Here is a 53,755-nt window from a genome sequence, read left to right as displayed (position 1 = left end):
CGGGGGACTGGCCCCCACTACGTTAATGTGGTAAAGTGTCCCTAACAAATGGTCAGAACTTCATGTTGTGCTGCCAGTTCAATAAAGTGAGCCATACTACTAATCTCACCACAAGTTAATTGGTCCCCAAGCTCATAGTAATCCACACACGTTTTACAAGCGAATAGGGAGACTCCTGCTTGTTCAAGCTCCTGCAAGTGAACAGATACTAGCGACTGCTCTGTTAACGTAAAAACCCCACGATTCATAAAGAAAACGGCAACTGGCTTTTCTTCTCGTTGCTTTACAAGGGTAAAAAATGTTTCTAGTACTCCTTCGCCTAATTCCTTATCACCATTCCCTAATTGATCTGAGCTTACTAGAATTACTTTGTTTTTCATCTTCTCCACTCCCAATTCTTTTTCTCCCTTTCATTATCTCAAATGTATGTGCATGTCACAAAAGGCTCTTTTCGTAAACATTGTTGCTATTAGTGAAATCTTTGAATATTTAATAGGTCTATAGTTGTGCAACATTTATATCTATGACGAAAAGATGCCACGGAACCTTAATGAAATTGCGGGTATAGACTTATTCGATAAACAACAATCAATGCGAAAACAACCTATCAAAATAATGTTAAATCTTCAAAAAGTTGTTAAAATTAAAGATAAGTACAAAATTGGAAAGGAAGAATTTTAATGAAACCGAGTATTTTCATAACGAGAAAGATACCAGAAATAGCTGTACAAATGTTACGTGAGCAATGTGAAGTTGAAATGTGGGACAAAGAGGATATTCCAGTACCAGTAGAGATTTTACGAGAAAAAGTAAAAACAGTTGATGGCTTATATTGTATGCTGTCAGATTCAATCAACAAAGAAATGATGGAAGAGGCACAAAATTTAAAAGTGATTAGCAATCTGGCTGTAGGTTATAACAATATTGATATTCAAGCAGCTTCTGAAAAAGGAATAATGGTCACGAATACACCAGGCGTTCTAAATGAAGCAACAGCTGACTTAACCTTTTCTTTATTAATGGCAACGGCAAGAAGAATTCCAGAAGCATCTGATTTTGTGCGAAACGGAGAATGGAAATCGTGGTCTCCTATGCTACTTACTGGTCAGGATGTCTTCGGTGCCACAATCGGGATAATCGGAATGGGAAGAATAGGAGAAGCAGTAGCTAGAAGAGCAAAAGGATTCAATATGAACATTCTGTATCATAATAGATCGAGAAAAGAACAAGCAGAAAAAGAGCTTGGCGCTACTTACGTAAGCTTAGAGGAATTGTTAGCAAAGTCTGATTTTGTCGTGCTATTAGCACCATTCACGGAAGAAACGAAGAATCTTATCGCAAAAAAGGAATTGGAACAAATGAAAGAAACCTCCATTCTCATTAATGTTGCGCGAGGAGGAATGGTGAATGAATCAGATTTATACGATGCATTGGTCCAAAAGAAAATCTGGGCAGCAGGTCTAGACGTATTTGAACAGGAACCAGTCCCACTAGACCATCCACTATTAACACTACCAAACGTCGTGGTTCTTCCACATATCGGATCCGCGAGTATCAAAACAAGAATCACAATGTCAGAAGTAGCGGCAAGCAACATGCTACAAGCCCTAAACGGACAAGTACCAAGTGACCTCGTCAATACAAACATTTTAACGCGTTAAAGGAGTGGTGGCCTGTCCCCCATCACTTTAAAGTGATGAAGGGACAGGCCCAGATAATGATAAAAACCTGCCGATTCGGTAGGTTTGACTATTTGACTGAAATTTTAGTTTGTGGTTTTTCGTTGGTATTTCGTTTTTTGAATTCTTCGAGAAGGGCGTTTCCGTGGAAGCCTTCTTCGATAAGCTCGGTCAGTACGTCTTCTGAGCGATCCAACTTTCCTACAATTAAGCCATTAAGTAGTACACTCATGTTATCTTCCATGAGTGAAACGCTTAAGATTGTAGTGATAAAAGGCGCAGGGGCATTGTCTGAACGTGAGATTACAGCCTCAACCAAGAGTTCTTGTTCATCATCTTTTAGCTTGTTAAAGAGCTCGGAGTGACTTTTATCCACGTACATTTCAATTAGCCATTGCCGCTGATCATCCTCTTTGTTAATCACAAGTCCGTCAATTAAATGAACTTCTTGAATGATCACTTGGTTTTGTGGATGTGAGATTTTTAAGGATACTAGTTTGAACGTTTTCATAGCTCCTCCTCTGGTCCATACTTTCTAAATAGTATACCATGTAAACTATCTTCATCATAACTTGTATAGTTGTACTAGACAATCGTTTATTTGCCTAGTTTTATCGTAATTCGCTAAACTAATAAATAAAGGCACTTTTCTAGGTGAAACATTTATTGCTTCGACGAGAAGGTGCTCCGAAACTTCCATTACTACGTGTTTTTGCACTTACTAGAACATAAATATAGAAACGAAAGGGAGGTGCCATTCATGAAGCCTATTCCAGATCATTTAGTAGAAGGGTTGAAAATTGTCTTTATCGGTTTTAACCCTAGTATTCGGTCTAGTGAAACAGGTCACCATTTTGCTAATCCGAACAATCGGTTCTGGAAAATCCTCTTCGAATCAGGATTAACACCACGATTATATAATACGGAAGAGGATCAAACTCTAGTGAAGCTAGGCTATGGATTAACAAACATCGTAGAACGACCAACAAAAGAAGCATTAGAAATCTCAAAAGAAGAGTATGAAGAAGGACGAATTCAACTAGTAGAAAAACTTGAAACATATAAACCGAAAATCGCCTGCTATGTAGGAAAAGGCGTGTACCAGGAGCTATCAAAAAAGAAAACCATTCCATGGGGATTACAAGAAACATCTGTAGTTGAAGGTGTTCAAGATTTTGTAGCGCCTTCCTCTAGCGGCCTTGTACGAATGAGATTAAACGAAATTGTGGATATTTATAAGCAATTACATCAAATCACATAACAATCAAGAGCTTGGAATGTTTCCAGGCTTTGTTCCTCCTACTATTATCCTATGTTACAAGCCCCTCCGTATGAATTAAATCCTACACTTTCATACATAACAATGCCTCGTTAACAAACAATAACCTTACAAAATATTGTTTAGAGGTGAACAGATGAACGTTGAAAATTTTAGGCTTTTGCCTAATTCAGATGGAAGCTACACCATTGAAGTGAACATTGGGAAATATAACGAGGAATTCGCAAGCGAACTCGGTCAACCATCAAAGACACGGGACAACCTCTTACAGGAAGTAAAAAGACTTGCTAAACAGCAGTATCCCAATCTCAAAATTAATACCATTAAGGTTCTTGCGGGCGCCATGTTAATAGGTGTAATCAACCTCGGTGCTGCCGGAAATTTAGAGGCACGAGCAGAGGGAACAACATATCAAGTAGTTACAGGCTACCCGACAATCTCGCACACTGTGAAAAGCGGGGACACGTTATCAGTCATCGCTCGAAACTATAACGTAACCGTGACGGATATAAAAGACTTTAACGGACTCAAATCAGATGTCATTTATGTCGGACAAATCATAAAAATTCCGTACTATTCTTATATCGTGGTAGGTGGGGACAGCCTGTCATTAATTGCAAAAAAGCTTAATTCTACTGTAACAGCAATTAAAGAGACAAATAAATTAACGTCTGATCAAATTTATATCGCTCAAAAATTACTCGTTCCTGTTACAAAATCTCAAGTAACAACAACGACACCTGCAACCACACCAACAATTGAAACGAGCACAAACACGTACACTGTAAAATCAGGGGATACATTAAGCATAATTGCCAAAAATTATGGTACGACCGTAGACAACTTGCAGAAGCTAAACAATTTAACAACAACCGTTATCTACCCTGGACAACTGTTAAAGGTGCCATCCGTAACAACACCAGCACCAGCTCCTGAACAACCAACTGCACCGGTGCAGGACACTGTTTATACAGTTGTGCTTGGAGACTCGTTATCCTTAATCGCGAAAAAGTACAATATTACGGCAGATCAGATCAAAACAGCCAATAAGCTTACATCGGACATGATTTACGTTGGCCAAAAGCTAACTATTCCGGCTCCACCTATTCCAACAACAGAGCAGGCTCAACCTGTGGTAGAAGTGCCAGTTGAACCAGAAACAACTCAAATAACGTACACGGTTACTCTTGGAGATTCATTAAGTGTCATTGCAAGCCGTCACAATACCACTGTTGCTGCCATCAAAGAACTCAATAATCTTCAATCTGACATGATCTATGTCGGTCAAAAGCTGTTAATTTCAAAAACAACAGTCGCAGTTGACCAAACTCCACCTGCTACACCAACGATTGAACCATTGCAGGTAATAAAGCAAACGAATGTATCGATTTATGAAGTCAGAGGAAAAACAGAAGCAGGTGCGAAGGTAAGCATCACAGCAACCGATCAGTCAGGAAAAACGATTAAAGCAGAAACAACTGCAAATAATGATGGTTCCTACTCATTCAAGCGAGATTTTACAACATTACAAGATGGGAAAATTACATTGGAAGTTATTGCAACAGATGCGGCAGGAAATAAAAGTACAGCACAAACAGCAACTGTCACAAAAGACGTACTAGCACCAACCAGCCTTCAAATCACTAGCAAAGAAACAATTACAAATCAAAATGCCTCAACCTACCCGTTAACAGGAACGGTAACGGGTGCGACAAAAATAAAAATAGAACTAACAGATGAAGCAAACAACGTAATACGTGACGAGATCGCAGTAGCAAATAATACGTACCAAAAGGCAGTAAATGTGTCTACCTTAACCGACGGGAACATAACGGTGAAAGCTACGGCAGTAGATTCATTTGGAAATGAAAGTACACTTGTTTCAAAAATCGTTACGAAAGACACGGCTGGTCCAAGTGCACCAACACTTACAGGTCCAACGTACATAAACACTGAAAATCAACATGAAATCACGTTAACAGGTACAACTGAACCTGGTGCAACTGTGGCACTATCAATAAGTGATAATGTCAACTCTACGACGAAACAAACGACTGCAGATTCAAACGGAACGTATACCTTCACCATCGATGCCCGAATTTTTAATGAAGGGAACACCTCATTCACTGCAAGAAGTAAAGATGCAGCAGGAAATGAAAGTGAAGCAACAACGATCCACATAACGAAAGACGTTACAGTAGGTGACCTCATACTCGGCGATACAAAAGACATTAATATTGATTCAGCTGGAGCTTTTTCTATAAATGGAAAAGGAGAATCAAATACAAATGTCGTTATATCACTGGAAGATCGTACGGGCAAGGTCATTCATCAAAAAGCAAAAACAGATGAAAACGGAAATTTTTCCGCAACGTTAGACACCAACACACTATCTGACGGTGTGATTACACTATTAGCATCTCAAATGGATGAAGCCGGAAATAAAAGTACAACAATTACAAAAGTGATTCAAAAGGACACTGCAGCGCCATCGCAGGTCAACATCAATTCACTAGAAACATTAACTCAAATAAATGCTGGGGACTATACCATTTCTGGTGCAGGTGAACCATTAAGCACGATAACAGCAACAATTGTTGACCTTGATGGAAAAACCGTTACAAAAGAGATAAGAGTAGTAGCCGATGGAAGCTTTAGTACAAAGGTTGATCTATCTAGCTTAAATGGAGAGCGTCTAACCCTTTCACTACAAGCAAAAGATGAAGCGGGAAATAAGAGCGAAGGAATAACAGAAACAATAACGATTGACAAGACAGGGCCGCAAACAGTAGACGCAAGCTTTTTACCAATGATAAATCGTGAAACAGTAAGTACCTATACCGTTTCTGGTCTAACAGAAGCCCATGCTTCCATTGAAATCGAATTTTCGGACGGTACAACGACAATAGTTAGTCAAGCAAAAGCAGATGAAAATGGAAACTTCACTACTCAAGCGGATTTAACTAGGTTAAAAGATGGTACTGTTACAGGCATCATCAGAACAAAGGATACTAATCAAAATGATGGTGTAGTAAAAGAAATATCTATTACGAAGGATACAACTGTGACAGATTTATCAACTTTCTTTGCAGACGACGCCGGAAAAGTGTCTTCTACCAATGCTACAACCTATTCATTAAGCGGGACAAGTCAAGAGGAAGGTGCAACGGTAACGATTCAAGTAACAGACGGTACAACGGTGGTAAAGGAAACAGCCTTAGTTGTGGACGGGAAATTTCAAGCGCCACTTAACTTATCGAAGCTTACTGACGGTACGCTTACGGTCACTGCCTCACAGCAAGACATTGCCGGAAATAGTAGCAATGAATATACAACGACCATTGAAAAAGATACGATCGTGAACCAGCCTGTCATTCAAACAAGTAAACTAACAAGGACTAGTACGGGTTATACATACACGATTCAAGGAATCGGAGAACCGAATAGTAAAGTGTATGTAAATATCTCTGGCCAATCAAGTCCTGTAACGATTACAAAGGAGTTTCCACTTAACATTTCAGATACGTTTACTGCAACCATTGACGTTTCTTCCTTAAACGGTCAAAAGCCATTCATAACAGTTACCCAAGAAGATAGCTTTGGAAATGATAGTAAGCTTTTGATTGCCGGAATCTCAACCTATGTCGTCGGTTCAGGAGATACACTGTGGAAAGTTTCAACAGTACTAGGCACAACAGTGAATGAGCTTAAAACACTTAACCAGCTCACATCCGATATGGTTTACATCGGTCAACAACTAAAAGTGCCACTTGTCGCTGGCTTAACACAAGAAGCCATTTCTGAAGAACAAGCTTTTAATATGGGTTATTTATATCACGGTAGTTCCAACACGTACATGGAAACGATGCAGCATACACAAGGAAGCATCAATGTTGTATCACCAACTTACTTTGACATTAATGCAGACGGAACGTTAAAGCTAACGCAAGTTGTAGATCGATATTTTATCGCCAATATGCAGACAAATGGCATCCGGGTTGTTCCATTCCTTAGCAATCACTGGGATCGAGCAACAGGAGAAAAAGCTTTGCAAAACCGTGAAGTATTATCCGATCAAATTGCAGAGGTAGTTCGTATTTACAACCTAGACGGAGTCAATATTGATATTGAAAATGTCACACATGAATACCGCGTGGAATATACCGATTTTGCAAGGATGCTAAGAGAAAAGATTCCTGCCGATAAAGAAGTTTCTGTTGCAGTCGCAGCAAATCCATACAATTATCAAACGGGCTGGCACGGTTCATATGATTACTCAAGCTTAGCCCAGTCTTCGGATTATTTAATGATTATGGCGTATGACGAAAGCTATTCAGGCAGTAAACCGGGACCAGTGGCAAGCGTGCAGTTCGTCGAGAAGTCCATTCAATATGCTCTAGAGAGTGGTGTTCCAAAAGAAAAAATTGTACTCGGTCTTGGCCATTACGGACGATACTGGGTAGAGGGGGCAACAGTTGGAGGAAATGCAATCTCTAATCAACAAGTAACAGAAGCTGTAAAGCTTTATAACGGTGTCGTTTCATTTGATCAACAAAGCATGTCACCAAAAGCTACCTTCACCATTAATGAAGGAGACCCAATCTTGTCCGTATACGGAGTGGCACTAAAACCCGGTAATTATACAGTCTGGTTTGAAAATGAGGAATCAATGCGAGCGAAGTTTGAACTTGTAGAGAAATATGGAATCAAAGGTACAGGAAACTGGGGAGTGGAAATGGAAAACCGTGAGTTTTGGACAAGCTTTTCTGATTGGCAAAAAGCGACTCAGCCTGTTAACGGGGAAGATTCTTAGGAATCTTCCTTTTTTTACTTATGTAAAATAGGGCAACTATGTAGAAACTATGGGAAAAAGGAGTGTGTAACCCATGATTATGAACCATCGTATAGAGAGGGACGGCACGATCCTCCTATTCCTTGACCCATCGTTAACCGAATTTGCCCAAGAGCTTGAACACGGTGAACAAGGTAAAAAGGTAACCTTACAACAAAGTGTTATGGATTACGTCAGAGAACGTGTCCCAAATGCAAATGGAAAAGTGATAAAAGTAATGCTAGGATCAATTGTTGTTACGACACTAGCATTTGGAGTGAATAATACATCTGAAGCAGAAGCTTCTACAATTGATTCTATACAAAGCCAGCAAAGCGTATATACTGTTCAATCTGGTGACACTCTTTCAGGTATTGCGAAACGCTTTAACACAACGGTTACAGATATTAAACAATTAAATAATTTAACATCAGATGTTATTTATATTGGTCAGTCATTAAAAATGCCATTGACTACTTCAACCGTAACAATAAGTACGTATACCGTTCAAAGCGGAGACTCCTTATCTGTTATAGCAAAAAGATTTGGAACAACTGTCGATCAGTTAAAACAAATAAATAACCTAACATCAGATACCATTTTTATAGGACAATCGTTAAAAGTGTCAGGGACAAGTACAGTTACACCTGCCCCATCACCAACTCAGAACACATCAACGTATACTGTGCAGTCTGGGGATTCATTATCTGTTATTGCAAGAAAGTTCAACACAACTGTTACGAACCTAAAGCAGCTGAACGGATTAACATCCGATACGATTTATGTAGGACAAACGTTAAAGGTATCAGGGACTGTTTCCACACCAGAGGCGACAAGCTCTTATACAGTGAAATCAGGAGATACATTATCAGCTATTGCAAGAAGTTTCGGAATTACAACAACCGAGCTTAAACAAGCCAATAATTTAACATCCGACTTAATTAGAGTAGGACAAGTGTTAACCATTCCAAGTGCAGGAACCGCAACGCCAGCACCAGCACCGTCACCTACTCAAACCCAGCAAACAACCGAGCAACGAATGCAAGCTCTTCTGCAAGACTCTAAAAACTACTTAGGAGTTCGGTATGTATGGGGCGGGGAGTCACCAAGTGGATTTGACTGCTCAGGGTTTGTCTATTTTATGTTTAATAAACATGGCTTTGACTTTCCGAGACAAACATCGGGTGATTACTACAAAATGGGAACGGCTGTCTCGAAAGCGAATTTACAGCCAGGAGACCTTGTATTCTTTGGGGTCAATACTCCGGGAGTTGTGTCACACGTAGGGTTCTATATGGGAGACGGTAAATATATATCTGCAACCTCATCTAGCGGGATTGCCATCGTCTCAATGGACAATGTCTATTGGTCAAAATATTACATGGGTGCCAAACGGGTTGTATAGAAAAAGGATTGGTGAATTTTTCACCAATCCTTTCATTTTTATTCTTCACCTATTGGGGTTCCATCCTCATTTTCCGGAACTTGATCTTCTGTTTCGATGATTTCGTTTCCTTCGGCTTCGGTTGGAGTTGCCTTTTTAAGTTCAAAGTACTTATCTAATACTCTTTGACCAATCTTTTTGTTTACAGGGTTTTTATCTGTATCTAGATTTGGTACAACAATCGCAAACGCAACTTCAGGATTGTCATAGGGTGCATAACCAACAAGTGTTAAATTATAAGTAGACCAAGTATGTTTGAGCTTGCCGTTTTCATCACGTTCAAAAACAAAAGATTGAGCAGTACCTGTTTTACCAGCAGGATTGTATGGCGAATTCCCAAACCATGCAGTTGCAGTTCCTCTCGGCTCCTGCATTACACGTCTAAATCCTTCTTGAACTCTATCAAGATATTCATCACTCATATCGATTTTATTTAAGACAACGGGTTCAAAAGGTTTAACGACTGGACCTAGTTCATTTTCTAACGTTGGCTGGCGAATTTCTTTTACAATTTGTGGCTTCATACGATAACCATCGTTTGCAATCGTTGATACATATTGAGCTAATTGCAAAGGTGTGTACGTATCAAATTGCCCGATTGCATAGTCCAACATTAACCCCGGATTTGAAAGTTTTCCAGGGTACCCGATACTTTCAGAAGGTAAATCAATTTCTGTTTTAACACCTAATCCAAATTGATGGAAGTAGCTTCTCATGTTGTCGAGAGCTTCAGGCTTTAAAGGTGTTGCCATATATGGACTATAATTTACGCCCATCATTTTAAGAGCAATATTAAACATATAAACGTTAGAGGAAAGCTTTAATGCATTACGGTCATCAACACTTCCTAATACTGCATAAGATCCTTTCGGTTTCGTATTTCCTTTGAAATACATAGGGCGGTCATTAAAAACTGTACCAGGATTAATTACACCTGCTTGCATACCAGTTAAAACTGTTGCACCTTTAACAGCCGAACCCATCGCATAGGCAGAAGTAAAGGTTCCAAGAGCATGGTCTTCGACGACGTACTGACCATTCTTTGTTTTAATTTCTTTTCCTGCAAGTGAATAGATTTCCCCGGTTTTCGGATTCATCATGACAACATATGCACGGTCTAAGAAACGAGCACCTTTACCTTTTTTTGTTGCAAGAAGCTCTTCTTCAATGATTTTCTCAACTTCAGCCTGAAGCTCAAAGTTGATTGATAAAATTAAGTCATTTCCACTTTTACCTTCATTGATTACTTCTGTATTTAGAACATTCCCTGCCTTATCCGTAATGTTACGGATTTTTTTCTTTTGCCCGGCAAGAACGTCTTCATACTCTTCTTCTAGCTGACTTTTCCCAACACGATCATCACGGCTATAGCCACGAGCTAAGTAATAATCCAGTTTATCAGCGGGTAGCCCTTCATCTGCAGACGTGATACTACCAAGAACTGAGTCGAGAATTTCAACGTGTAAATCACGATCCCAGTCTGTTGTTACATCAATATTCGGTAAGCCTTCTAAGTTTTCACTCACGATGGCTAGTTCTTCTGTCGTAATTCCATCCTTACCTTTTTTGATGATTTTAGGAGTTAGTGATGTTGCACTTACCATCTCTCTGAAGTAGGATACAACATGCATTTCATCATTAGTAATCTCACTTAAATCTTCCTCTGTAATACGAGAAAGCTGAAGTTTATAGGCATCTTTCTTTTTCCACTCTTTTTCCGTTAACTTCGCTTTCGCACGCTCGGGACGAGTTAAAATCCAGTAATCTTTGAAATCACGTTCAGTAATCTTTTCAAAGCGTTCTTCGTTTTGTGGAACAAGCTCCGCTAGCTTTTGAGCAATGTCTAGCATTTCTTCAGGCTTTGTCCCTTTTGGCTTCGTATACGTAATCGCGTTCTTTGCAACATTATCTACAATTGTTCGATGATCACGATCATAAATAACCCCACGCGGAACCGAAACACTAACCTCAAGGTTTTCCGTCCGATTCACTTCCTTAACATAATCCTCACCATACACAATTTGAACAAGACCAAGCCTTACAATTAAAGCCGCGAACAAACAGAACACAATGAAAAACAAAAAATTCAACCGAAGAGGGACATGTGTTTTCTTCTTTTTATTCATATCTATTTCCTTTCTAACTATAGTAAAGGGACTGTCCCTTATTTATTTGGCGAAATCCCAGCATATTCTGGCGATCTCGATCATTAATCTGGCGTAATTTAAATTATTTTGGCGAAATCATCCAATAATTTGGCGAAATTTAAAATAAATCAGCGAACCAATACTTATTCTAAAAAACCATCTAAAAATAGTGTATCATACATTATCCAAAATATGTCTATTGGAAGTGATAAGCCGTACTTTTCATTATAACATCATTGTATGTTGAGGGTGAATGGAAAAGGATAGACGATTATGTCTATCCCTTCAGTTTTTTTGATGTTAGTTCTAGCTTCTCTTTGGCTACTTGTAAACTTTTATGATCGTTTTCGACCTCTAAAAAGACAATACTTTTTGAAAGGAAGCCATGTGCTTCACTATACTTTTTCATTTGTAAATAATTGAAGCCGATATGATAATGTAATTTTCCTAATAACCTTAATCTATGATGGTCAACCGTCCATTTGATAGCTTCTAAACATAGTTCATTTGAATAATCATATTCTTTTTTTCGTGTATATGTCTTTGCAAGGTTATAAAATAGTTTAGTTTTTATCGTAGCTTCTTCAATATATGGAATTTTTTTATATTGTTTCAATGCTTTTTCAAAGGTTTCTATTGCGCTATCCATATCCTTACTTTCAAAATGAGTAATGCCGATACTATTTAAGATTTCAATATTTCTCTCCGATTGCAGCTTAGGAGAGCATATTGACAAACTCAACGCTTCTTCTAATAGGGAAAGAGTCTCTTCTTTATTATTATTTATATAATAGAGTGCAACACCTTCTTGCCATTTTAAAAATTGTTGATTAACTCGATTTTCTTGGAATACGCGTTGCTTGCTTTCCCTCTTAATATATGAGTATGCGTTCTCATAATCTTGGTTCTTTATGTAGTCTCTGATTTTCTCTTTCACATTTTTAGCATAATCTACACTCGTATGAGTTGCTGTAAGGAAAAAGTAGTCAATTGGATAACCTAAAAATTCTGCTATTAATAGTAGGTTTGGGGCATTGGGTGTATTCCCGGTATTGCCATTTTCTAATTTAGAAATTGCTGCTTGTGATAAATTTACTCCGTCAGCTAATTCCTTTTGAGTTATTCCTGCCATTAGACGTAGATTTTTTATTTCTTCTCCTAATCTTTCTGAATCCCATTTCAACATTTTAATCACTCTCCATGAAAATAAAACCAAAATTATACAAAAAATCAATATAGTGAGAATTTTGAAGAAAAATGTAGATATTTATATTCTAAATTATCTAAATCGCCTGAGCGAGGTTTTTCTTTTTCTTGTATAGTAATTTCTCGAAAGGAGGGATTTAGATGAAGAAATGGATAATCGGACTTGCTCTACTTGCAGCAGTAACAGTACTGGTAATTGTAGATGCAGGGTTAACAACAAATATTGCAATCGATCAATTACCATCAGAACACTAGAAACTGGATGACCCACATCCAGTTTCTCTTCAAAGGAGGAATCCGTAATCGATAACTATTATTTAGCAGGTATTCGTGTGAGTGGGTTGTCGAACGTGAGGGGAGAGCGGCTTAGTCCGGTTCAGCTTGTGTTTTCTGGTGGGGATCCGGATGTCGGATTGGTTGGACGATTTTCTGATGCTGTCTTTCAGTCTGCTAGAATACTAGAAAATCAAGTGAAGGAACAGAGGGATGGATATCACCCAGAGCCACCGCCTTCAATTGAGCTGTTGTATGCTTCGAAGGATGGGACAGATGGTGTGAGTGTTACAATACTATTCCATCAAACCGGACCTTCTGTTATTTTTTATTCAAAGAAATCCCCTACGAAGGACCCCGGAACATTTAATCAATTAACTATTCCTAAAGTGTTAGAAAAACTATGTATTGGTTATGAAAATCGATATTCTTACTTCACGATTCCAAATGTCGAAAAAAATTGTCAAATTTAGTGGAAAACGTTTTTTTTATATGTGCATGATGTGAAAATCAAAATTTCAAACGACAAAAGTTAATTATTGTAAGAAGAAGGGAGTGCAAGAGGGGATTTTGCTGATTTTACTAGTAATAAAGACTCGTTTACGATATGTCCAAGGAGGGGGATTAAATTGATAAACAAGGTCATTTTAGTAGGAAGATTAGTAAAAGATCCAGAGCTGAAATATTTAGAAGATGGAAAAGCTGTTACTTCTATTACTCTAGCAGTTAACCGCAATTTCAAAAATCAAAACGGAGATTATGATACAGATTTTCTAAATTGCACACTGTGGAAGAAAAATGCAGAGAACACAGCTAACTACTGCCGAAAAGGTTCTGTAATAGGTGTGACTGGAAGAATTCAAACGAGAAGCTACGATAATAACGATGGCCAAAGAGTATATGTAACAGAAGTCATTGCAGAAGGCGTTAAATTTTTGAGCACAAAAAAAGAAGCGCTAGTGTAAGGAATGTTATCTGAAGGGAGTGATGTCATCAAGAGTAAGGAGCGGCAGATAGCACTAAAGTGAACACCTCTTTTTCCACATTAGAAAGAATCAACGAACTCTTCTCTATACTTGCTTATCTTTGAATAAGCAAGTCCTCATTTTTGTTACTAGCCTGTTAGGGCTAGTTTTTTTCATTCCTAATGGATAGCGGGCATATTCCTCAAAATAACTGGGTAAACTTAATAGAAAGAACTCAGGGGATGTGATTCGTATGGATCATGAGTACGAAGGAAATCTGGTAGTCGGCCTATTTTGGGGAACGTGTATTAGTATACCGTTATGGATAGCTGTATTTGGTTGGATAAAATTAATAGTAAAGTGATAAACCTACTTACACATGTAAAGTAGGTTTTCGTTTGTTTTGTTATACTAGATGTAAAAAACAGGTGAATAAGATGAAATATAAAATACTAATATGGCTCCCCGTGGTGGTAATAGCGTCAATCATATTTTGGTTTTCCGACCAACCTTATCAAGAGCAGGACGTGAAACCATTTCTCGGTGATTTTATCAATGAAAAATGGATTGAAGGAAGCTTTGACTGGGTTCAGTTTGATTATGCAGGGTATGAAGTTAGCACTGAAAAATTAGGCGGAACAGCTTTCGTTGAATTTTTTATTCGAAAAGGTGCTCACTTTGGGATATTCTTCTTACTCGGATTTTTTACATATCGAGCACTCATCCAAACTTTATTAAAAAGACGCATTACAACCGGATTTATAAGCTCTATTGTTTTCGTTTTTATTTATGCAGTACAAGATGAACTACATCAACACTTTACAGGAAACCGAACGCCACTTATACATGATGTAGGTATTGATACGATTGGAGGAATCGTTGGGATTAGCTTATATATGTTATTTAATCATTGTAATCCCAAACAATGACCCAATCTCCCTTATGGTCTACCACATAAACATCTTGTAGGAAGCTAAACGAACCGTATTTCCCGTTATATTTTTGTGTGACAACAAATTTATAGGCTACCTTATGGGAGTCCGTCTCTTTTGACATTCTCCAGTTTTCGACCTTGTCTTCCTCTTCTATTGTATAGGAAAAGGTATCAGCACCGAAGTGACCAATGAAAACGTGAGCACGGTCTTGAATATAGTCACCTTGTTCAAACTTCTTTTTCATATCAGGATGAAGTAACTCCCAGGAGTTAGAGAAATCTCCATCTTGCTCATACGCATAAAACTGATCAACAACACGTTCTGCCTGCTGACCTCCTGAAAAGAGGAATGAACCTAATAAGTAAAGGATAAAGATACCTAGACAGATGATTCCCATCGGCAGTAGGGGTAAATTTCTTCGTCTTCGCATAACGATCTCCTTTTGTATAGATAAGCTATATAAAAGGATATGATGACAAGCAGAGGATTATTAACAACAAAAAAGCCTTGGCCCAAAAAGACCAACGCTTTCTCAACTATTTCTTCACCTTCGCAGACATCAACCGATAAAAAGACTGCCACTCTTTCGCTTTGTCTTTATGTTTTGGGTCAATGATTACTTCCTCTTTTTTTGCTTTTTTCTTCGCCATCTATTCACCACTCCAGCCTGAGCGTAATGAGAATAATTCGTGTAGATCACGAGTGGACAGCTCTGTAATCCATGCTTCACTTTGGATAATTTCTTCGTTTAGTTGTTGCTTTTTTTCTAGCATTTCATCTATTTTTTCTTCCAATGTTCCATTCGTAATCAGTTTGTGGACGTGAACGAACTTCGTTTGACCAATACGATAGGCACGGTCGGTTGCTTGATTCTCAACGGCAGGATTCCACCAACGGTCATAGTGAATGACATGGTTAGCAGCCGTTAAGTTCAGACCTGTTCCACCAGCTTTTAATGAAAGAATGAGGAATTGTTGTTTACCTTCCTGGAAGTCTTGGATCATTCGGTCACGCTCGACCTTCGATGTACCACCGTGAAGGAATCGAACAGGTTCCTTGAACTCATTTTCTAGAAACTCGCGAATCATGTTCCCCATTGAAATATACTGAGTAAAAATAATGCAGCTTTCTTCTTGATCTCGAATATTTTGTACAAGCTCAGCTAGCTTTTCCATCTTATTTGAACGAGTCACAATATCTTTTGGCTTTTCTTCCTTCAAATAAAGACTTGGATGATTACATACTTGCTTCAGCTTGCCGAGCATTTTCAAGACAAGTCCTTTTCGTTGCATGCCGGTTAATGCTTCAATTTGTTCGAACGTATCTTTTACGAGCTGTTCGTATAATGAAGCTTGCTCAACGGTTAACGCACAATATTCCTTTTGTTCCTGTTTATCCGGTAAATTTAACGCCACTTCTTGATCCTTTTTCGTACGACGCAGTAGGAATGGTCGAATCATTTTTTGCAGCATTTCCACCCGTTCCTTTTCGTGATCGCGTTCAATTGGAACAACAAAGCGCTTATGAAACTGAGTTAAACTACCAAGATAGCCTCTATTAATAAAATCATAAATGGCCCAAAGCTCTGATAAACGGTTTTCCATTGGAGTACCCGTCAACGCAATATGATGATTACCGTTTAAACTTCTTACCGAGCGGGATTGCTTCGTATCAGCATTTTTAATGTTTTGCGCTTCATCAATACATAAAGAACTCCACTGAATGTCTTGAAGCTCTTCAAGGTCTAAATGAGCAAGACCGTAAGAAGTAATGACAATATCAGCATCTTTAATTGAGTTTTTGAACTGTTCTTCTTTTTTACGATTCGCTCCGTAATGTAAATGAACGTTAAGAGAAGGAGCGAACTTTTCAAGCTCTCGTTGCCAGTTGCCGAGAACGGAGGTTGGGCAAATAATTAATGCTGGTGTTTTCGGATTCTCTTTTTCTTTGACATGTAAAAAGTACGTAATCATCTGCACCGTTTTACCAAGACCCATGTCGTCCGCTAGACAAGCTCCAAACCCAAAACCACGCAAGAAAGAAAGCCATTCAACACCATGTTTTTGATACGGTCTTAGTTCTCCTTTAAAGGTAGCGGGTACTTCAACTGGAGGAAGCTCTTTTGCCTCAGTAAGCTTACGAATCATGCCAGATAACTGCTCGTTAATTTCGATTTGAATGTGACGGAATATTTGAGCCGATTCAAGCTCCTCAACGTTAGCTTCACGATCTTCCTGCAAGAGCTCCTGCTCGAGCACATCCCAAAAACGCAAGCCTTCACGATTTGCTTTTTGCATAATCGTTTGTACTTGTTTAATGAAGTTAGGGTCTAAACGAATCCAACGACCTCGAATGTTTATTAGCCTTCGTTTTTCCTCGACCAGCTTTGTAAACTCTTCCTCTGATATGTCAATTCCGTTCGTCGATAAGCGCCAGTCGTATTGGATAATCGCATTCATGCCAACAAACGATTGCCTCGAAGAACTTGGAGAATTTTTAACTTTAGCTTTTAGCTGAGCCTGTGAATCTTTAATCGACTGCCACCAAGAAGGTAGTAGGATTTCAACACCTGCACTCGTCAAGGTTGTACTCGCACCAGTTAAAAATTCAAATGCTTCTATTTCGGATAATGTTTGTTTAATTGATTCGCCATGCTGTAACCATGGAATTAAGGAAGTCCAACGGTCAATGGCTCTTGTAATGGAAAGGGAGGACTCTTCATCTAGCTCGCGAACTTCGTTTAAAGGAATCAACTCGTCTGGAATTTCCTTGTCACGCAACACCACTTCTAGATGCCAGTCAAGGCCATCTTCCAAAGGTTCTTCTAAACGTAACCCAATACGGAAACGTGAAGGGTCTTCCTGCCACCCAATTTTCTGGAGCCAGTCGTCTTCATCTACAACCATCCCTTTCTTTTTCAATAAAGGATAGCGGGACTGTAATTCCTTCCACTGCTCGAATAGTTCCTGATCGGATTCAATAAACTCTTGAACAGCTAAGCTGAACAATTCTTTTTCTGTATCAGATAAGACAAGGGAAGTGTGTCGCCACGCTGTTTTCCCTTCTAGCCATGCATCAAAATCTGGCATGAAGTCCCCAAATTGAATTGCCTCCATGAGGGCGCTGGCAATCGTTTTGAGATACGTTGCATCTTCATCCCAATGAATTCTAGATAAAGAATTTTCGTTTGGGTTTGCTAGATAATCTAATGCGATCCAAGGGGAGAGGAGAGCACCTTCCTGCCGCTTCCAATCATGCTTTTTTAGAAAGGTTCCGTAAAAGGTAGCTTCATGTCTTGCGAAGGCGTCATGTTTCCAATCCTCCAAATCAAGTGAAAATCCAGCTTCATTTTCACACCATAAAAACATCCCTTTATCAGAAAGCCACTCTGATCGTCCAATCATTGTTTTAATTTCTAACATGAAGCAACTTTCCTCTCTCTAATTCCTCTTGAAAAGCACGTAATCGTTTATGTTCCGTTGCCAAACGGTCAATGAATTCATCCCAGCGTTCCACTTGCTTTAACTTTTTATAATACGTTCGCAGTTTTTTTAAATAACGAACCGCTAATTTGTAAGAAGGTCGATTTCGCCCCTTAATGGCTTCATTCACAGCCCTGTGATAGAGGGGAATTAACACCGTGATATCGATAGCTTCAATTTGTTTTAATAACTCACGAGGTTGTTCATCAATTTGATAACCGACAAGCATTTGTAAATCAGCCCACGTGTCGTAATTTTGATTTTCGAGCAAATAGTGATCAAACTCCTGAAAACTATAAGGAAGCAATGACTTCAAAACCATTTCATAACTAGATGGATCGTCAAGTTGTTTTGCATTTTCCTCATAGTAAGGAAGAAACTGCCGTGTCATGTTGCGCTTTGAGTGATAATCAATTAAACGTTTATGATGTTCCTCCAAAATCTCAAGTGTTACATCTAGCCAAATACGTTGACGTTGCCATTCCTGCGCCGGTTGTAGATTGGCTATCCAGAAGTAATAAAAACGAAGGATGTTCCCTTGAATAGTAGTTAACAGTTTAAGAGCTGCATCGTCGTCTTTTTCTAGATAGGCTAGATGCGCTAAGGCAAACTGGCACTCAACAGCAAAGGACTGTTTCCGTTTAATAAATTCTTCTTTTTTTTCAGTAAGAAAAGCTTTCTCTTCTTGAATCCATTCTTTTCGGAGCAGAACATTCCAAACGAAAAAGTACGCCATTAATCGTTCATATTGATATTCATTGCCAGAAAACAGCAGCTGCGATAAATGTTCGCGTGTATCTTTTAATAAAGATTCAGCCGAAAGAGGAATGGCTAAACTTTTAATTTCGACTAAGCGCTCATAAACGTTATTAAGCAATTCACTCATGTAAGGATACACGTACGAATCCTTACTGCTAATTGAAAGCTTAGACTGTTCCGACTCTTCCACAAGCTTTTGCATCGTATAGATGGCAGCATGGATGATAAATAAATCCTTTATAAAAGGAGTCTGAGGTGCACTTTTTCTCAGGTCTTGAAAAAAGACACGATAAATCGACTCAAACAGAAACAGTTGATTAAAGGAAAAACGATCCTGCTTATGCTTTTCCTTAAACGCATGATAGCTTCTTTTGAAATATGTATACCAAGCACTCACTTTTTCTCCAATAACCGATTTCTCTTCTTCCTCTTTTGTTAGGTCCTTTGGCCTAGCTTTTGTGATATCCAGTTTTTTACTACTTTTCCAATCCTGGAAGAAATCCCCTACCCTTCCAACCATCGCATAACTATAGAAAAAAGTGGCTAATTTATGTCGGCAAATTCCTTCAACCGAACAAGAACAGCTGCTCAATACGAAAACATCTAAATCAAGTGATACATCGTATAGCTTCTCATCCTGAACCTGTGCCTCTATATAACGACCTTCCATCTTCGCGTTAAAGACATGGCCTTGTCTATATAAATTCAAGCCCTTCTTCATCTTCACTCGATCATAATCTATATCAGGACTGAGCTCTCTCATGATTTCCTCTGCGCAATAATCAAGCTGTTCCTTCGTTAACTCACTTTGCAACATGCTTTCACCACATTTCTTTTGCCGTTTCTAAAAAAGGTTATTTCCTTATTATACCGTATTTTCTTTGAATCAAAAATGATTAAGGTATACAAAGGTATATCTCTATTTCAAGCACTCTTTACATAAACTTAATGATATATATAACTTCTCATATATGTATTTTTTTTATAATAGAATGAAAGATATGTTAACTGTTAGATCAGAGAAGGAGGAGGTTTGGCGATGAGAGTTCGAAAGGCGATTATACCAGCAGCTGGTTTAGGTACCCGATTTTTACCCGCAACAAAGGCACAACCAAAAGAGATGCTTCCAATTGTTGATAAGCCAACAATTCAATACATTGTGGAAGAAGCTGTTGCTTCAGGGATAGAAGATATTATGATAATAAGCGGTCGTGGGAAAAGGGCAATTGAAGATCACTTTGACAAATCATACGAACTGGAAGAAACACTTGCAAAGAAAGAAAAATGGAATAGCTTAGAGGAAGTGCAACTCATATCAAGATTGGCAAATATTCATTACATTCGTCAAAAAGAACCGCTTGGACTCGGGCATGCCATCCATTGTGCCAGAAGATTTATCGGTGACGAACCGTTTGCAGTTTTACTTGGCGATGATATCGTCCACTCTCAAAAGCCGTGCCTTGGTCAACTGATAGAAGTGTTTAACCGATATCAAACAAGTGTAGTAGGAGTGCAGAGGGTGCCTGAAACAGACGTGTCCAAATATGGAATCATTGGATACAAGGGACAAGAGCTAGAAGAGAATCTACTTAATGTGAGTACACTTGTAGAAAAGCCTTCAATTGAGGATGCACCCTCATCCTATGGAATTATGGGTCGCTACATACTACGTCCTGAAATTTTTACAATTTTAGATGATCTGCAACCAGGTGCAGCAGGTGAAATTCAGTTAACAGATGCGATCAGAGAACTAAATAAAATCCAGGCAGTTCTCGCTTACAATTTTGAGGGAGTTCGTTATGATGTAGGGGATAAGTTTGGATTTATTAAGGCGACGATTGATTTTGCTATGATGAGGGAAGAACTGAAAGAGCAATTACTAGAGTATGTAGTAGAGTTAATACAGAAGAAAGGTCGATAATTTCCCAATATAAAAAGGAAGGGGAATTCCCCTTCCTTAATTTTTATCCTTTTTTCCTTTAACCTTTTTAATAAGGGCAATAACTCCACCAATTGCAGCGACAATTAAAATTCCAAACTTCTTAACAAAAACTAGTAGAGTTGCTAGTAACCCGGACTTTACTGCTGCCACTCCTGCACCACCAGTAATGAGTGCAGCCAATCCAAATTGAGCAATTTTATCCTTCTCTGGATCAAAGTCTTCATAACGTTGTCCTTCTTTAAAAGAAAATCCTTCTAAGACTCTATCCACTTCAGGGATTAATCGTTCAAGTTCAGAAGAATCCGCAACTAATACAGCAGACACACTTCCAAAACGATTCAATAAACGCACGTTATAGTTAACGATAGATTCACCTTCACTTTCTAGCTCTAACGCCCAAGCGAGGTTTTTCGTTTTGCTATCAAAGAACGGTTCCTTCGTCCAACCGATTACATTAATGGGAGCAAAGCCATCTTTCTCAAGCTCTTTATTTGCTTCTTCATTTCCTTCTTTATACGATGCTAAAATTTCATCTGCATCAATTTTTTCTTCAGTAGGGTTTTCAATGTATCCTGTTGTATCGTCGTATTCAAAGATAATAAACCAGTCTTCATCTTCAGAAGCAGGATAAATTGAACCAATCTCAAGTCCTGTTTCATAGTTTCCAATTTCATTGTTAAAAGCAACGGTATCTTCTTTGTTCAAGAATACATAGTCTTCACTAAGTTCAATCGTTGCAAGGTCATCAACATCTACAGTGGTCGGACCTGAAATCCAATTTAACTCGCCTTCTGCAAAGGCTGGTGTTACAAGTTGTAGGATAAAAATAAATACTGCAAAATAAGTGAATAATTTCAGTTTCAAAAGTGGGTCCCCCTCAAAATTTGTCGAAATCAAAGTGAGTATAGCATGAAAGAGGGAGGCTGGATATGGTATTTTTTGTTGGAAAAAAAAGAGCAGCCACACAAGGTAGCTACTCTGTTGATCGATATTTTTTTCTATTGCTTCTACGAGGAAGACCTTTAATAGTTAAAACATCCTTCATCTTCTTCCGAGGTCTTGGAGTTAAAACGGCTGGCATCATTAAGAGAGAGGAATTGTAAACGAGTACTGGTATTTCTTCAGAATCATCATAGATTTTGCCGGATAATGCGTGTTTAGTTTCCACTTTGATTTTGTAGAATCCAGGCTGTGTTGGGGTCCAATTGAGTGTACTGTTCGGCGAATAGTCTTGCAGTTCTACCCAGTCTGAGCCATCGTAGACAGAAAAGCGATATTCTACCCCTTTCATCATGTTGGTTGAGGCGTTCAACATAAAGTGATGTAGGTTTTTTTGTAGTCCTTTTCCGTTTACCTGCAGCGCTTGCAAAATTGCGGGTTCATAGATGAAATAGTCCATGACTAATTCAGAATCATATTCTGCTTTGCTAAGGCTGTGTTTTGCTTGGATTTTAAGTTTATAGTCTCCTGACGTTTCAGGTTTCCAGGAAACAATCGGTCCACGCTTGAATTCTTGGATTGTTAACCATTTATCCCCGTCATGGACGAGCACCTTAAAGAGGTTTTGATCATCATTGTTTGAAGCTCCAACGATTGCGATAGAAGAACTTAATTGTTGGGGACTAGCTACATCTGTTGAAATAGCTTCTAAAATGGCAGGTTCAAAAATGGTGAATGTGAGTTCTTTTTCTTCATCTGCCTCTTGATTGGATAGATGATGTCGAGTTTGTACTTTTACTTTGTAGTCACCTGGCTTTGTTGGATTCCATGAAAAAGCTCCTGTATCAGAATACTCTTGTAAAATTCGCCATGTATCTCCATCGAAGACGGAGTACTGGATATGATTTGTAGAATTGTTTGTTTCGGTAGAAAAAGAAATGCTTGAATTTGTAGGAAGTGGTCCCTCTAGGTTTGAACTAATGATTTTAATGTTGGCAGGTACGTATATATCAAATTGTATTTCTTTTTCATCGTCGTACGCTTTATCGGAAACTGAACTTTTTATTTGAGCCTTGATACGGTATGTGCCGTCTTTCGTCGGAATCCATTTTAGTTTGTTTGAATGGGAGAAATCTTGAACCATTTCCCAATCGGTACCATTGTGTACAAGGAATTTATAAAGAGAGTCTACTGAAGTAGCTTTATTAGTAGAGACAGTGATGGTGGTGTTCTCAGGTTGAGGACTTTCTTTGTTGACGGTAACGGATTTAATCTCACTGTAAGTTACATAATCCTTGGATGCTGCGATTGCTTCGAAAGACTTTGAAGTGTTAGTAATATAAACAGTGGCATATATGTCAATTTGATCAAACAACCACCGTACTTCTTCATCATACATCCTGACGCAGCCTGAACTTGCGTACGTTCCAATGGAAGCAGGATTCGCATTTCCGTGGATGGCATAGGTCGTACCATAGGTGCCTCTTGCATTCAGACCAAGCCAACGATCTCCTAAGGGATTCTTTGGATCACCACCGGGAATGTTCTCTTTATAATACGGGCGGTTTTTAATCTTATTTACAATTTGAAACGTCCCCTCCGGAGTTAAATCCTGACTCCTTCCAGTCGCAACCTTAAATGTCCGTACAAGATTACCATTTTCAAAGAATGCTAATTGATTGGTTCGTTTATTTATAATAATTAACTGATTCCCCTCATTAGCTTCTACCTCTATGGCAATAGTCCCAAATAAAAATCCGATAAAAACCACCACAAAACTAACTAAAAACCTCATAATATCCCCCACTTTTATCTCACGTTCCCCTTTCTATCACACTATGGGAGGGACTAGGAATATATGCATGTACAAACGGAAAAAAATGGTATTCGACAGGTGCCAGGCACGCCCCGGATTTTCTTGTTTCACAAAAATGTTTCACACGCACAAAGCATAGAAAAAGCCCACCTAAAATAGGTGAGCTTTCGATCTATAATAATAGGAATCCAAGAGAGATTACTACTCCGCTGACAAGGAGAATCATGACGCAGTAGCCCATGATGTCTTTTGCTTTTAAGCCTGCGATAGCTAGTGCAGGGAGAGCCCAGAATGGTTGGATGAGATTCGTCCATGCATCTCCCCAAGCTACGGCCATGGCTGTCTTTGCATAGGACACACCGAGCGTTTGTGCTGCTTCAAGCATAACAGGTGCTTGAACGGCCCATTGTCCACCACCGGAAGGGACGAAGAAATTGACGATTCCGGCGCTGAGGAATGCAAAGAATGGGAAGGTGTGCTCGTTGGAAATCGCCACGAAGGCTTCTGACATAACGGCGGCTAAACCAGAAGTTGTCATCATACCCATAATTCCTGCGTAGAACGGGAACTGAATGATAATTCCACCTGCACCTTTTACAGCTTCCAATACTGCATCCAAAAACCTCTTTGGTGTACCATGGAAGAGAATGCCTAGGAACAAGAATAAGAAGTTAACGATGTTCAGGTTTAGGTTGAATCCGTTGTTTACGAAGTAATAAACAAGGAAGCTGACACCGAGTAAAGCCGTAACTATTGATACAATTTTACTGTTCTCAATACGTTCTGCTGGTGTCATCGATGAAAAATCATGTTTCGCATCTTTAGAGGAAGGTTCATCTTTCAACAAAGCCGGGTCGACTGTAATGGTTTCCTCTTTTGAGGGATGCATGAAGCGGTTTAGAACTGGTAGTATTAGAAATAATGCAAGAACAATAACAACATTAAACGTTGCGAAAATCGTTTGGCTTGTTGGAATAATACCGATTAAATCCTGTGAAAAATGACCTTCTGTCGCAATCGTTAGTGGAATGGATCCTGAAAAGCCACCATGCCATACAATAAACCCAGAGTAGGCACTTGCAATTAAGAGTCTATAGTCCACTCCAGAAACTTTACGAGCGAGTTCCTTTGCAAAAAGAGCCCCAATAACAAGCCCAAATCCCCAATTAATCCAGCTTGCGATAACCGAAATCACGGTTACTAAAATAATTGCCTGACTAGGAGACTTTGCTTTTCCTGCAAGAGCACCCAATCCCTTTTTGAAAATAGGGCTACATGCCAACACATACCCAGTAACAAGCACCAACACCATCTGCATCGAGAATGCTAGTAAACTCCAAAACCCATCTCCCCAATACTGAACCATGTTGATTGGATTACTGTCTGTAAAAATCAACCCAAGACCAAACACAACAAACGTCAAAATGACAACAAACAAAAATGGATCAGGTAAATAACGTTGCATGATACGGTTGAATAATGAGATAAGTCCCTTCATAACATATCCTCCTTTTCATAATTGTGCTAAAACTCTACTAAACTATATGAATAGTGGAGACAAGTTATGAATAGAGAATTGAAGTTGGCCTTGAGCACCTTTGTGAGGAAAGAAGAGAAGTATTCTACTAGTAGTTTTGGACTTTATAAAATCATAATTGAAATGCATAAGATGAAAGAGAAGATATTGAAGAATATAAAAAAGCCCTACTATAGGGCAAGGGGAGTAGATCTATTACAGCATATAAGCGAAAACGTATGGTAATTATAAGATATAAAAATGTGCCATGAGTATAATGAAATTTATTCCAGTTTTCATAATCATTACAGCACCACCCATATAGGTTATGTCTTATATTTACAATTTATCAGGAATTTGTTAACTGTATTTATGAAAAGTGTAAAGTTCTTGTTAATAACACATGTTTAGAAAATATATTGACTTTATTGCACAATCGTATTAAAGTACTATCTATGAATCTTAAATTCTGAATTTAATAGCAATTCTCTTATCAAGAGAGGCGGAGGGACTGGCCCTATGATGCCCGGCAACCGTTCCATTTATGGAATTGGTGCTAAATCCTGCAAAACAAGTATTTGTTTTGACAGATAAGAGAGGAATACACATACATTGTGAAAGCCTCTCGAATCGTCGAGAGGCTTTTTACGTTCACGTAATTCCTCTCCCTTGTTTACGTGTAGTGATGGTACGTGCACATACCATGACGAGTTACATAAACGCCAAACTAACTAAAAAGGGGAAATTCAAACATGAAACAAACAATTGTAAAAACAGCATTAACATCCGCATTAGCATTCTCTTTACTACTAACAGGCTGTTCAGCAGGTGGAAATTCAGAAACAGCTGTTACAAAAGAAAAGGTAACCTTTGAAAACGTACCGGAACGATTCGCAGCAGGTGAAGGAGCAAAGATAAAAGTAATCCGTAAGATTGGCGGAGATGATCATACAGCACAATACTTAGCAGGGGCAAAAGCAGAAGGGGAGTCACTAGGCTTTGAAGTGGATGTATTTACTGCAAATGGAGATTCTGCCAAGTTCCTAGATGCAATCGATCAAGCAGCAACGCAAGATTATGATGGAGTAATCATCTCTCACGGTGATGATGCAGCAACAGTTGAAGGAGTAAAGAAGCTAAAGGAAGCTGGCAAGGAAGTTGTCACATTTGACTCGAACCCAGATATCGCTTCGGTTGGTGGAGTAACACTTACTTCTCAAGACGACGAAGCACTAGCAAAGCTGGCACTTGATCAACTTGTAAAAGAAACAAACGGTGAAGCAAATATCGTATACCTATGGGTAGACGGATTCCCTCCAATGGTTCGTCGTAACGCGGTGTACCAAGAAACATTAAAAGCAAACCCTGGGATAAAAGAAGTTGAGCGTTTTGGAGTAGCAGCAGCTGACACTTCCGTTCAAACGCAAAACGCAGTAGCAGCTATGTTAAATAAGCACCCAAAAGGTGAAATTGATGCGATTTTTGCAGCATGGGATGCATTTGCAATTGGGGCAACACGCGCAATCCAAGAAGCAGGACGTAATGAAATTAAAATCTACGGTATCGACGTATCGAACACAGACCTCCAAGAAATCCAAGCTGAAAACAGTCCTTGGAAATACACAGCAGCAGTAGATCCAAAGCTTATTGGTGCAGTGAACTTACGTTTACTTGCTAAGAAGCTAGCTGACGAAGAAACACCTGAAACATATGACCTTGAAGCATCTTTAATTTCACAAGAGGACCTTCGTAAAGCGGATGGGGCTGTTAACATGGAAAGCCTTGCAAAAATCATTGACGGATGGGGAACTTCCACTGCCTTTGAAGAAGACTGGATGAAGGTATTAAAGGATCACTATACAAAGTAAAAACCCTAAGGGGACACTCTTCTTACTGAAAAAGGAGAGTGTTCTGCCTGTTTTAGGAGGAGGGCAGCAAATGGCAACACTTCATATGAAAAACATCTCCATTGAGTTCCCAGGTGTTAAAGCATTACAAAACGTTGATTTCACAACTGAAACAGGTTCCGTTCATGCATTAATTGGTGCAAATGGAGCTGGTAAATCAACGTTAATGAAAGTACTATCTGGTGCTTACAATCATTACACAGGTGAAATCAAGATAGATGGCGTAAATCTACCGATTCGTACACCAAAGAATGCACAAGATAATGGAATTCAAATTGTGTACCAGGAAGTAGATACAGCACTCGTTTCCTACCTATCAGTCGGCGAAAATATTATGCTAAATGAATCCAAAAAGCTCTTCTTAAACTGGAAGGAGCTTCATAAAAAGGCTACTGAAGTTCTGAAGAAATTGAATGTAAACATACAGTCTCAAAAACTAGTAAGTGAGCTAACACTTGCCGAGAAGCAAATGGTTCTAATCGCAAGGTCCATTTCAACGGAGTGTAAGTTTCTCATTTTAGATGAACCAACTGCACCTCTTAGCCAAAATGAAACAAAAGAGCTGTTCCGAATTGTGGGGGACCTCAAGAGAAATGATGTTGGAGTGATCTTTATTTCACACCGCTTACCGGAAATCTTCGAACTGTGTGATGAAATCACGGTCATGAGAAACGGCGAGTTTGTTTCAAAAGAAAAAGTCAAAGACACTACTCAAAATAAAGTCGTGGAGCAAATGCTTGGAAAAAAGCTTGAAGAACAGTTCCCAAGTCATGATGGAGAAGTAGGGACTACTTTATTAGAAACTAAAGGACTTTCAGATTCTAGTAAAGTAAAAAATATCTCACTGACTGCATCTCAAGGGGAAATCGTTGGAATTGCTGGATTAGTAGGAGCAGGAAAGACAGAGCTGTGTAAAACGTTATTTGGGCTTTCTAAAATAACTCAAGGTAGCATCTATTTAAACGGTAAAAAGATTAAACCAAAAAGCCCATATGAAGCTTTGAAGCATGGTCTTGCATTAGTTCCAGAAGAACGTAGAAAAGAAGGAATACTAGTCTCGGAGACTGTCTCCACTAATTTAACGGCGGCCAACTTAAATCAATTTACTTCTTTTCTCAGTTTTCTAAACTTAAAAAAAGAAAAACAACAAGCAGTAGAACTAATCAATCAACTAGGAATTAAAACGCCTTCTACAGACGCACTTGTTCAAAACCTCTCAGGAGGAAATCAACAAAAAATCGCAATCGGCAAATGGCTCATAACAGACGCGGATGTGTACATGTTTGATGAACCAACAAAAGGTGTTGATGTGGGAGCGAAGAAAGATATCTTTAATTTGATTGTAGGTCTAGCGAAGCGGGGCAAAGCAGTCATCTATGCTTCATCAGAAACATCAGAAATTATGGGGCTATCAAGCCGAATGTATGTCATGTACGACGGTCAGTTCTTAAAAGAATTAATCACATCCGAAACAAATGAAGAAGAAATCTTATATTACTCAGCAGGAGGCAACTAGCATGCAGAGTACATCAAGCTCAAACGCTATTTTAAATTTTTTATATAAATATGGAACGATCTTAACCATTGTTGTGTTAATTGCTGTATTCGCTGCAGCTAATCCTTCCTTTATTCAAGGAAACAACATCATCAACATCTTGCGATCCATCTCCATTGTAACGATTATTGCAATCGGAATTACGATATCACTTTCCGTGAATGGATTTGATTTGTCGGTAGGGTCTATAGCTTCATTATCGAATGCAATCGTCATTTCAATGTTTGTTTGGTTTTCACAAAACACGTTTATTGCAATTATGGCTGCGTTAATTGCGGCATTACTTGTTGGTGTGCTAAATTCCATCCTAATCGTAAAAGTAAAAATTCCTGACATGCTTCTTACCCTAGCGATGATGTTCATCATCCAAGGAATTGCACTCACCTATACAAGGGGAGCAACAATTTCACAAAACATGATCATGCCAGATGGATCTTTTGCAGAAGGATTAATTAGTCCACTTTTTGGGAAGATCGGTCAAGTACCTTGGATTATCATTATCATGGCGTTAGTCGTTATTTTTGTGCATATCTTCCTCACCTACACAAAACACGGAAGATACATGTACGTGATTGGTGGTAACATCGAAGCAGCAAGATTATCAGGTATCCCTGTAAACAAATACAAAGTGGCCGCCTACCTCATGTCAGCACTGTTCGCTGCAATCGGAGGAATCGTCCTCGCATCCAGAGTCATGACAGCCGAAATCAACGCAGGATCACCCTACCTCATGGACTCCGTAGCCGCAGCATTCATTGGATTCTCCGTACTAGGCGCGGGTAAACCTAACGCATTTGGAACATTCATTGGAGCAGTATTAATCGGGATCCTTCAAAACGGACTCGTCATGATGTCAGTACCGTACTTTGCGATGGATATTGTGAAAGGTGGAGTATTGGCGCTTGCGCTTGCTCTGACATACTACAAAACACGTTGAATCTTAGGATAGGAGAATTAGCCTCCTATCCTTTTCTTATTTAGTCATAAATAATATCATTTTGAAACCGATATTAAAGATAGAAAACACTAAAGGAGAAAAATACCATTGAAAAAAATTGAAATTAAACAAATTGGCGTTACATCTATGTTTAAAACGATCTTATTTATTGGAAGTGTCCCATTAGCTTTGATGGCACTCATCGGTATCATCATTACAATCGTTGGTGTCGCAAGTGGTAATACAGAATTACTGTTTTTTGGTGTTCCTTATATTGTTTTTCCGTTGTTCATGATAGGAATTTATGGATTAATGGGTATGCTTGTGGCGTATATTTACAATAAATTTGCAAGTAAGTTTGGTGGATTAGAGTTAGTGATTGAAGAAAAAAGCGAACAAAATGTAGTAATAAAAGAAGAGAAGCTAACTAATTAAATGTTAGCTTCTCTTTTTCCTTATTACTTTACTGCATTGTATGCATTGATTACACCATGACCGAAGATTGGATCATAACCGTTCTTTCCTGCATCTTCAGCTGTTTGCTGTAGGTGTGTTTGTACTTGGCTTGGAGACGGCTTCTTACCTGTTTCCTCATATACTTTTGCAATATAGGCAGCAGCTACACCAGCAACCTGTGGTGAAGCCATTGATGTTCCACCTTTCCAACCATAACCTTGAGTTCCAAACATCGCTACACCAGTCGGTGAATTTAAATAAGTTGGAACTGCACTTAGTACTAGCCACTTGTAATCACCAGGTACACGAGTTCCATTGTAGTCTGGACCCAGATCTCCACCAGGAGCCGATACGTCGATGTTTCCATTTCCATAATTTGAATAGAATGCTAAGCGATCTTCAGTTCCGAATCCTCCACCAAGGGCCGAAACCGTAATGACACCTGGAGTTTGTGCAGGGACCTTAAACGCTGCACCTTGTACATCATACATAGCAGTTGAAGGACTAGCATCTAAAGTAGCGTTATACCAATCTGCTAATTTAGCTGGGTTACTTAAATCTTGACCATCGTTACCTGCAGATGCTACAACTGTAACACCCTTGTTTGTTGCATAACGAATTGCACGATTATAAGCTACCATGTCAGCCGCATCATTACCTAAACGGATCTTCTCACCAGTCGCTGGATCTGTGTAATACCATTGACCAATAACACGAGTACCACCAAGACTCATATTGATAACATCTACACCATCATTAGCCGCAGCAATAATGGCATCTGTAATCCAAATTTGTTGGGCACCGCCAGTTGCTCCGAATACTCGGTATGAACGTAACCCTACTTCAGGAGCAATTCCTTTAATACGACCATTTGCCCCGATTGTACCCGCAACGTGTGTACCATGGCTGTTGAAATCCCATGCATCCGTTGTACCAGGGACAAATGTCTTGGATCCAGGTACGATGTTGTTCTTTAAATCTGGGTGATCGAAATCGATACCAGAGTCAATAATTCCAACAACAACATCCTTGCTACCACTTGAGATCTCGTGACTAGCACCTTGATTCGTCACTCTCTCGATATCCCATTGCCAACCTGCTTCCCAAATACTTTCATCAGCAGGAACAGGAGCTACATCACCTTGTTCAACGTCAGAAGCATCCACTTCTGGAAGATCAAGACTAACTTCAAGTGCAGGTGCTAAGCTTGCAACTTGAGTATTCTTTACTAATGACTTAATAAATGCAGTCGGGTTACTAGTTGTAGCTTCAACAGTTCCAATTTCGGAAACCTCGTATGTAACCTTTCCTCCTGCTTTCTCAATAATTGATTCATAGTTTGAAGGCAAACTACTATCAGACTTAAATACTACTAAAAAAGATTGCGGAGAAGCAGTAGATTCTTGTTGTGTAGCAAATGCACTAAAACTAAAAGAAGATAATGCTAGTAAAACACCTAAAAACACTAAAAAGCCTTTTCTCAAATCACTTCATCCTTTCTTTCTATAAATTTGTACTACAAGAATATATATTCAATGAGATAAAGAGATAAACCTCTGTAAAATATTTGAAAATTTAGACAACTATCGACAAGTGCCAGGCACCACCCGGATTTTCTTGTTTCACAAACAAATGTTTCACGGAACATAGTAAAAGGAGGATACCTCGTCACGGTATCCTCCTTTATTAATCATAAATGTATTTTAATCGGTCTACTTCATCATAGAGTTCCATGCTCATCATTTCTTTGATTACTAATTGCCGAATTTCAAGGTTATTAGTGATTTGATAGGTAAATTGAGCATCTCGTATGAAGGCGAGCTTACTTTCGTACGATGCAGTTTCAAGGAAAGTACGAATATCATCAAGCTCAATTTCAGTATCAGTATATACTTCAAAACGGTTTGTAACTTTGTTACTTACAGTTTTTAATAAAGGGATACCAATTCCATCAAGAGTTGGCAATACTGTTTGTTTCTCTCTTACATGAGGTACTCTTTTCTCTACGTACTCATATACATCCTCAATTATGTCCAACGAAATAGTTGCCAGTAATTTCTCTATTACATAATTAGCTCTCTGGGCATATTCAGGTTCTTCCAATTGTTCTATTTTTATTTCCTCGATTAAATTAAGGTATTGTTCTCTGTTTTCTAAAAAATGAAGGTTTGAAATTGTAACAGCACCTCTTAATGTACATACGAGACTAATAAACTCTTTTAGATTCCGTGCAACGATTTTAATAGGATTATCAAAATCCATTGGGCAAATCGAGACGACAAATGCTTCTTCAAGATTAGAAACCGACCCAAAATCAGTTAATAAACCAAAATGAATACCATCACATCCAGTGCTTGCAAAAGTAATGACATCATATGGTGTTATATCATAATAAAAATAGTCAGTCTGAAGTACAAGGCTAAGTTCTTGATCTAATGAATATCCTTCCTTTAGAAGTGCTTTCTCTAATCTTAACAACCTCTTAAAGATCTGAGGTAATTGTTTATACTTTCCTACGAATTGCATTTCCCTTCACTCCATAACGGCAAAATATTTAATACGACTATTACTTGCTTTCTTTGTTGCTCCCTTTGCTCCGGTAGTCATTAACGTCTATGGTAACTCCGATCCTCACAAGGATTCGGCTTCGAAAGCCGTTTTCAATCAGTCTGATGGGATAGTTTTATTTTGTCTAAATCCTTAAGGTTTTTGTATATTATTTATTATAATCCATCTCTAACATCTCTTTTAAATACTCATTGATTTCCTGTTTCACTTCCTGAATGGATTCATCTAGAAGTTCACCGGTAATTTTACTACCTACTACTTTCTTTGAAACAGGAATACCTAGTAATGACAGTTCACACTTCCATATAGGAATAACATGTAAATCAATTAAATCAACAGTCTCTTCAGATACACCGAGTGCTGCTGATGAATGATAGCCAGGTTCAAAATAGTCTTCTCCCTCTTTTTCCAAACTAACTTCTAATTTAAGTCCTTTATTTAAAAAGTTACTTTCATGCTTATTAAATAATTCAATAAGAAGCTTATTTAGCTCAGTTTCTAAATGTTCGATCTTTGAACGTAATTCGGGTGTAAAGTGTTTTTGAGTCATTTTCATACATTTCATCCTTTGCATGATAAAGTAATAGTTTGAACCCATTTGCTAGTTTTGAAGATACGTGGAAAGTTGGCTATCAATCCATTTCACTTTCTCTAGAAATCTACTATGTTATAAATAGTAAATGCAAAGGTGCTAGAATACAATACTGTTACTCTTGTATATCTAATGGGAATCACTTTACCCCCTAGGAGTCCTAATCATAAATTAGGCTAAATTCTTTATTCTATTATAAAATTAGGATGGGAAATAACCAGCCTTGTATGGAGAGTGATCATATGACAACTACACAATCTATGATAGATACAATGAGAAAACGTAAATCAATACGTACATTTGAAGAAAGAGCATTAGAACATAGCGATGTCTCCCAAATACGTGAATACATAAACAACCCTCAAAACCTAATTGGTCCCTTTGGAGGAAATGGGAAAATCGAGTGGATACCGGTGACAAAAAATGTTACAGATCAAGGAATTAAGTTAGGTACCTATGGTTTTATCAAGAATCCGAGTAGTTATCTTGTGGGCATTACTCAAAATAATAAGTATTCACTTGTCGAGTACGCATACATCTTCCATAAGCTTGTTTTATATGTTACAGGTCTAGACATCGGAACGTGCTGGATGGGAGGTACTTTTAATCGAACGTCCTTTGAGAAGGAAATATCTCTTGGTATAGATGAATTTATCCCTTGTATTACCCCAATCGGATATCCAAAAGAAAAAGGAAGAATGTTTGACATAGCCCTTCGATATGTCGTAAAAGCAGATAATAAAAAACCATGGGAAAAGCTTTTCTATGACGGTAACTTTCAGATACCTTTAACAAAAGAAAAGGCAGGAATCCTCGAGACCCCAATTGAAATGGTCAGAATTGGTCCATCGGCCTCAAACAAACAACCATGGAGATTAGTACTTTCAGAAGACCGCAAACAATGTCACTTTTATATAGAGCATACACCGAATTATAGCAGTAGCCTTGGATATGACATGCAATTGCTAGACATGGGCATTGCGATGTGCCAGTTTGAATTGGCATGTCAGGAGTTAAATATTAGCGGAGATTGGAAAATTGAGGAGCAAACAAAACCGGTCCCGAATGAGAATGTGGAGTATATTGTTAGTTGGAAAATAGACAGTTGATTGCTAAAAGGACATATCAACCTAGTGGTGCGAGGCATCAATAGGTTTTCCTTGTTTCGTAACGATTGTGTCGACAAGTGCCAGGCACCACCCGGTTTTTCTTGTTTCACAAAGCAATGTTTCACACAAAAAGATGTCTCACGTATGCGTGAACATCTTTTCTTATTGGTGTTTGCATTTGTCAAAAACTTCCGTAATTTTGTAATAAATAGTACTTCCTCAAAAATGCGAACATCCATTATTATATATCTATAACTATTAAAAAAATGGAGACATAATATGAAACTATTTAAACGAAGCACTTCATTATTGCTTTCTTGTTTTCTTCTGTTTACTTCTATACCATTCACGACAATATCAGCTTCTGCAACTACAGTTATAACACCAACTGAAATTCCATCCACGATTACCGAAGATTTGACGCTAGTAAAAAGTAATTCACCGTATTCGATGAAGAACAATGTGACGATTGAATCTGGTGCAACTTTGCGTGTTGAACCGGGGGTAGAGATTCTAGGTAATGTAAAGCAACTTACTGTACAAGGTAATCTAGATATACAAGGATCTCAGGAAGAATTAGTCGTCTTAGAGGATGTTTATCTTAATGGTCAAGCTGGAGGAACAGTATCTATTAATTTTGCAGACTGGAGAAAAACAGGTATTGCAGGAGTATTTAATAGAAATTCTACCTTCTCCATGAAGAACAGTAAGTTTGCATATGGAAGTATTCAACTCTCTGGTACGAATGTGGATGCAATCATTTCTCAAAACTTATTTCATAATGAAGGAAGATTACATGTAACTGGTATCGTAACAGAGAAAGTTTTTATTCAAGGGAATACATTTTATAATCATGAGAGTAGAGACATAGAGGTCTCATGCTACACTTATAATTGCACAGAACCGAACAACTTAGTGATACAAAATAACAACTTCTACAATGACCATATTCATTTGTATCTAACAGGTGATAATAATTCACCTATAAATGTAGCAAACAACTACTGGGACACTTCCATCCTAGCAAAAATAAATGGAATGATATACGACTCTATGGGTTTATCAACTAATACTGAGGTTAGCCCAATTGCAACATCTGCTTTTCCAACTGTTTATGCATTACCAACATTAGAGACTCCTCAACTTGAGGGAGACACTGCATATGAAGGTACTACGTTTAAAGGAACAGCACCAAATGCTACAAAAGTAGTATTAAAAACAAAGTCAATATCAGGTAATGTCGTTTGGCACGAAACGACTGTTAATAAAGGAAGGTTTACGTTTTACGTTCCAAGACAATTAAAGGGCACTGTATTAGAGTTATTCTCCTATACTTCTAATAAAACTAGTGAACCTAAGTATTACACAGTTCAACCTTCTTTTTGGAATGCAAAACCAATTGTATACCCAGTCAAACCGGGATCGACTGTTATAGAAGGTTTAACGAAACCCGAGACACAAGTAGTAGTTGAACAGGATAACCACATCATTGGAACTGGAACTTCATCTGCTACTGGTGAGTTTGAAATTAATATTTCTCAACAAGATGATCAAAATCTACTTACTGTGTACAGTACATTTGAAAATCAAAAGACAGACCCTACAACTGTTATTGTAAAAGAAAAACAAGAGTCGGAGGCTCCTAGTCTGACAGAAGTAAAATTAAACTATAACCAAGATTTTGTTACTGGTATTACTGAGCCTAATACGAATCTACAAGTGAGAGTAAATAATCTGTCTATTGGTGATTCACTAAGTGACAGCAACGGGCGATTTACAGTTACCTTTTTTAACACACAAAAAGGAGATATTGTGGAAGTTACGGCAGTAGACACTGAAGGCAACCGTAGTGAAAGTGTACTCTTAGAAGTAATAGATATTAAACAGCCAACGATATCACCAAGAGCATTCTCAAATGCTGATGTTTTTTACACGGGAAGATCGGAAACTGACGTTACAATATATATCTACAATAGCACAGGTACTATAATTACTAGCGGTAAGACAGATAACTATGGTTATTATTCCATACCTATCCCCCGACAGGAAGCGGGTACGTGGCTAAAAATTGAAGCTACAGATTCAAGTGGGAATACGACAAAAGTAGAGCAAAGGGTTGCTGATTACGTTTCACCTATTATTGAGCAAGTATCGACGATTTATGAAGGAGATACGGTAATTGAAGGGAAAACTGAGCCTAATGCAATTCTTGAGTTGTATGTTAATGAAGAAACAAGCGAAAAACTTCAAGCAAACAGCCAAGGCCATTTTTCTTATTCAGTAACAGGCCTTGTTGCAGGGAACAAAATTAAAATTATAGCCACTGATTCTTCAAGAAATAGTAGTGATCCGTTCATAACGGAGGTAATGCCGTTAGTAAAGATCGGTGCACCAGAAGTAGATACAATCTCAGACCAGTCTAATTATATTACTGGGAAAACGAGCCCTAATAAAAAAGTGGAAATTTATAAGGAAACAATCCTTGTAAATGAAGGAATATCAACATCAGAAGGTAGCTTTAACATTGCGATACAAAAACAACCAGTCGGTACAAAACTAACGGTAGTTACATTAAACGAAAGAAATCAAGAGGGCGAACCAACTATAGTGACTGTAGTTGATAAAACTGCACCAGAAATACCAAACATTGCGACAACCATTACAGACCAAACGAGATTAGTAAGTGGAACGGCCGAGCCTCTCTCATATGTAGTATTTAGTTTGAATGAGGAAGTTATTGCAAAGGTAAATGCTAATGATCAAGGTGAATTTAGTGCAGATATTCCAATGATAACGGCACATGTAGAATTAAAATTTTACGCAGAAGATCAAGCAGGTAATATAAGCTTAGTAAAGATAATAAAAGTTAAGGACGCGACACCACCAATAGTTACTGTAAACTCTGTCACCAATCTTACGACAACAGTTACTGGAGTCTCAAGTGAGACAGGATCTGTAGAGGTAAAAATAGGGTCCCAACTTTTTAACAAGACTGTGTCAGCGGGACTACCATTCTCTATTACAATACCAGTTCAGAAGGAAGGCGCAATGCTTACTATTATCAGTAAAGATAACTACGGTAATAGTAGCAAACCAGTAACCCTGATTGTAAAAGATGTTATTGCACCAGGAGCACCTCAAGTTAATAAAGTCACGGATCAATCTAAGGAGATTAGTGGGAAAGCTGAAGTAGGTGCCGTAGTTAGAGTGTATGTCGGCAGTAGGCAAATTGGTTACGGTACTTCAAACGGTGCATATAAGCTAACTATACCTATTCAAAAAGCTGGAACGATCCTTACGATAAAGGCTATCGATAAAGCAGGCAATAGCAGTAAAGTAACTACAATAAAGGTTGTAGATATTACTGCACCAAATAAACCAATGTTTAATGCTGTAAAAAATAATACAACGACGGCTTCTGGTAAAGCAGAACCAGGTTCTATTGTAAGATTATACAGTGGTACTAGAATAATAGGGTATGGTACATCAACTTCAAAAGGAACATTCTCAATTAGAATTCCTGTACAGAAAGTGGGAGTTAAACTAACTGCAAATGCAACTGATCTCTCCGGGAACAAAAGTAGTACAACGTATATAACAGTTCTTGACGGTATTGCACCAGGAGCGCCTAAAGTAAACGCTGTTTATTCAAAATCCTATTATGTTACAGGGAAAGCAGAAGCCTACAGTACTGTGAAGGTTAAAAGAGGAACTACAATACTAGGTACTGCAAAAGCTGATCGATATGGGAAATATAAATTGAAAATCTCAAGGCAAAAAAGAGGGGTTACACTAGGCGTGTCGTCTACCGATGCATCTAAAAATGAAAGTGAACAAACCTATATAAAAGTAAGATAAATAGCAAAACCTCGTCATAATACTTGACGAGGTTTTATTTTAGTCATGTTGATAATTGCTCTACTAAATATTCCATAAGCTCCTGCCTTATTTCAACGATCGTTTCATCCAACAGTTCGCCGATGAGTTTACTGCCAAATACCTTTTGGGAAACTGGAATACCGAGAAGAGATCGTTCACATTTCCATATTGGAATGATGTGTAAATCAAGCAGTTCACCTTCGGGGTCTAATATTCCTAGTGTGATAGAAGAATGATAGCCAGGTGTAAAGTAATCTTCTCCTTCTTATTCAAAACTACCCTCAAGTTTTAGTCCCTTTTTATAAAACTTTTTCTCAAATTTAGTTATTGCATCATTCAAAGCCGAATGTAGTTCATTTTCCAAGTGTATAATTTTTGAGCGCAGATCAGTTGTAAAGTTGCCTTGAGAAACTTTCATATAGTTAATCATCCTTTTTAATAGTAATGGTTTCAACCCATTTACTAGTTTTAGAGAATACTTGGAAGTTGTAATTATCGATCCATTTAGCTTGTCCTAAAAACCGTCTATAAATATTTGCATTTGGGACTTCCTCTACAAGGAGTTTCTCTGCTAAACACTCTCCGTTTTTATCCAGTATTTTACCAATCAGTTGAAAGGAAGTGATGGTGTGTATGCCATATACGAAAGCACTGTATTTTCGATTAGGATTTTTCTTAGGCGTTCCTTTCAATGGAAATTCAAGTTTACCCTCATGACGTTTTATTTCATTTAATGCTTTTGTTACAGGTGTGTAATCCCATCCTTTTTCTAGAAAAACAGGAGCTATAAAAGAATCTAGAATTCTTTTATATTCTGAAAATTTTTCTTCGTAACTCTGTAAATTAAGGAATTGTATGGGGTTATAAGGGATTTTAACAGTTAGTCCGTTTTCAATTGTATATGAATCATATGTGATTTCGGTTAAATTTCCTAAACAATAGACATGAAGATATTCTACATCTTGAGTATGTATACCTTGTAAATACTTACTCAACAACAATTGAAAAAGATTAGTTTGAAGGGTAAAGCCAATTTCATTTTTCTTTTGTTTGTTCGTAAAATCTTGCAAGAGAATCTCTTTTAGTTGCATATTTCTTCTCCTAATCTTCAAAATCAAACGCATCCGTTGACCAAACAGCGATATCATTACCTGGAATAGCTACCACTAACCAATCGGGGGCATCTTGAACTCCAGCCTCCCAACTTTCATATTGATCATGATATCCATAGACATAGAGAGTCCGTCCATTTTCTAAAGTAAACTCTAGGTGTGGAGACACTTCTCCTAAAGAAATATCTACAATCTTTTGGCTCCGATTTTCATAGATTTGCTTCCGAGCTATATCTAATTGTAAAGTTAATAATCCCAACTGTTCGGTAGGAAAAGACTGATTATCGATACACCAACTAGATTCAATATTTAAATACAGTTTACCTGCAAAATGATTTAATTTAGTATAATTCACAAAGTAGATTTTTGTTGTTTTGGAAGATAGACCAAACTCGATACTGTCAATCTGTGATCCTAAGAAAAGATACTTCAATACCTTCTCAGCGTAATGTTTATCAGTAGGTTTCAGCATAAACTCCTTTTATTATCAGTTTCACATATAAAATGAAGATAAACAATTAGAAAAACGTGAACTCTAAAGAATTCACGTTTTTATTTGAAGGGGTAAACTAACGATAAACGTAGTGCCAGTCTCCGAACTTTCAAAAAGCTTAATAGATCCACCATGGTTCTCGATAATTCTTTGAACAATAGTTAATCCCAGGCCTGTTCCTGAATCTTTCGAGGTTAAAAATGGCTCGAAAATAGTTTTTTGTAACTCTAACGGTATTCCAGACCCGTCATCTTTAATAAATATTTGGTACGTATCAACTGTAACTTTAGAGAATATAGATATTGTTCCGGCAAAACCAATGGCTTCGGCACTATTTCTAATCATATTGTAAAGCACCTGTGTCATTTGACGTTTATCTAGTAACAGTTTGATAGGGTGTAAGTCAACGTCAATATTTATATTTTGCGAAGAGCTTTGTTTATATAATGCAAGAACATCTTTCAGGATGTCTTCTACATAACCTTCAACCAATGATGGTTCTTTAGGTTTGGCAATGGAAAGCATCTCATCAATAATTGAATTAATGCGTTCAAATTCAAGTAACATTAACGGTACTTGAAAACGATTTTTATCACTGTCAGATAAGGATTGCTTCATGAGTGTTAAAAATCCATAAATAACTGTTAGAGGATTACGAATTTCATGAGCTGCCTTTGCCGAGATTTCCCCAAGTAAAGCAAGCTTTTCAGATTGGTAAATTCTCTTTTCAAGCTGTTCAATTTCGGTTATATCAATAAATGAATAGATCTTACCAACCGCAGTATCGTATTGATCAAGTAGATCGGCCCTGGAAACTAGTAGTTGATAATGGTTTTGTACTGTATTGAAATGTAGTTTCTTGTTATGGATATTGTACTTTGAAGAAAAGATGTCCCAAAATTCACGATTTGTATTTTTCTTATTAATTTTCTCTTTTAATTGATCGGATTCAATCTCTAATATTTGTTTAGCGGTGGTGTTGAGTGTATATTTTTGTTTTCTAAAGTCATATGTCGCAATACCAACTGGAATTGAATTCATGATTTGTTCGCGAAACGCTTTATCAATCGATACTTCTTCATATAGTAAGTGGTATTCTCTAAGTGCATTTGAAATCAATATAATAATAAACGTAAAGAGAATGATATTAAAGATTGGATGTGTAACTAAAAGTGTAACTAGACTTAGCGACGATGCTAAGATGATGACATAATTTGAAACTGATTCCTTTAAAATATTTCGAATGATAGTAAAAGAGCGGTCTGAAGAGTTGAACCAAAAATAAAAAGCAATAAACAAGACATTTAGAAAAAGATAGCAAATTAAGGCGAGAACATATGAATGTAAGTGAACGAGATTAAGTTGCCCTAACTCCCCGCCAGTCAAAATATATACAAAATATGAGGTTATTATCGTAATAGTGAAAATAGAAAAATTAAAGAGGTGCTTCCACATTTCCATCGTTCTTCTTTGGATAAGAGTTACCATACTATTAACCAATAACAACATTAATGAATATTCTACTCCAAAAACAAAGATAGAGGCCAAATAAATGGCGGAATCCATGGATAAGCCATTTCCATTGGGGGGTAAGAAGATAACATAATGATTTAATAAGACAATCGCAGAGGACATCAACAACACTAATATCCAATCAGGAAATGAAGATAACGTTGGTATAGTGAATGTCATTGTTATAAGAATTCCAGCAGCTAAAGATAAGCTTAATAAATAGATGTTGGTCACTGGTTTAGTTGGCGTAAGACTGCTCATGTTGTACCACTCTTTATCGTTTTATAGTTCTTTTTTACTAGCTATAAACATTATTTTAATTGATGAGCGTTGCTAAATCAATATACTGAAATGATATACCATACGTAATAGCAACATAAATGTTGCTATTTAGTTTTTAGTGAGTTCCTTCTATTATCTTTTATATCGGTTAGATTCTTGTTATGTACATACTCAGAAGTACAAACAGTGTGTTCACAAAAAAAAATTCCTGTAATGCCCTAGTGTTTGGACGGGTAACTACCACCTGTCTATCAAACTATTATGATCTGATTCATGCAAAACTAGTAAAAACGAAAAAAGGAAGCTTAAAATTTACACAAGCTTCCTCTTTCCTATAAGAATACAAATTAAAAAAGTAGTTCCATTCTTTGAACTTTCATACAACTCAATCGTACCACCATGGTTTTCGATGATTCGTTGAACAATCGTCAATCCTAGTCCAGTCCCAGAATCTTTTGATGTAAGAAACGGTTCAAAAATCGTCCTTTGAAGCTCAAAAGGTATACCCGATCCATCATCTTTAATAAATAGTTGATATGAGTCATGAGTTACTTTTGAATAGATAGATACTGTACCTGCACAATCGATAGCTTCTGAACTATTTCGAATCAGGTTATATAACACTTGTGTCATCTGACGCTTATCAACGAAAAGAGGAACACGATCTAATTTCACTTCAAACTTTATGGATTTTGACGATATTTGCCTATGCAAGGTTAGAACGTCTTCAACAACATCTTCAATATAACATTCTACTAACGTTGGCATTTGCGGCTGAGCCATCGAAAGCATCTCGTCGATGATCGAGTTAATACGCTCAAATTCGGTAAGCATGAGTGGAATTTGATACCGCTCTCTATCATTATCGGAAAAAGATTGCTTCATAAGAGTTAAAAATCCATAAATAACAGTTAATGGATTACGAATTTCATGGGCAGCCTTTGCTGAAATTTCACCTAGTATCGCTAGCTTCTCAGATTGATAGATTCTCTTTTCTAGCTGTTCAATTTCGGTGATGTCTGTAAACGTAACAATACGACCAACAGACATATTAAATTGATCATGTAAATCAGATTGAGATACGAGTAACAGGTAAGTATTCTCACCGTTTGTATAATAGACTTTTTTATTTTGAATCTTCTTATTAAGCAGCAAAACATCCCAAAATTCTTTATTATGAATAGTTTGTTTGCGCTTCACAAGGGTATCGAGTTCTGCTGCAGTCAAGTCTAGTATGTGTTTAGCGGTTTCATTTAGAGTATATGTTAGTACTCTCTCGTCGTAAATAATACTTCCTACCGGTAATGAGTTGAAAATTTGCTCTCTATATATTGTGTCATTGGTTACTTGATCATAAAGAAGGTGATATTGCCGGAGTATGAGTGAAAACAATAACACTACAAAAGTAAACAAAATGATACCCATGATTGGAACTGTATCTAAAAGAATTGCCAAAATTAACGATAAAGCTAACACAACAAAATAATGTGATGCAGATTCCTTTAGAAATCCAGTGATAATAGCCATAACTTGATTAGGAGAAACGATGTAATAATGAATACTAATTAATAAAACATTTAAGATGAAATAGATAATTAATGTTGATAGATAGGCATGAGTTGTATAGAGATTAAGGGTACCTACTTCGCCGCCTAAAAAGATATAAGTATAGTACGAGCCAACAATCATTATCGTAAAAATTGAAAAATTAAAGAGATGCTTCCACAATTCAAATCGTCTTTCAACTATTGCAAGGATAATACTACTTAAACATAAAACAGCTAACGTCATTTCGATACCAAGTGTAAAGATGGAGGCAAGATAAATAGTAGAGTCTGTACTAAGATTTGTCCCTCTCGGAGGAAGTAGAATTATATATTTATTTAAAAGTATGATGGAAAATGACAAAGACAGTAGCAAAAAAAATAACATCTCGGTACTATAAGAAAGCTCTGGGATCGATAAGTGGAAAAAATGAAAAGTTAGTGCAAAAAGAGCAGTAAGACTAACGTATAAAATTGTACCGAATTTCATTTTCTCAGGTTTACTCATGAAGTATCACTCTTTATCATTTTTATAGTTCTAAATTACTAGGTCATAAGTATTATATTAATCGATAAACTGTACTTATTCAATATAATAGTATGAAATCAATTTACAAGTAAATAGCACCATGAATGGTGATTTTTGGTTACGATTGGAGATTTTCTATCAATCTATATATCGGTTCAAAGGATGAATTTATAAATATGAAACAAATTTCTTATGAAAAGATGCATTTCTTTAAGTTACGAAAATATATTTTAATTGTATATAACTGTTGAAAGAATTATAGGAAGAAAGCTCCTAATTTTCGACAATTATATACAAAACTTTTGAATCTTGCTATATTAATAATGTTATAGTAATTTTCAAAACTATAAGAAAAATCATACATAGGAGGTGTCTACATGGAGTGGTATCTGAAAGTATTGAAAAATTATGTAGGCTTTCAAGGCAGAGCAAGACGTAAGGAATACTGGATGTTTACTTTATTCAATGTAATCGTTAGTATTGTGCTTGCAATTGTTGAAGCAATCACTGGTTTAGAATCAATGTTAACTGGACTTTATTCATTAGCTGTTTTATTACCTTCACTTGCTGTAAGTGTACGTCGTTTACATGATACTGGAAGAAGTGGCTGGTGGCTATTAATCAGCTTAATTCCGATCATTGGAGCAATTGTACTACTTGTCTTTACGGTTTCTGATAGCCAAGAGGGCGAAAATCAGTACGGACCAAATCCGAAGTATAGCTAAGAACAATAATTGTTACAAACAAAACCTGCTATCAACTATGATAGCAGGTTTGCTGTTGTATCCTCATAATCTGTTAATCGGTCAGGATACTTTTCCTCAATCATTTCAATAAATGGCTCTACAAATTGTGGATCAAACTGTTTGCCAGAGCAATCGCGTAATTCCTCGATCGCGTCTTCAAAAGATCTTGTCGCTTGATATGGTCGTTCTGTCGTCATCGCATCAAATGAATCAATCACACATAAAATTCTAGCTAGCTTTGGAATACTTTCTCCAGCTAATCCGTATGGATACCCTCTACCATCAAAGCGTTCATGGTGTAGCTCAATTAATGGTAATAATTCATCATACCTCTTCGTTGAAGCCACAATTTCCTTACCAAACGTAACGTGCTTTTTCATCATTTCCCATTCGTGATGATCAAGAGCACCCTTTTTATTAATCACATCACGAGGAATTTCAAGTTTACCAATATCATGGATGAGAGCTCCTAGAATTAGTGAGCGCTTTTCACTTTCTGTTAAATGTAACTTCTCGCTAAGATCTGCTGCGTATCTGAAGACACGCTTACTATGCTGGTACGTATACATATCCTTTGAAAGGAAAATTTGCAACTGCTGTTCAAGAGATTCAACATCCTTGAAGATTTGTAAATCATCTTGGTATACATCATTCGTTTCATTATAAATTTGTATGTTGTTCTTACCTTGTGCCTTTGCATAATAAAGAGCTTTATCAGCCTTTTTCAGTAGCTCTGTTGAATCCATGATTCCTTTTTCATACTCAACAATTCCACCAGAGAAGGAAATGCACTCAAGAGGAAGATCCTCTGCACCAAATATATATGTATCATTTAATTTTTTACGAAGTTTATTTAAAAATAAGAAGGCTTCACTACGAGATGTACCCGGCATAAGAATACCGAATTCTTCTCCGCCGTAGCGTGCTACTATGTAATCTTTTTTTGCTGCGCGATCTTTAAGAAATTCACCAAAATACTTTAATAGAACATCTCCTTGTAGGTGTCCATTCATATCGTTGTAACGGCTGAAGTCATCAATATCTAATAAAGCAACACTAAAAGGTTCCGATCGATCTTCAACTGAAGGCATCAAGCCTTCTAAACGAAGTTTAAAGTAGCCGTGATTATAGAGACTCGTTAGGAAATCTCTAGAGGCTTTTTCTTCTAATCCTTTGTATAAGTTAAAGAATTTTGTAAAGGCAAAGGATAAAAGAACAGATAATATAGTATATAAGAATAAACCAAAAAATAATTCCACGCTCATTAAGATTGTTAAGACTAAGGATAACATGAGCGTACTAAGGTAACTCATTATGGATTCTTTGAGAATCCCCTTGTTGACAACTCCTTTAATAGCACTAAATAATGGCTGGGGAGAAGAAAAAAAGAAGAAAAGCCAAATAATTACTACATTAAGCAAAAAATATACAGATAGAGATATAGCATAGGGTGCAAGGTTCTTTATATCAACAGCGCCAATCTCCCCACCGGTATATATAAAGGTAAAGTATGAAGCAATGATTGTTAATGAGTACATCCCAAAGTTGAAGAAATGTTTCCACCAATTAATTTTGTACCTAACAATCAAATAAATAACGCTACTAGCTAGTAGAACAAGTAGTGGTATTTCGATTCCGAAAATAAAAATACAAGCTAAATATATGGAGGAATCCATAGAAAGACCGTTGCCAGAGGGAATTAAAACAATAATAAAGTGGTTAAGTAGGATAACAGCACCAGTCAAGGTATAAATGAGGACCCAACTCATAAGACTATTAACCTGGTAATCTAGGTTAATAATAAACAAAGTCATACCAAGAATACTAATAAAGGCAACATATATGTGGTTTAATTTTAGTGTTGTCATGGACATTCGTTAATCACTCTCGCCGATTCTAAGTGTATAAGGAGTAACTTGATCTAAAGTTACTCCTTATACTAGTAATTATATAAGTCTATAGCCAGAAGTTAAAGCAATAATTACAGTACCTAGTACTAATAGATTAATAATAGCATTTTTTGTTCTTGCGTTCATTATTTTTTTCACCTCCTTTAAAGTGTTGCCTCGATCTTTGTCTCTTTTACTTTTTGTTTTACCAACAGTTTTTGAATAAAAATGAATACACCAATGTTCATAATTACATCACCGATACTAATTACTTGCTCTTTTGGATAAGGTGCAGATAGCGGAATGATGTCTCCTAATAGTGCAAGTTTAGTAGATTCTGTAATAAGTGTGTGCTTTGCGTAAAGGCCATCTTTTAAAGCCTCAATAAAGAATGGATCAAGAATACTTGCTGCTTCTGGTGAAACCGGCATCCTCCCACCATTTAAAGCCATTACGATAAAGTTGAGTAATACTCCAATAAATATAAGTGTAAAACCTGTTTGTGACCGATTCATCCATAGAAATATAAGTCCAACAACGTAGACTAGTATAAAGATATAGTTACTATATGTACCAATCAGATCAATTTTGCTCTGTGAATAAAAAACGGCAATTTGTACTAGAAGCAACACTGGGAAAATCCACTTAGCCTTTAATTTCATATCAGCTAAATTTAAGAAGTTTCCTCCGCGAAAAAGTGCAATAATTATTGCAATGATAATCCCATCAAATACCATAAAAATCCTCCAACCAGTGATATCGATATATAATGTTTTCTTTTAAACTAACTAAATGTTAGCAAATTTAGAAAGTATTTCAATATAAATTATTCATAGTTTAAATAAATGGGAAAATGAGACTAGGTATAAATGTTCATAAGTAAGGGTTAAAAATGGATAAAAAACCCATAAGGTGGAGTTGTAATATTATTCAAATTTTAATTCATCTTTATGTCCGTTAAAAGGATTTCCAGGTAACACTTTACAGTTGAAATGTTCATTTACATATTATTGTTTCCACTAAGTGGTTTAAATTTCAGCTAGGGGGAATTACATGGACGTCAAAGCTAGTTGAGAGAAGAGGGAGATTGTTGAAGATTTATATGATATTTGTAGAGAAATAGAGCAAATATCAGCGGAAGAGAAAAACGAAGATCAAATAAAAGTCGTAGAAGAGACGTAGATAAGCTAAGCTATTGACGTTAACCTTTTGGGACACGTAAAGAAAATATGATGTATCTTGAAAAGGCACGAGGGTCTTCCCTCTGCTTCCTCAACAATAATATCTATAAGAGTATTCGAAATATATAAACAAATGGTAAATTAAGAAAAAGTATTATTTGAGGAAGGGAGGAATCCTGGTTGTTTTCTACTTACTTTTTTGGGAACTTTGTCACCATTTTAATTGTTGCCATAACCATAAAACTCATAAATCGCTTCGGTCTTTCTGTCGGCAATGTTAAGCACCATTTTGGCTGGATGACGTTTGTTGCGTTAACGTTGATGGGTTTATTTTTACGACTTAGCGCGTATTTCTCTGATTTACAGTATCCATATAAACATCATGCTGAGGGAGGGGTGTTTGTTGTTATTCTGTACATTCTGCTCTCGTTGATGAGTCGTAATGAGTACCTGCTGAAGAATAGGTTTAATGATATTACGAACACACTGTTAATGGCAGGTGGTGTTGTGACGATACTACTGATTCTGAATAAATAACCCTGAAATTTAAGCCTATTTAGGTATTAATTACCAGCCTACAAACCTAGCGACAGAGGTATATTGAAGGTTATAATACAATAATGGATTTATACAAATTTAACTTGTATTAGAGGGTTTACATATATGCTTAATTTAATGAAATCATTATTAATCTCCGCTCGTGGAAGAATAATTGCGGGTTTGGTGGCAATTGTATTAGTTTTCACGCATTTAAATATGCAAAGAGATGGTGCGTTTGCTCAAGTAATTTTAAATGAATGGGTTGGATTATGGCTAAGAGTCATTATTATTTTTTCGTTTGGTTATTTCATTGATTATATATATAGAATAAAAGTAACAAACGAGAGAAATAAAGAAGTGTATTCCTCCCTTTTTGAACATAACCCGGATGCCAGCTACAGCATAGACTTATTAGGACATTTCAAGGAGGTTAATACCGCCACTTCTCGAATAACTGGGTATTCAAAAGAGGAGTTACTCAATAAGAGTTTCTTGCCTATTATTGCTCCTGAAGAAAAAGGAAGAGTCTTCGCCTATTTCAAAAGGGTACTGAATGGAGAATCGGTTATATTCGACTCAAAATCATTCATAAATCGGGAGAAAGAAGAACCATTAATCTAATGGCAGTTCCAATCTATGTTGATAACCATATTGTTGGCTGCATTGGAATTGGTAGAGATATAACGGAAGCAATGGAAATAGAAAATAAATTGAAAGAGAGTGAAGAGAGATATCGCTCTCTTACAAAACTGCAACCTGAAATGATGTGCGTAGTCAGTGAAGAGGGCATAGAATACATTAATGAAAGAGGAGTCAAGTTTCTGGGGATTTCTTCTCACCTTGACGCGCTTGGAAAAAGCCCATTGGAATTTGTTGTAGAAGAGGACAGAGAGTTATTTATTCGAAGTTTTACCAATCTCATGCAAGTTGAGAAAACAGACTCCTTACAAGAATATAGGTTTATCAATTATGAAGGTGAGAGCCGTGTAGGTGAAGTTTCTTCTACTAGAATTATATATAAAGGGAAGCCAAGTGTTTTAGGAATTGTACGAGACATAACGGAAAAACGCCAGGCTGAAGAAAAACTAAAATTAGCGAACAAATTATTAGAATCCCTATCCTCGAGAGATGGATTGACAAATGCATATAATAGACATTTCTTAGAACAAAAGTATAAAGAAGAATGGGACGAATGTGCAGACGAAGAAAAGCCAATGTCGTTAATTATGCTAGATATCGATTGTTTTAAACTTTACAATGACACATATGGACATATTGCTGGAGACCAATGCCTAATAAGTGTAAGTAGAGAGATTGAAAAAACAATTGGTGATCAGCCCTACACCTTTGCACGATATGGTGGTGAAGAATTTACGATTCTATTGCCGAAAACTCCAATAGATTCTGCAGTTTTAGTTGCAGAGCTAATTAGAGAAAATGTCGGTGCATTACACATTGAACACCTTACATCCTTAGTAGAGCCTTATGTAACCATTAGTTTAGGGGTGGCAACAGTTGAACCTGCTCATGATCCATTTAGTAAAAAGTTGATAGCAGAGGCAGATCAAGCCCTGTATCATTCGAAGAAGACCGGTAAGAATAAAGTGTCTTCTTTTGAGGGGTGAAATTCATTTCTGTAAAAAACCTAAGCTAAAAGAATACACGACAAAAAACAAAGACTAGCCCATCGGACTAGTCTTTTGCTAATTATAACGTCACCTCATTAACATTACGCTCCACAACACGAGCGCCCTTCTTCGCCACAAGATCACCACCAGCAGAAATAAACACATTTGCTGATAAAATCGTGTCCATCGCCGCATCAATTGCAGTAGGACTAACAGGTTCAATCGGATTGTCAATGGAGATCGTCACCGTTTTCTCCTCTTCATTCAAAAACTGAAGTTGAAGTGCTTTTGCCATATCAATTACCTCCTTTCTACATTACTTGTACTTGTCATTACTCACCTAACAGGTTTTTGTCGTTACGCTCGATTGCTGTAACAGGGTACTGTTGTAAGCCGATTAGGCTTGTCGCTACCGCGTAAAGTCCGTCAGTAGTAGCATCAGTCTTCACATTACGGAAGCTTTTGCTTTTGTAAATTGGATTTCCTTCACTGTCTACACCAGTGTTGAACACTAAGCGCAGCTGAGAATCTGATAGGAATGCTTGTGCCATGTGGTATCACCTCCTTCGTTTTATATATAGGAGGTGGAGGGGATTTTGGGGTTAAATTTAACAAAAAAATTAAACTGGAATTTGAAAGGGGCTCCTACTATGTTAAATAATAGATTTTTCCATGAAGGCGACTTTCAAAATAGCTCTATTTTGCACGATTAATAGAGTATAAGTAATGTGAAAATATATTTTTAAAATATTCCTACATTTCGACAAAATCTCTGATTGCTATAAAACTGAGACTATATTACCATTTATTTAGTTACAAAATTTGGGTGGTTTGGTAAAAATGTATCAGATATTGAAGGAATTAACGATTTATTTGTTTGTTTTTCGTTGGATGTTATTAATTGTTGGATTCCTTACATTTGTTAATTCCTCACATGAGAATTACTACATCATTATTTATTTGCTCGCTAGTAATCTAATCTCACTTATTACTTTATTTAGAAGAAATAAAACGAATTTTTTATTTTTTTTCATATCCTTTGATATCATCACGAATCTCTTTATCCTTAATGCTACGGGGGGGATTGAGAGTCCCTTCTATTTATATTCAATCACTTCATTATTATGGTTACTGAAAACTGGGGATGAAAGACTATTCACACCAGTTATAGCCAGTTTCTTCATCGTTCTTTTCATTGTTAGTATTGATCAACTGGATGACCGAAATGGTTTGTTATTCATTTTTGGAGTCCTTTTTGTGTGCAGTATGTATGTTGTACTAAAATATTTCTTTACTAGTATTAAAGGAAATATGAGAAAAGGGTATGCCATCTATCAAACAATTAAAAAATCACCAGACAATCCCGTGGATTTTACCCATTATTATGAAGAAATGCTAAAAAAGCTTCTTAACCATAAGGAAGCCTATCTACTTTTGTTCGAAACGAAGGAAATACATAACAACTGGAAGAACCAGTATTTACTTAGACGTGTTAAAGAGTCATCTATAAAGAATAAACATAAAACACAACTTATAAAGTTACCAAACTATCAAAAAGGGCTAGAAAACTATCACTATGTACCAATTCATGATGATAAGAATCTCATTGGCATGTACCTCATTAAGAGTACGAATGGGTTTAGGTTAAAGAGAACAGACAACATATATCTCTATTTATTAACCGCTACACTTAATCAAGTCCGTCAACATTTCAAATTAAAAGAGGAAATGGCCAAATCTTTAAAAGAAGATGTACGGAAGAAAATGGCGCAGGATATGCATGATGGGTTGGCTCAGCAATTATTCTTTCTTTCTGCGCAAATGTACCAATTCAAAAATAGCTTAGCATTAGAAGATGTAAAAACATTACAGTCTCTTGTTCCAAAAATGGAAGAGCAAATAAAGCAATGTCACCTAGAGGTACGAACCTTTATTAAAGAGTTACGTGATGAACAGATTCATAAAAGTAACCTCTTTGAAGCACTCGAGACTCTTATTCATCGGATTACAGATGGAACGAATATAAACGTAGAATACACCACAATTGGGAACATTCAACAAGAAAGAGTCGAAGTTGAACAAATGGTATATAGAATTGTGGAAGAAAGTGTGAATAATGTCGTTAAGCATTCAAAAGCTTCTTTTGTCCAAGTCGCAATTGAGGCATCGCCTCTCCAATTGTCCATTACGATTAAAGACAATGGTGTTGGGTTTGTTGTAGGTAAAAAGCAAACAGATCGTTATGGATTAGTTGGAATGAGGGAAAGAGTCGGTCAACTTGGAGGTCATTTGGATATACTGTCCAACGTTAATAATGGAACGGAAGTGATAGCCTTACTTCCAAGAGAAAGGAGCATTGATTATGTATAAAATAGTACTAGCAGACGATCACCAAATCATCATTGATGGATTGAAAATGATTCTAAGTTTACAACAACAATTTAACATAGTCGGTGAAGCCTCTAATGGGATGGAGCTCTTAGAAATGGTGAAAGAGCAGAAACCTGATTTAATTGTATCGGACTTAAAAATGCCGGGACCAAGTATTATCCAAAGTGCAGCGGAACTAAAAGAGAGGTTCCCTGATATGAAAATTGTTGTCCTGACTGCATTCGATGAGAGTGAAGATATATATCAAGCATTAGATGCGGGTATTGATGGTTATTTAATGAAAGATACAGTACCAGAGCAAATCATCAATACATTAAATATGGTTATGATGGGGTATTCTTTGTTTCAGCCGAAACTAGATCGGAAAAGTACGGAAACAACTAAAAAAGAAATAGCAGAGGATTTTTCCTTTACTGATCGTGAAAATGAAGTATTTACATTAATTGTTGAAAACTACAGTAATACAGAAATAGCAGAGAAATTATTCATTTCTGAAGCAACAGTAAAGACACATGTTAGTAGCATATTACGAAAGACAGGTCAGCCAAATCGCTCGCAGGCAGTACTGTATGCCTTAAAGAAAGGCTTTGTAACCATTGATGGATAATAGGAGGGCTAAAATTGAACCTAGATGTAATGTATGAACAATCTATTGGTGGTAAAATTTTATTTTTACTAGCTTGTATCATGACGTTAGGGTTATTCATGTCCATTATCGCAAGTATCATTCATCCCAGTTCGTACTCAGAGTTAGCATTTTTAGGATTTACATTTTCAGGTATGTTACATTGGGGTTTTTATTTTATTCATCATAAGGCCCTTCCGCAAATCAAACATGCAGAACATTTAAGTGCAGGAATCAGCTTTGTCTTATTTGTATTTACTGCCCTTTATAATCCTCTGAATTATGACGGGATGTGGATCTTTTTATTATACTATCCAATTTTCCTGGGACTACTGTCTCACAAAAGGGTGTTCCGGAACTGGTTAATCATTTATTTGATCACCTATCATACATATATCATTTTTGACCACATTACAGCTTTAGGTCACTTTGATGTTTTCGTGATGATTATTAGAAGTTTGTTTGCTTTAGGAAGTAGTGCAATTGGCTTTGTTATATTATCTCAAGCGTTTGCGGTAGACAAGCAGTACAAAGCAGCTGCTCTTCAGCGAAACATTGATTATGTAATTAAAGTTCTATATACATTTATTCCGGTAGTCGAGCGAAAAACTCAATCTACTCATAAAGAAATAGAAGAAACTAGTTATCTGATGAAAAAGATTGCAGCTCATTTCCCTGAAGAAAAAATAGAAGATTGGGAAATTGAGCTACTTTCACTTATGCATTATGTAAGCCGAATTAAATGGCCAGACTATATGTTTGAGAAAAAAGGTAAGCTCTCGCAATATGAATTCCAAGTAATACAAGAACACTGCTATATGGGAAAGGAATTGCTAGGGGACTTTGCTGAGTTTAAAAGAGTCAGTGAAGTGTTCTATTCGCATCACGAACGAATTGATGGAAAGGGGTATCCTCACCAGCTAGAAGGAAATCAAATTCAACTTTTATCACAAATACTAGGTGTAGTTGAATCGTATATAGCCATGACAAAACATCGTCCATACAGATCGCATTTAACAGAAGAGGATATGTATCATGAACTTGTAAAATTAAAAGAAACTGCTGTG

43 protein-coding genes and 1 riboswitch (1 of these 44 only partly in view) are annotated in these 53,755 nt (G+C 37.1%); of the genes, 22 read left to right on the top strand and 21 right to left on the bottom strand.

The genetic code is table 11. The features are described 5' to 3' along the window. Positions 1-41: 41 nt before the first annotated feature. Complete coding sequence (locus JR050_RS16075; protein ID WP_204204534.1) at positions 42-380, bottom strand: DsrE family protein; 339 nt, start codon at positions 378-380, stop codon at positions 42-44. 300 nt (positions 381-680) lie between these two features. Here JR050_RS16075 and JR050_RS16070 point away from each other — a divergent pair, with 300 nt between their 5' ends. Continuing rightward, positions 681-1,661, top strand: coding sequence for a 2-hydroxyacid dehydrogenase (locus tag JR050_RS16070; protein ID WP_204204533.1), 981 nt, complete (start codon positions 681-683; stop codon positions 1,659-1,661). A gap of 88 nt (positions 1,662-1,749) precedes the next feature. Here JR050_RS16070 and JR050_RS16065 read toward each other — a convergent pair whose 3' ends face one another. Then, positions 1,750-2,190 carry a YwpF family protein gene (locus JR050_RS16065; protein WP_204204532.1) on the bottom strand — a complete coding sequence of 147 codons (441 nt, stop codon included), beginning with the start codon at positions 2,188-2,190 and terminating at the stop codon, positions 1,750-1,752. A 249-nt stretch (positions 2,191-2,439) separates the two neighbouring features. Here JR050_RS16065 and JR050_RS16060 point away from each other — a divergent pair, with 249 nt between their 5' ends. The 3 genes from JR050_RS16060 (at position 2,440) to JR050_RS16020 (ending at position 9,194) form a co-directional block, all read left to right on the top strand. After that, entirely contained in the window at positions 2,440-2,940 is a 501-nt protein-coding gene (locus JR050_RS16060) for a mismatch-specific DNA-glycosylase (protein ID WP_204204531.1), read from the top strand. A 154-nt stretch (positions 2,941-3,094) separates the two neighbouring features. Then, a complete protein-coding gene (locus JR050_RS20390; RefSeq protein WP_239454437.1) occupies positions 3,095-7,771 on the top strand; it encodes a LysM peptidoglycan-binding domain-containing protein in 4,677 nt (1,558 codons plus the stop codon). 73 nt (positions 7,772-7,844) lie between these two features. Next, positions 7,845-9,194 carry a C40 family peptidase gene (locus JR050_RS16020; RefSeq protein WP_204204530.1) on the top strand — a complete coding sequence of 450 codons (1,350 nt, stop codon included), beginning with the start codon at positions 7,845-7,847 and terminating at the stop codon, positions 9,192-9,194. Positions 9,195-9,232: 38 nt separating this feature from the next. Here JR050_RS16020 and JR050_RS16015 read toward each other — a convergent pair whose 3' ends face one another. Both JR050_RS16015 and JR050_RS16010 read right to left on the bottom strand, forming a co-directional pair. Continuing rightward, entirely contained in the window at positions 9,233-11,359 is a 2,127-nt protein-coding gene (locus JR050_RS16015; RefSeq protein WP_204204529.1) for a peptidoglycan D,D-transpeptidase FtsI family protein, read from the bottom strand. Between the two features lie 298 nt (positions 11,360-11,657). After that, a complete protein-coding gene (locus tag JR050_RS16010; protein ID WP_204204528.1) occupies positions 11,658-12,566 on the bottom strand; it encodes a helix-turn-helix domain-containing protein in 909 nt (302 codons plus the stop codon). A gap of 352 nt (positions 12,567-12,918) precedes the next feature. Here JR050_RS16010 and JR050_RS16005 point away from each other — a divergent pair, with 352 nt between their 5' ends. The 3 genes from JR050_RS16005 to JR050_RS15995 all read left to right on the top strand — a co-directional run bounded on the left by JR050_RS16005 (position 12,919) and on the right by JR050_RS15995 (position 14,753). After that, positions 12,919-13,332, top strand: a complete 414-nt coding sequence (locus JR050_RS16005) for a hypothetical protein (protein WP_204204527.1) — start codon at positions 12,919-12,921, stop codon at positions 13,330-13,332. A 156-nt stretch (positions 13,333-13,488) separates the two neighbouring features. Further along, positions 13,489-13,824 carry a single-stranded DNA-binding protein gene (ssb, locus tag JR050_RS16000; protein WP_204204526.1) on the top strand — a complete coding sequence of 112 codons (336 nt, stop codon included), beginning with the start codon at positions 13,489-13,491 and terminating at the stop codon, positions 13,822-13,824. Positions 13,825-14,261: 437 nt separating this feature from the next. After that, complete coding sequence (locus JR050_RS15995) at positions 14,262-14,753, top strand: VanZ family protein (RefSeq protein WP_204204525.1); 492 nt, start codon at positions 14,262-14,264, stop codon at positions 14,751-14,753. Here JR050_RS15995 and JR050_RS15990 read toward each other — a convergent pair. From JR050_RS15990 to JR050_RS15980, 3 genes are all read right to left on the bottom strand, one after another. Beyond that, a complete protein-coding gene (locus JR050_RS15990) occupies positions 14,728-15,189 on the bottom strand; it encodes a hypothetical protein (RefSeq protein ID WP_204204524.1) in 462 nt (153 codons plus the stop codon). The two genes, JR050_RS15995 and JR050_RS15990, sit on opposite strands and share 26 nt — an antisense overlap. Before the next feature lie 220 nt (positions 15,190-15,409). After that, a complete protein-coding gene (locus tag JR050_RS15985; RefSeq protein WP_204204523.1) occupies positions 15,410-18,181 on the bottom strand; it encodes a DEAD/DEAH box helicase in 2,772 nt (923 codons plus the stop codon). Further along, positions 18,168-19,817: an SWIM zinc finger family protein gene (locus JR050_RS15980; protein ID WP_204204522.1), complete on the bottom strand. Its 1,650-nt coding sequence runs from the start codon at positions 19,815-19,817 to the stop codon at positions 18,168-18,170. Before JR050_RS15980 ends, JR050_RS15985 begins: the two co-directional genes overlap by 14 nt. A gap of 222 nt (positions 19,818-20,039) precedes the next feature. Between JR050_RS15980 and galU the strand changes: the two genes are divergently transcribed. Next, positions 20,040-20,921 (top strand): UTP--glucose-1-phosphate uridylyltransferase GalU, encoded by an 882-nt coding sequence (gene galU / locus JR050_RS15975; RefSeq protein ID WP_204204521.1) that lies wholly within the window; start codon positions 20,040-20,042, stop codon positions 20,919-20,921. A gap of 36 nt (positions 20,922-20,957) precedes the next feature. On the opposite strand, the gene JR050_RS15970 is transcribed toward galU, so the two are convergent. From JR050_RS15970 to JR050_RS15960, 3 genes are all read right to left on the bottom strand, one after another. Continuing rightward, a complete protein-coding gene (locus JR050_RS15970) occupies positions 20,958-21,806 on the bottom strand; it encodes a DUF2167 domain-containing protein (RefSeq protein ID WP_204204520.1) in 849 nt (282 codons plus the stop codon). 109 nt (positions 21,807-21,915) lie between these two features. Then, positions 21,916-23,676, bottom strand: a complete 1,761-nt coding sequence (locus JR050_RS20720; RefSeq protein WP_204204519.1) for a triple tyrosine motif-containing protein — start codon at positions 23,674-23,676, stop codon at positions 21,916-21,918. A gap of 193 nt (positions 23,677-23,869) precedes the next feature. Then, positions 23,870-25,195 (bottom strand): short-chain fatty acid transporter, encoded by a 1,326-nt coding sequence (locus JR050_RS15960; protein WP_204204518.1) that lies wholly within the window; start codon positions 25,193-25,195, stop codon positions 23,870-23,872. A gap of 66 nt (positions 25,196-25,261) precedes the next feature. Here JR050_RS15960 and JR050_RS15955 point away from each other — a divergent pair, with 66 nt between their 5' ends. The 5 genes from JR050_RS15955 to JR050_RS15935 all read left to right on the top strand — a co-directional run bounded on the left by JR050_RS15955 (position 25,262) and on the right by JR050_RS15935 (position 30,047). Then, a complete protein-coding gene (locus JR050_RS15955) occupies positions 25,262-25,459 on the top strand; it encodes a hypothetical protein (protein ID WP_204204517.1) in 198 nt (65 codons plus the stop codon). Between the two features lie 241 nt (positions 25,460-25,700). Next, a riboswitch (SAM riboswitch) is annotated at positions 25,701-25,810 on the top strand. 155 nt (positions 25,811-25,965) lie between these two features. Beyond that, positions 25,966-27,081: a sugar ABC transporter substrate-binding protein gene (locus JR050_RS15950; protein ID WP_204204516.1), complete on the top strand. Its 1,116-nt coding sequence runs from the start codon at positions 25,966-25,968 to the stop codon at positions 27,079-27,081. Positions 27,082-27,151: 70 nt separating this feature from the next. Then, entirely contained in the window at positions 27,152-28,636 is a 1,485-nt protein-coding gene (locus JR050_RS15945) for a sugar ABC transporter ATP-binding protein (RefSeq protein ID WP_239454436.1), read from the top strand. A gap of 1 nt (position 28,637) precedes the next feature. After that, positions 28,638-29,612 (top strand): ABC transporter permease, encoded by a 975-nt coding sequence (locus JR050_RS15940; RefSeq protein ID WP_204204515.1) that lies wholly within the window; start codon positions 28,638-28,640, stop codon positions 29,610-29,612. A 108-nt stretch (positions 29,613-29,720) separates the two neighbouring features. Next, positions 29,721-30,047, top strand: coding sequence for a hypothetical protein (locus JR050_RS15935; protein WP_204204514.1), 327 nt, complete (start codon positions 29,721-29,723; stop codon positions 30,045-30,047). 23 nt (positions 30,048-30,070) lie between these two features. Here JR050_RS15935 and JR050_RS15930 read toward each other — a convergent pair whose 3' ends face one another. From JR050_RS15930 to JR050_RS15920, 3 genes are all read right to left on the bottom strand, one after another. Then, positions 30,071-31,552, bottom strand: a complete 1,482-nt coding sequence (locus tag JR050_RS15930; RefSeq protein WP_204204513.1) for a S8 family serine peptidase — start codon at positions 31,550-31,552, stop codon at positions 30,071-30,073. Between the two features lie 202 nt (positions 31,553-31,754). Then, positions 31,755-32,594 carry a hypothetical protein gene (locus tag JR050_RS15925; RefSeq protein WP_204204512.1) on the bottom strand — a complete coding sequence of 280 codons (840 nt, stop codon included), beginning with the start codon at positions 32,592-32,594 and terminating at the stop codon, positions 31,755-31,757. 190 nt (positions 32,595-32,784) lie between these two features. Next, positions 32,785-33,192 carry a hypothetical protein gene (locus tag JR050_RS15920; RefSeq protein WP_204204511.1) on the bottom strand — a complete coding sequence of 136 codons (408 nt, stop codon included), beginning with the start codon at positions 33,190-33,192 and terminating at the stop codon, positions 32,785-32,787. Between the two features lie 278 nt (positions 33,193-33,470). Here JR050_RS15920 and JR050_RS15915 point away from each other — a divergent pair, with 278 nt between their 5' ends. Both JR050_RS15915 and JR050_RS15910 read left to right on the top strand, forming a co-directional pair. Then, complete coding sequence (locus tag JR050_RS15915; protein WP_204204510.1) at positions 33,471-34,337, top strand: nitroreductase family protein; 867 nt, start codon at positions 33,471-33,473, stop codon at positions 34,335-34,337. A gap of 279 nt (positions 34,338-34,616) precedes the next feature. Next, positions 34,617-38,195: an Ig-like domain-containing protein gene (locus JR050_RS15910; protein ID WP_204204509.1), complete on the top strand. Its 3,579-nt coding sequence runs from the start codon at positions 34,617-34,619 to the stop codon at positions 38,193-38,195. A 443-nt stretch (positions 38,196-38,638) separates the two neighbouring features. Here the strand turns inward: JR050_RS15910 and JR050_RS15905 are convergent, their stop codons facing one another. From JR050_RS15905 to JR050_RS15890, 4 genes are all read right to left on the bottom strand, one after another. Beyond that, positions 38,639-39,307, bottom strand: a complete 669-nt coding sequence (locus JR050_RS15905) for a hypothetical protein (protein WP_204204508.1) — start codon at positions 39,305-39,307, stop codon at positions 38,639-38,641. A 10-nt stretch (positions 39,308-39,317) separates the two neighbouring features. Then, positions 39,318-39,800 (bottom strand): hypothetical protein, encoded by a 483-nt coding sequence (locus tag JR050_RS15900; RefSeq protein WP_204204507.1) that lies wholly within the window; start codon positions 39,798-39,800, stop codon positions 39,318-39,320. A 72-nt stretch (positions 39,801-39,872) separates the two neighbouring features. Next, positions 39,873-41,594, bottom strand: coding sequence for a two-component system sensor histidine kinase NtrB (locus JR050_RS15895; RefSeq protein WP_204204506.1), 1,722 nt, complete (start codon positions 41,592-41,594; stop codon positions 39,873-39,875). Positions 41,595-41,927: 333 nt separating this feature from the next. Then, the gene (locus tag JR050_RS15890) at positions 41,928-43,667 is read right to left on the bottom strand and encodes a two-component system sensor histidine kinase NtrB (protein ID WP_204204505.1); all 1,740 of its coding nucleotides are present in this window, start codon (positions 43,665-43,667) and stop codon (positions 41,928-41,930) included. Positions 43,668-44,065: 398 nt separating this feature from the next. On the opposite strand from JR050_RS15890, the gene JR050_RS15885 reads away from it, so the two are divergent. Then, entirely contained in the window at positions 44,066-44,413 is a 348-nt protein-coding gene (locus JR050_RS15885) for a DUF805 domain-containing protein (RefSeq protein ID WP_204204504.1), read from the top strand. A gap of 35 nt (positions 44,414-44,448) precedes the next feature. Here the strand turns inward: JR050_RS15885 and JR050_RS15880 are convergent, their stop codons facing one another. After that, a complete protein-coding gene (locus tag JR050_RS15880) occupies positions 44,449-46,308 on the bottom strand; it encodes a diguanylate cyclase (protein WP_430392892.1) in 1,860 nt (619 codons plus the stop codon). A gap of 179 nt (positions 46,309-46,487) precedes the next feature. Then, the gene (locus JR050_RS15875) at positions 46,488-47,060 is read right to left on the bottom strand and encodes a DUF5317 domain-containing protein (RefSeq protein WP_204204503.1); all 573 of its coding nucleotides are present in this window, start codon (positions 47,058-47,060) and stop codon (positions 46,488-46,490) included. 624 nt (positions 47,061-47,684) lie between these two features. Here JR050_RS15875 and JR050_RS15870 point away from each other — a divergent pair. From JR050_RS15870 to JR050_RS15860, 3 genes are all read left to right on the top strand, one after another. Next, the gene (locus tag JR050_RS15870) at positions 47,685-48,041 is read left to right on the top strand and encodes a hypothetical protein (protein WP_204204502.1); all 357 of its coding nucleotides are present in this window, start codon (positions 47,685-47,687) and stop codon (positions 48,039-48,041) included. A gap of 126 nt (positions 48,042-48,167) precedes the next feature. Then, the gene (locus JR050_RS15865; protein ID WP_204204501.1) at positions 48,168-48,665 is read left to right on the top strand and encodes a PAS domain S-box protein; all 498 of its coding nucleotides are present in this window, start codon (positions 48,168-48,170) and stop codon (positions 48,663-48,665) included. After that, complete coding sequence (locus tag JR050_RS15860; protein ID WP_204204500.1) at positions 48,665-49,669, top strand: sensor domain-containing diguanylate cyclase; 1,005 nt, start codon at positions 48,665-48,667, stop codon at positions 49,667-49,669. The genes JR050_RS15865 and JR050_RS15860 overlap by 1 nt, the downstream gene beginning before the upstream one ends. Positions 49,670-49,751: 82 nt before the next feature. On the opposite strand, the gene JR050_RS15855 is transcribed toward JR050_RS15860, so the two are convergent. Next, positions 49,752-49,967 (bottom strand): DUF2922 domain-containing protein, encoded by a 216-nt coding sequence (locus JR050_RS15855; protein WP_204204499.1) that lies wholly within the window; start codon positions 49,965-49,967, stop codon positions 49,752-49,754. Positions 49,968-50,004: 37 nt separating this feature from the next. Further along, positions 50,005-50,223: a DUF1659 domain-containing protein gene (locus tag JR050_RS15850; protein WP_204204498.1), complete on the bottom strand. Its 219-nt coding sequence runs from the start codon at positions 50,221-50,223 to the stop codon at positions 50,005-50,007. Between the two features lie 289 nt (positions 50,224-50,512). On the opposite strand from JR050_RS15850, the gene JR050_RS15845 reads away from it, so the two are divergent. The 3 genes in view from JR050_RS15845 to JR050_RS15835 are tightly spaced (at most 14 nt apart) and all read left to right on the top strand, a layout consistent with a single transcriptional unit that may run on beyond the window. Further along, positions 50,513-52,042, top strand: coding sequence for a sensor histidine kinase (locus tag JR050_RS15845; RefSeq protein ID WP_204204497.1), 1,530 nt, complete (start codon positions 50,513-50,515; stop codon positions 52,040-52,042). Next, entirely contained in the window at positions 52,035-52,670 is a 636-nt protein-coding gene (locus JR050_RS15840; protein ID WP_204204496.1) for a response regulator, read from the top strand. Before JR050_RS15845 ends, JR050_RS15840 begins: the two co-directional genes overlap by 8 nt. A gap of 14 nt (positions 52,671-52,684) precedes the next feature. Then, positions 52,685-53,755, top strand: the 5' portion of a protein-coding gene (locus tag JR050_RS15835) for an HD-GYP domain-containing protein (RefSeq protein WP_204204495.1). Its footprint extends 78 nt past the window's final position; the window shows 1,071 of its 1,149 coding nt (coding positions 1-1,071); the start codon lies at positions 52,685-52,687; its stop codon lies off the right edge, out of view.

Source organism: Bacillus suaedaesalsae (assembly GCF_016890225.1).
In the GTDB taxonomy this organism is placed as follows: Bacteria; Bacillota; Bacilli; order Bacillales; family SA4; genus Bacillus_BS; species Bacillus_BS suaedaesalsae.
The sequence above is the reverse complement of the archived record's forward strand: the minus strand, read 5'-3'. Positions and strand labels throughout refer to the sequence as shown.

Excerpts from the sequence above, each read along its gene's own strand:
- JR050_RS15910 (WP_204204509.1), top strand. The coding sequence starts at position 34,617 with ATGAAACTATTTAAACGAAGCACTTCATTATTGCTTTCTTGTTTTCTT.
- JR050_RS15980 (WP_204204522.1), bottom strand. The coding sequence starts at position 19,817 with ATGTTGCAAAGTGAGTTAACGAAGGAACAGCTTGATTATTGCGCAGAG.
- JR050_RS15995 (WP_204204525.1), top strand. The coding sequence starts at position 14,262 with ATGAAATATAAAATACTAATATGGCTCCCCGTGGTGGTAATAGCGTCA.
- JR050_RS15860 (WP_204204500.1), top strand. The coding sequence starts at position 48,665 with ATGGCAGTTCCAATCTATGTTGATAACCATATTGTTGGCTGCATTGGA.
- JR050_RS15945 (WP_239454436.1), top strand. The coding sequence starts at position 27,152 with ATGGCAACACTTCATATGAAAAACATCTCCATTGAGTTCCCAGGTGTT.
- JR050_RS16010 (WP_204204528.1), bottom strand. The coding sequence starts at position 12,566 with ATGTTGAAATGGGATTCAGAAAGATTAGGAGAAGAAATAAAAAATCTA.
- JR050_RS15890 (WP_204204505.1), bottom strand. The coding sequence starts at position 43,667 with ATGAGTAAACCTGAGAAAATGAAATTCGGTACAATTTTATACGTTAGT.
- JR050_RS15855 (WP_204204499.1), bottom strand. The coding sequence starts at position 49,967 with ATGGCAAAAGCACTTCAACTTCAGTTTTTGAATGAAGAGGAGAAAACG.
- JR050_RS15905 (WP_204204508.1), bottom strand. The coding sequence starts at position 39,307 with ATGCAACTAAAAGAGATTCTCTTGCAAGATTTTACGAACAAACAAAAG.
- JR050_RS15885 (WP_204204504.1), top strand. The coding sequence starts at position 44,066 with ATGGAGTGGTATCTGAAAGTATTGAAAAATTATGTAGGCTTTCAAGGC.
- JR050_RS15880 (WP_430392892.1), bottom strand. The coding sequence starts at position 46,308 with ATGTCCATGACAACACTAAAATTAAACCACATATATGTTGCCTTTATT.
- JR050_RS16065 (WP_204204532.1), bottom strand. The coding sequence starts at position 2,190 with ATGAAAACGTTCAAACTAGTATCCTTAAAAATCTCACATCCACAAAAC.
- JR050_RS15925 (WP_204204512.1), bottom strand. The coding sequence starts at position 32,594 with ATGCAATTCGTAGGAAAGTATAAACAATTACCTCAGATCTTTAAGAGG.
- JR050_RS15985 (WP_204204523.1), bottom strand. The coding sequence starts at position 18,181 with ATGTTAGAAATTAAAACAATGATTGGACGATCAGAGTGGCTTTCTGAT.
- JR050_RS15990 (WP_204204524.1), bottom strand. The coding sequence starts at position 15,189 with ATGCGAAGACGAAGAAATTTACCCCTACTGCCGATGGGAATCATCTGT.
- JR050_RS16060 (WP_204204531.1), top strand. The coding sequence starts at position 2,440 with ATGAAGCCTATTCCAGATCATTTAGTAGAAGGGTTGAAAATTGTCTTT.
- JR050_RS15900 (WP_204204507.1), bottom strand. The coding sequence starts at position 39,800 with ATGCTGAAACCTACTGATAAACATTACGCTGAGAAGGTATTGAAGTAT.
- JR050_RS15840 (WP_204204496.1), top strand. The coding sequence starts at position 52,035 with ATGTATAAAATAGTACTAGCAGACGATCACCAAATCATCATTGATGGA.
- JR050_RS15950 (WP_204204516.1), top strand. The coding sequence starts at position 25,966 with ATGAAACAAACAATTGTAAAAACAGCATTAACATCCGCATTAGCATTC.
- JR050_RS15955 (WP_204204517.1), top strand. The coding sequence starts at position 25,262 with ATGAATAGAGAATTGAAGTTGGCCTTGAGCACCTTTGTGAGGAAAGAA.
- JR050_RS15845 (WP_204204497.1), top strand. The coding sequence starts at position 50,513 with ATGTATCAGATATTGAAGGAATTAACGATTTATTTGTTTGTTTTTCGT.
- JR050_RS20720 (WP_204204519.1), bottom strand. The coding sequence starts at position 23,676 with ATGAGGTTTTTAGTTAGTTTTGTGGTGGTTTTTATCGGATTTTTATTT.
- JR050_RS15940 (WP_204204515.1), top strand. The coding sequence starts at position 28,638 with ATGCAGAGTACATCAAGCTCAAACGCTATTTTAAATTTTTTATATAAA.
- JR050_RS16075 (WP_204204534.1), bottom strand. The coding sequence starts at position 380 with ATGAAAAACAAAGTAATTCTAGTAAGCTCAGATCAATTAGGGAATGGT.
- JR050_RS15895 (WP_204204506.1), bottom strand. The coding sequence starts at position 41,594 with ATGAGCAGTCTTACGCCAACTAAACCAGTGACCAACATCTATTTATTA.
- JR050_RS15850 (WP_204204498.1), bottom strand. The coding sequence starts at position 50,223 with ATGGCACAAGCATTCCTATCAGATTCTCAGCTGCGCTTAGTGTTCAAC.
- JR050_RS15920 (WP_204204511.1), bottom strand. The coding sequence starts at position 33,192 with ATGAAAATGACTCAAAAACACTTTACACCCGAATTACGTTCAAAGATC.
- JR050_RS16015 (WP_204204529.1), bottom strand. The coding sequence starts at position 11,359 with ATGAATAAAAAGAAGAAAACACATGTCCCTCTTCGGTTGAATTTTTTG.
- JR050_RS16020 (WP_204204530.1), top strand. The coding sequence starts at position 7,845 with ATGATTATGAACCATCGTATAGAGAGGGACGGCACGATCCTCCTATTC.
- JR050_RS15960 (WP_204204518.1), bottom strand. The coding sequence starts at position 25,195 with ATGAAGGGACTTATCTCATTATTCAACCGTATCATGCAACGTTATTTA.
- galU (WP_204204521.1), top strand. The coding sequence starts at position 20,040 with ATGAGAGTTCGAAAGGCGATTATACCAGCAGCTGGTTTAGGTACCCGA.
- JR050_RS15915 (WP_204204510.1), top strand. The coding sequence starts at position 33,471 with ATGACAACTACACAATCTATGATAGATACAATGAGAAAACGTAAATCA.
- JR050_RS20390 (WP_239454437.1), top strand. The coding sequence starts at position 3,095 with ATGAACGTTGAAAATTTTAGGCTTTTGCCTAATTCAGATGGAAGCTAC.
- JR050_RS16070 (WP_204204533.1), top strand. The coding sequence starts at position 681 with ATGAAACCGAGTATTTTCATAACGAGAAAGATACCAGAAATAGCTGTA.
- JR050_RS15865 (WP_204204501.1), top strand. The coding sequence starts at position 48,168 with ATGCTTAATTTAATGAAATCATTATTAATCTCCGCTCGTGGAAGAATA.
- JR050_RS15875 (WP_204204503.1), bottom strand. The coding sequence starts at position 47,060 with ATGGTATTTGATGGGATTATCATTGCAATAATTATTGCACTTTTTCGC.